At 73.7% G+C, this 53396-nt stretch carries 56 protein-coding genes and 1 CRISPR repeat array (2 of these 57 cut by a window edge); of the genes, 22 read left to right on the top strand and 34 right to left on the bottom strand.

The window, feature by feature from the left end; translation table 11 throughout:
- The 5 genes from nhaA to O4U47_RS03535 form a co-directional block, all read left to right on the top strand.
- On the top strand, positions 1-258 hold the end of the coding sequence (nhaA, locus tag O4U47_RS03515) for a Na+/H+ antiporter NhaA (protein WP_270676059.1). 1011 nt of this gene lie to the left of the window's left edge; only the last 258 of its 1269 coding nucleotides appear in the window; its start codon lies off the left edge, out of view; its stop codon occupies positions 256-258.
- A 141-nt stretch (positions 259-399) separates the two neighbouring features.
- Positions 400-1800 (top strand): TrkH family potassium uptake protein, encoded by a 1401-nt coding sequence (locus O4U47_RS03520; protein ID WP_270676060.1) that lies wholly within the window; start codon positions 400-402, stop codon positions 1798-1800.
- A gap of 20 nt (positions 1801-1820) precedes the next feature.
- Entirely contained in the window at positions 1821-2489 is a 669-nt protein-coding gene (locus O4U47_RS03525) for a potassium channel family protein (protein WP_017622458.1), read from the top strand.
- A gap of 85 nt (positions 2490-2574) precedes the next feature.
- Entirely contained in the window at positions 2575-3621 is a 1047-nt protein-coding gene (locus O4U47_RS03530; RefSeq protein ID WP_270676061.1) for a metal ABC transporter substrate-binding protein, read from the top strand.
- Between the two features lie 271 nt (positions 3622-3892).
- The gene (locus tag O4U47_RS03535) at positions 3893-4126 is read left to right on the top strand and encodes a DUF397 domain-containing protein (RefSeq protein ID WP_270676062.1); all 234 of its coding nucleotides are present in this window, start codon (positions 3893-3895) and stop codon (positions 4124-4126) included.
- A gap of 247 nt (positions 4127-4373) precedes the next feature.
- Here O4U47_RS03535 and O4U47_RS03540 read toward each other — a convergent pair whose 3' ends face one another.
- From O4U47_RS03540 to O4U47_RS03555, 4 genes are all read right to left on the bottom strand, one after another.
- Positions 4374-5243: a helix-turn-helix domain-containing protein gene (locus tag O4U47_RS03540; RefSeq protein WP_270676063.1), complete on the bottom strand. Its 870-nt coding sequence runs from the start codon at positions 5241-5243 to the stop codon at positions 4374-4376.
- A 207-nt stretch (positions 5244-5450) separates the two neighbouring features.
- Entirely contained in the window at positions 5451-6116 is a 666-nt protein-coding gene (locus O4U47_RS03545; protein WP_270676064.1) for an ATP-binding protein, read from the bottom strand.
- 143 nt (positions 6117-6259) lie between these two features.
- Positions 6260-7021 carry a glycerophosphodiester phosphodiesterase gene (locus tag O4U47_RS03550; protein WP_270676065.1) on the bottom strand — a complete coding sequence of 254 codons (762 nt, stop codon included), beginning with the start codon at positions 7019-7021 and terminating at the stop codon, positions 6260-6262.
- A 351-nt stretch (positions 7022-7372) separates the two neighbouring features.
- A complete protein-coding gene (locus O4U47_RS03555; protein ID WP_270676066.1) occupies positions 7373-8137 on the bottom strand; it encodes an amidohydrolase family protein in 765 nt (254 codons plus the stop codon).
- A gap of 326 nt (positions 8138-8463) precedes the next feature.
- Between O4U47_RS03555 and fabG the strand changes: the two genes are divergently transcribed.
- The 4 genes from fabG (at position 8464) to O4U47_RS03575 (ending at position 13523) form a co-directional block, all read left to right on the top strand.
- The gene (gene fabG, locus O4U47_RS03560) at positions 8464-9225 is read left to right on the top strand and encodes a 3-oxoacyl-ACP reductase FabG (RefSeq protein WP_270676067.1); all 762 of its coding nucleotides are present in this window, start codon (positions 8464-8466) and stop codon (positions 9223-9225) included.
- 37 nt (positions 9226-9262) lie between these two features.
- Entirely contained in the window at positions 9263-10468 is a 1206-nt protein-coding gene (locus O4U47_RS03565; RefSeq protein ID WP_270676068.1) for an acyl-CoA dehydrogenase family protein, read from the top strand.
- Complete coding sequence (locus tag O4U47_RS03570) at positions 10465-11637, top strand: acyl-CoA dehydrogenase family protein (RefSeq protein WP_270676069.1); 1173 nt, start codon at positions 10465-10467, stop codon at positions 11635-11637. The genes O4U47_RS03565 and O4U47_RS03570 overlap by 4 nt, the downstream gene beginning before the upstream one ends.
- Positions 11638-11823: 186 nt before the next feature.
- Positions 11824-12584: a CRISPR direct-repeat array (repeat unit 28 nt; unit sequence GAAAGCCCCGCAGGCGCGGGGATGGACC).
- A 96-nt stretch (positions 12585-12680) separates the two neighbouring features.
- On the top strand, positions 12681-13523 hold the full coding sequence (locus tag O4U47_RS03575; RefSeq protein WP_270676070.1) for a DUF1963 domain-containing protein: 843 nt from the start codon (positions 12681-12683) through the stop codon (positions 13521-13523).
- Between the two features lie 49 nt (positions 13524-13572).
- Here O4U47_RS03575 and O4U47_RS03580 read toward each other — a convergent pair whose 3' ends face one another.
- The 7 genes from O4U47_RS03580 to O4U47_RS03610 all read right to left on the bottom strand — a co-directional run bounded on the left by O4U47_RS03580 (position 13573) and on the right by O4U47_RS03610 (position 19621).
- Positions 13573-14607 (bottom strand): threonine aldolase family protein, encoded by a 1035-nt coding sequence (locus O4U47_RS03580; protein WP_270676071.1) that lies wholly within the window; start codon positions 14605-14607, stop codon positions 13573-13575.
- 45 nt (positions 14608-14652) lie between these two features.
- Positions 14653-15603 carry a serine hydrolase gene (locus tag O4U47_RS03585; RefSeq protein WP_270676072.1) on the bottom strand — a complete coding sequence of 317 codons (951 nt, stop codon included), beginning with the start codon at positions 15601-15603 and terminating at the stop codon, positions 14653-14655.
- A 353-nt stretch (positions 15604-15956) separates the two neighbouring features.
- Positions 15957-16568 (bottom strand): energy-coupling factor transporter transmembrane component T, encoded by a 612-nt coding sequence (locus O4U47_RS03590; protein ID WP_270676073.1) that lies wholly within the window; start codon positions 16566-16568, stop codon positions 15957-15959.
- Positions 16565-17284, bottom strand: a complete 720-nt coding sequence (locus tag O4U47_RS03595; RefSeq protein WP_270676074.1) for an energy-coupling factor ABC transporter ATP-binding protein — start codon at positions 17282-17284, stop codon at positions 16565-16567. Before O4U47_RS03595 ends, O4U47_RS03590 begins: the two co-directional genes overlap by 4 nt.
- Positions 17281-17808 (bottom strand): biotin transporter BioY, encoded by a 528-nt coding sequence (locus O4U47_RS03600; RefSeq protein WP_270676147.1) that lies wholly within the window; start codon positions 17806-17808, stop codon positions 17281-17283. The genes O4U47_RS03595 and O4U47_RS03600 overlap by 4 nt, the downstream gene beginning before the upstream one ends.
- 402 nt (positions 17809-18210) lie before the next feature.
- Positions 18211-18447 carry a hypothetical protein gene (locus O4U47_RS03605; protein ID WP_270676075.1) on the bottom strand — a complete coding sequence of 79 codons (237 nt, stop codon included), beginning with the start codon at positions 18445-18447 and terminating at the stop codon, positions 18211-18213.
- Positions 18448-18559: 112 nt separating this feature from the next.
- Positions 18560-19621 carry a lactonase family protein gene (locus O4U47_RS03610; RefSeq protein WP_270676076.1) on the bottom strand — a complete coding sequence of 354 codons (1062 nt, stop codon included), beginning with the start codon at positions 19619-19621 and terminating at the stop codon, positions 18560-18562.
- Between the two features lie 211 nt (positions 19622-19832).
- Here O4U47_RS03610 and O4U47_RS03615 point away from each other — a divergent pair, with 211 nt between their 5' ends.
- Positions 19833-21290, top strand: a complete 1458-nt coding sequence (locus O4U47_RS03615; protein ID WP_270676077.1) for a sensor histidine kinase — start codon at positions 19833-19835, stop codon at positions 21288-21290.
- A 56-nt stretch (positions 21291-21346) separates the two neighbouring features.
- Positions 21347-21982, top strand: a complete 636-nt coding sequence (locus O4U47_RS03620; protein WP_408638921.1) for a response regulator — start codon at positions 21347-21349, stop codon at positions 21980-21982.
- Between the two features lie 141 nt (positions 21983-22123).
- On the opposite strand, the gene O4U47_RS03625 is transcribed toward O4U47_RS03620, so the two are convergent.
- Positions 22124-22414, bottom strand: coding sequence for a LapA family protein (locus O4U47_RS03625; protein WP_270676079.1), 291 nt, complete (start codon positions 22412-22414; stop codon positions 22124-22126).
- Between the two features lie 132 nt (positions 22415-22546).
- A complete protein-coding gene (locus tag O4U47_RS03630) occupies positions 22547-23119 on the bottom strand; it encodes a TetR/AcrR family transcriptional regulator (RefSeq protein WP_270676080.1) in 573 nt (190 codons plus the stop codon).
- Between the two features lie 86 nt (positions 23120-23205).
- On the opposite strand from O4U47_RS03630, the gene O4U47_RS03635 reads away from it, so the two are divergent.
- Positions 23206-23667 (top strand): nuclear transport factor 2 family protein, encoded by a 462-nt coding sequence (locus O4U47_RS03635; protein WP_270676081.1) that lies wholly within the window; start codon positions 23206-23208, stop codon positions 23665-23667.
- Between the two features lie 99 nt (positions 23668-23766).
- On the opposite strand, the gene O4U47_RS03640 is transcribed toward O4U47_RS03635, so the two are convergent.
- The 5 genes from O4U47_RS03640 to O4U47_RS03660 form a co-directional block, all read right to left on the bottom strand.
- Entirely contained in the window at positions 23767-24510 is a 744-nt protein-coding gene (locus tag O4U47_RS03640; RefSeq protein ID WP_270676082.1) for a maleylpyruvate isomerase family mycothiol-dependent enzyme, read from the bottom strand.
- A gap of 165 nt (positions 24511-24675) precedes the next feature.
- Entirely contained in the window at positions 24676-27189 is a 2514-nt protein-coding gene (locus O4U47_RS03645) for an FtsX-like permease family protein (protein ID WP_270676083.1), read from the bottom strand.
- On the bottom strand, positions 27189-27971 hold the full coding sequence (locus O4U47_RS03650; protein WP_270676084.1) for an ABC transporter ATP-binding protein: 783 nt from the start codon (positions 27969-27971) through the stop codon (positions 27189-27191). The genes O4U47_RS03645 and O4U47_RS03650 overlap by 1 nt, the downstream gene beginning before the upstream one ends.
- A gap of 490 nt (positions 27972-28461) precedes the next feature.
- Entirely contained in the window at positions 28462-29118 is a 657-nt protein-coding gene (locus O4U47_RS03655; RefSeq protein WP_270676085.1) for a LysE family translocator, read from the bottom strand.
- Between the two features lie 108 nt (positions 29119-29226).
- Positions 29227-30474 carry an MFS transporter gene (locus O4U47_RS03660; RefSeq protein ID WP_270676086.1) on the bottom strand — a complete coding sequence of 416 codons (1248 nt, stop codon included), beginning with the start codon at positions 30472-30474 and terminating at the stop codon, positions 29227-29229.
- 531 nt (positions 30475-31005) lie between these two features.
- Between O4U47_RS03660 and O4U47_RS03665 the strand changes: the two genes are divergently transcribed.
- Positions 31006-31608, top strand: a complete 603-nt coding sequence (locus O4U47_RS03665) for a TetR family transcriptional regulator (protein WP_270676087.1) — start codon at positions 31006-31008, stop codon at positions 31606-31608.
- A gap of 39 nt (positions 31609-31647) precedes the next feature.
- Here O4U47_RS03665 and O4U47_RS03670 read toward each other — a convergent pair whose 3' ends face one another.
- Positions 31648-32178 (bottom strand): hypothetical protein, encoded by a 531-nt coding sequence (locus O4U47_RS03670; RefSeq protein WP_270676088.1) that lies wholly within the window; start codon positions 32176-32178, stop codon positions 31648-31650.
- A gap of 160 nt (positions 32179-32338) precedes the next feature.
- Here O4U47_RS03670 and O4U47_RS03675 point away from each other — a divergent pair, with 160 nt between their 5' ends.
- Positions 32339-33118 carry a hypothetical protein gene (locus tag O4U47_RS03675; protein WP_270676089.1) on the top strand — a complete coding sequence of 260 codons (780 nt, stop codon included), beginning with the start codon at positions 32339-32341 and terminating at the stop codon, positions 33116-33118.
- Here O4U47_RS03675 and O4U47_RS03680 read toward each other — a convergent pair.
- A complete protein-coding gene (locus O4U47_RS03680; protein ID WP_270676148.1) occupies positions 33090-34115 on the bottom strand; it encodes an Lrp/AsnC family transcriptional regulator in 1026 nt (341 codons plus the stop codon). The two genes, O4U47_RS03675 and O4U47_RS03680, sit on opposite strands and share 29 nt — an antisense overlap.
- Before the next feature lie 184 nt (positions 34116-34299).
- Here O4U47_RS03680 and O4U47_RS03685 point away from each other — a divergent pair, with 184 nt between their 5' ends.
- Both O4U47_RS03685 and O4U47_RS03690 read left to right on the top strand, forming a co-directional pair.
- The gene (locus O4U47_RS03685) at positions 34300-35844 is read left to right on the top strand and encodes an AbgT family transporter (protein WP_270676090.1); all 1545 of its coding nucleotides are present in this window, start codon (positions 34300-34302) and stop codon (positions 35842-35844) included.
- Between the two features lie 64 nt (positions 35845-35908).
- On the top strand, positions 35909-37150 hold the full coding sequence (locus tag O4U47_RS03690; protein WP_270676091.1) for a M20 family metallopeptidase: 1242 nt from the start codon (positions 35909-35911) through the stop codon (positions 37148-37150).
- Between the two features lie 650 nt (positions 37151-37800).
- Here the strand turns inward: O4U47_RS03690 and O4U47_RS03695 are convergent.
- The 3 genes from O4U47_RS03695 to O4U47_RS03705 all read right to left on the bottom strand — a co-directional run bounded on the left by O4U47_RS03695 (position 37801) and on the right by O4U47_RS03705 (position 40463).
- Positions 37801-38217 (bottom strand): Dabb family protein, encoded by a 417-nt coding sequence (locus O4U47_RS03695; RefSeq protein WP_270676092.1) that lies wholly within the window; start codon positions 38215-38217, stop codon positions 37801-37803.
- A gap of 55 nt (positions 38218-38272) precedes the next feature.
- A complete protein-coding gene (locus O4U47_RS03700) occupies positions 38273-39610 on the bottom strand; it encodes an MFS transporter (RefSeq protein WP_270676093.1) in 1338 nt (445 codons plus the stop codon).
- Between the two features lie 283 nt (positions 39611-39893).
- Positions 39894-40463, bottom strand: a complete 570-nt coding sequence (locus tag O4U47_RS03705) for a TetR/AcrR family transcriptional regulator (RefSeq protein WP_270676094.1) — start codon at positions 40461-40463, stop codon at positions 39894-39896.
- 149 nt (positions 40464-40612) lie between these two features.
- Between O4U47_RS03705 and O4U47_RS03710 the strand changes: the two genes are divergently transcribed.
- Entirely contained in the window at positions 40613-41341 is a 729-nt protein-coding gene (locus O4U47_RS03710; RefSeq protein WP_270676095.1) for a glucose 1-dehydrogenase, read from the top strand.
- Positions 41342-41490: 149 nt separating this feature from the next.
- On the opposite strand, the gene O4U47_RS03715 is transcribed toward O4U47_RS03710, so the two are convergent.
- Both O4U47_RS03715 and O4U47_RS03720 read right to left on the bottom strand, forming a co-directional pair.
- A complete protein-coding gene (locus tag O4U47_RS03715) occupies positions 41491-42231 on the bottom strand; it encodes a siderophore-interacting protein (RefSeq protein ID WP_270676096.1) in 741 nt (246 codons plus the stop codon).
- Between the two features lie 207 nt (positions 42232-42438).
- Positions 42439-43494 carry an alpha/beta hydrolase gene (locus O4U47_RS03720; RefSeq protein WP_270676097.1) on the bottom strand — a complete coding sequence of 352 codons (1056 nt, stop codon included), beginning with the start codon at positions 43492-43494 and terminating at the stop codon, positions 42439-42441.
- A 214-nt stretch (positions 43495-43708) separates the two neighbouring features.
- Here O4U47_RS03720 and O4U47_RS03725 point away from each other — a divergent pair, with 214 nt between their 5' ends.
- Entirely contained in the window at positions 43709-44344 is a 636-nt protein-coding gene (locus O4U47_RS03725) for a maleylpyruvate isomerase family mycothiol-dependent enzyme (RefSeq protein ID WP_270676098.1), read from the top strand.
- A gap of 20 nt (positions 44345-44364) precedes the next feature.
- Here O4U47_RS03725 and O4U47_RS03730 read toward each other — a convergent pair whose 3' ends face one another.
- The 5 genes from O4U47_RS03730 to O4U47_RS03750 all read right to left on the bottom strand — a co-directional run bounded on the left by O4U47_RS03730 (position 44365) and on the right by O4U47_RS03750 (position 48657).
- A complete protein-coding gene (locus O4U47_RS03730) occupies positions 44365-45156 on the bottom strand; it encodes a sulfite exporter TauE/SafE family protein (protein ID WP_270676099.1) in 792 nt (263 codons plus the stop codon).
- A 34-nt stretch (positions 45157-45190) separates the two neighbouring features.
- Positions 45191-45820: a rhodanese-like domain-containing protein gene (locus O4U47_RS03735; RefSeq protein ID WP_270676100.1), complete on the bottom strand. Its 630-nt coding sequence runs from the start codon at positions 45818-45820 to the stop codon at positions 45191-45193.
- A 432-nt stretch (positions 45821-46252) separates the two neighbouring features.
- Complete coding sequence (locus O4U47_RS03740; RefSeq protein ID WP_270676101.1) at positions 46253-47647, bottom strand: MBL fold metallo-hydrolase; 1395 nt, start codon at positions 47645-47647, stop codon at positions 46253-46255.
- A gap of 190 nt (positions 47648-47837) precedes the next feature.
- Entirely contained in the window at positions 47838-48107 is a 270-nt protein-coding gene (locus O4U47_RS03745) for a metal-sensitive transcriptional regulator (RefSeq protein WP_270676102.1), read from the bottom strand.
- A gap of 76 nt (positions 48108-48183) precedes the next feature.
- On the bottom strand, positions 48184-48657 hold the full coding sequence (locus O4U47_RS03750; RefSeq protein WP_270676103.1) for a hypothetical protein: 474 nt from the start codon (positions 48655-48657) through the stop codon (positions 48184-48186).
- A 199-nt stretch (positions 48658-48856) separates the two neighbouring features.
- Here O4U47_RS03750 and O4U47_RS03755 point away from each other — a divergent pair, with 199 nt between their 5' ends.
- The gene (locus O4U47_RS03755) at positions 48857-49435 is read left to right on the top strand and encodes a dihydrofolate reductase family protein (RefSeq protein ID WP_270676104.1); all 579 of its coding nucleotides are present in this window, start codon (positions 48857-48859) and stop codon (positions 49433-49435) included.
- 206 nt (positions 49436-49641) lie between these two features.
- On the top strand, positions 49642-50535 hold the full coding sequence (locus O4U47_RS03760; RefSeq protein ID WP_270676105.1) for an NAD(P)-dependent oxidoreductase: 894 nt from the start codon (positions 49642-49644) through the stop codon (positions 50533-50535).
- Positions 50536-50617: 82 nt separating this feature from the next.
- Here O4U47_RS03760 and O4U47_RS03765 read toward each other — a convergent pair whose 3' ends face one another.
- A complete protein-coding gene (locus O4U47_RS03765; protein WP_270676106.1) occupies positions 50618-51220 on the bottom strand; it encodes a TetR/AcrR family transcriptional regulator in 603 nt (200 codons plus the stop codon).
- Positions 51221-51330: 110 nt separating this feature from the next.
- On the opposite strand from O4U47_RS03765, the gene O4U47_RS03770 reads away from it, so the two are divergent.
- The gene (locus O4U47_RS03770; protein ID WP_270676107.1) at positions 51331-51765 is read left to right on the top strand and encodes a VOC family protein; all 435 of its coding nucleotides are present in this window, start codon (positions 51331-51333) and stop codon (positions 51763-51765) included.
- 49 nt (positions 51766-51814) lie between these two features.
- Here O4U47_RS03770 and O4U47_RS03775 read toward each other — a convergent pair whose 3' ends face one another.
- The 3 genes from O4U47_RS03775 to O4U47_RS03785 form a co-directional block, all read right to left on the bottom strand.
- On the bottom strand, positions 51815-52279 hold the full coding sequence (locus O4U47_RS03775) for a hypothetical protein (protein ID WP_270676108.1): 465 nt from the start codon (positions 52277-52279) through the stop codon (positions 51815-51817).
- 129 nt (positions 52280-52408) lie between these two features.
- A complete protein-coding gene (locus tag O4U47_RS03780) occupies positions 52409-52633 on the bottom strand; it encodes a hypothetical protein (protein ID WP_270676109.1) in 225 nt (74 codons plus the stop codon).
- Positions 52630-53130: a hypothetical protein gene (locus O4U47_RS03785; RefSeq protein WP_270676110.1), complete on the bottom strand. Its 501-nt coding sequence runs from the start codon at positions 53128-53130 to the stop codon at positions 52630-52632. Before O4U47_RS03785 ends, O4U47_RS03780 begins: the two co-directional genes overlap by 4 nt.
- Before the next feature lie 218 nt (positions 53131-53348).
- Here O4U47_RS03785 and O4U47_RS03790 point away from each other — a divergent pair, with 218 nt between their 5' ends.
- Positions 53349-53396, top strand: partial view of a helix-turn-helix domain-containing protein gene (locus O4U47_RS03790; protein ID WP_270676111.1) — the beginning only. The gene runs 804 nt beyond the window's last position; the window shows 48 of its 852 coding nt (coding positions 1-48); it begins with the start codon at positions 53349-53351; the stop codon falls past the right edge of the window.

The following is a 53396-nucleotide window of genomic DNA, read 5'->3' on the forward strand; positions in this document are numbered from 1 at the left end:
CTGAGCTGGATCGACATCGCCGGGATGGCGATGCTCGCCGGGATCGGCTTCACCGTCTCCCTGCTCATCACCGAGCTGTCCTTCCCCGGCGACGCGCACATGATGGAGGACGCGAAGTCCGGCGTGCTGATCGCCTCCCTCATCGCCACCGTGCTCGCCACCTGCGTGCTGGCCGTCCGCAGCGCCCACTACCGGCGCCTGGGGGCGCGGACCGCCGATCCCGGCGGCGGGGGCGAGACGGCCCGCTCCGCGGAGTGATTCGGAGGAGCGCTCCTCCGACACGCCCCCGCCACGGACCCGATTCCTCCCGGAACGCGGTTTCATAGGACACTGACGGCCGGAACGTAACCGGGCTCCGAGGCGGGCCGGGAAGCAGGCCACCAGGACACGGAGCGAGCGATGCGACGGAGAACGGCCGCCTCGGGGTTCGACGACGAGTCGCAGCCCCGGAGCAGGCGCGACGACCCCTTGCGCAGCCTGTGGAAGCGGCCCGCGAGCATCTTCGTGCTCTGCTTCGTGGCGGTGGACCTGGTCGGCGCGGGCCTGCTCATGCTCCCCGCCGCCCACGCCCGGGGCGAGGACCTCACGTTCGTCGACGCGCTGTTCACCTCCACCACCGCCCTGGCCGTGTGCGGCCTGAGCGTCATCGACCTGGGCGCCGAGCTCTCCCTCTTCGGCCAGGTCGTCGTCGCCGTCCTCATCCAGGTCGGCGGGATCGGCATCATGACCCTGGCCTCGGTGCTGGGCGTGGTGGTGATCCACCGCTTCGGCCTGCGCATGCAGCTCAGCGTGCAGGCCGAGACGCGGGCCCTGCAGGTGGGGGACCTGCGCGGGGTCGTGAGCCGGGTGGTGGTGGTCAGCCTGGTGTGCGAGGCCGCCGTGGCCGCCGTCCTGGTGCCCCGCTTCTGGCTGGAGCACGGCATGGAGCCGCACTCGGCGCTGTACCGGGGCGTGTTCCACGCGGTGTCGGCCTTCAACAACGCCGGCCTGTCCCTGTACTCCGACAGCCTCACCCGCTTCGCCGCCGACCCGCTGGTGGTGCTGCCCGCCGCGCTGGCCACCATCCTGGGCGGGCTGGGCTTCCCGGTCCTGCTGGAACTCCGCCGCCACCTGGGGCGGCCGCGGCGGTGGACCCTGCACACCAAGCTGACCGTGGTCACCACGGCGCTGCTGTTCGTCGGCGGCGCGATCGCCGTCACCGCCCTGGAGTGGAACAACCCGGCGACCCTCGGGCCGATGAGCTGGTGGCAGCGGGTGCTCGACGGCACCTTCCACGGGATCATGCCGCGCAGCGGCGGGTTCAACGTGGTCGACGTGGGCGCGATGAACCAGTCCACCCTGATGGTGGTCATGATGCTGATGTTCGTCGGCGGGGGCAGCGCCGGGACCGCCGGCGGGATCAAGGTGGCCACGCTGGCGGTGATCTTCCTCGTGGTGTGGGCGGAGATCCGCGGCAACCCGAGCGTGCACGTGTTCGGCCGCAAGCTCTCGCCCGGGGTCGTCCGGCAGTCGCTCAGCCTGCTCTTCCTGTCCATGACGGTGGTGGTGGTCTCCACGGTCGCCGTCGTGGCCGCCACCTCCTTCGCGCTCGTGCCGGTGCTGTTCGAGGTCATCTCGGCCTCCGGCGTGGTCGGCCTGTCCATGGGCATCACCGCCGAACTGCCCCCGGGCGCGCATATCCTGCTGGTCGTCCTGATGGTGGCCGGGAGGATCGGGCCGGTCACCTTCGCGGCGGCCCTGGCCCTGCGCGAGCGGACCAAACGCTACGACCTGCCCGAGTCGCGCCCCATCATCGGTTAGTCGAACAAGGAGAAACGCCAGTGCCGCGCAGCAAGACCAACGACAAGCGCGTCCTCGTGATCGGGCTGGGCCGGTTCGGCAGCTCCCTGGCCCTGGAGCTGGTGGCGCACAACTGGGAGGTCCTCGGCATGGACTCCAGCCCCCGGCTGGTCCAGGCCTACGCCGAGTCGCTGACCCACACCGTGGTCGCCGACGCCACCGACGAGGAGGCCCTGCGCCAGATCGGCGCCCAGGAGTTCACCCGTGCGGTGGTGGCCATCGGCACCCACCTGGAGGAGAGCATCCTGGCCGCCTCGCTGCTGGTGGACATGGGGGTGCCGCACATCTGGGCCAAGGCGGTCAGCCGCCGCCACGGGCGCATCCTGCAGCAGGTGGGCGTGCACCACGTGGTGCTGCCCGAGCACGACATGGGCGAGCGGGTGGCGCACCTGGTCTCCGGGCGGATGCTCGACTACGTCGAGATCGAGGAGGGGTTCGCCCTGGGCAAGACGCGGGCCCCGCGCGAGGTCATCGGCCGCCGCCTGGGCGACACCGGCATCCGCGCCAAGTACGGCATCACCGTGGTCAGCATCAAGCACCACGGGGAGCAGTTCACCTACGCCACCGAGAACACCGTGCCGCAGAAGGGCGATGTGATCGTGGTCGCAGGCAAGACCGACGACGTGGAGCGGTTCGCCGAGATCAACTGAGCCGCAGGGGATGCGCACCCGCCGTCCCGGGGACCAGGCGAATCGGAAAATTGACAACCATTTTCATTTTCCCGATCATCGTCCCATGAGAACCAGGATGACGGTCAAGGTGATGGCGGCCGGAGCGGCCGCCGCGGTCGCGCTCACCGGGTGCGGGGGCGCCGACGGGGGCTCCGGCGGGGGCGGGGGCGAAGGCGGCGCCGAGGTCACCGTCGTCACCGGGGTCTACCCGCTGCAGTGGCTGGCCGAGCAGGTCGGCGGGGACCGCACCGCGGTCACCAACCTCACCGAGCCCGGCATGGAGCCGCACGACCTGGAGCTGACCGGGCGGCAGACCGGCGAGGTCGCCGACGCCGACGTGGTCTTCTACGTGAACGGGCTGCAGCCGGCCGTGGACGACGCCGTGGCCGAGGTCGCCTCCGAGGGCACCGCGCTGGACGTGGCCGACCTGGTCGAGCTGCGCCCGAACGACCCCGGCGAGGAGGAGCACGCCGAGGAGGGCCACGAAGGCGGGCACGACCACGGCGATGAGCACGCCCACGAGGGCGGGGAGCACGGAGAGGAGGGCCACGAGGAGGAGCACGCCGAGGGCGACGGCCACGACCACGGCGAGCTGGACCCGCACATGTGGCTGGACACCGACCGGATGGCCGAGACCGCCGACGGGCTCGCCGACCGGCTGGCCGAGGCCGACCCGGACGGCGCGGACGCCTACCGGGCCAACGCCGAGAAGGTCCGCGGCGAGCTGGAGGAGATCGGCTCCGCCTACGACGAGGGGCTGGCCGAGTGCGACAGCCGGGAGCTGGTGGTCAACCACGCCGCCTTCGGCTACCTGGCCGACGCCCACGACCTGGAGCAGATCGGCATCTCGGGCCTGGACCCCGAGACCGAGCCCTCCCCCGCCCGCATCGCCGAGGTGGCCGACCTGGTCGAGGAGCACGACGTGAGCACCGTGTTCACCGAGACGCTGGTGAGCCCGGCGGTCGCGGAGACCATCGCGGACGAGGCGGGGGCCGAGACCGCGGTGCTCGACCCGATCGAGGGCATCACCGACGACTCCCCCGGCGACGACTACCCCTCGGTCATGCGCGCCAACCTGGAGACTCTGCGCAGCGGCCTCAGCTGCTCCTGACCCCCTCCGACCGGCCCCCGCGGCGCCGCGCGCCGCACAGCCGGGACCCCGCCGCACAGCCGGGACCCCGCCGTACGGCGGGGTCCCTTTTTGTTTTGTGCAATCCCGAAAGGAGGGATTGCACGTGCTTACAAGCCGCCTACATCCGGAGAAAGCACCCCACAGAGCGGATGCACGTGCGCTATCCTGATCAAAGTACGGTGCTAATGCACGTGCATCGACACTTGCACAGCACCGTGGCACACAAGGATGAAGGAGGGAACGCAGCATCATGAGCGCGTACAACGGCATCCCCGCCACCGAGCTGACGAGCGCCGCCTGGCAGAAGAGCCAGCGGAGCAACTCCCGCGGCTCCTGCGTGGAGATGGCCAAGCTCCCCGACGGCTCGATCGCGGTGCGCAACTCCCGGTTCCCGGGCGGGCCGGCCCTGGTCTACACCCAGGCCGAGATCGACGCCCTGATCCTGGGCGCCAAGGACGGCGACTTCGACAACTTCCTGAGCTGACACCCCATGCGACGATCCGCGGCCCGTCCCCGCCGGCCGCGGAGGGAGCTCCGGACGACCACAGCGGGGGACGGAGCTCTCGCTCCCCTCGGCCCCGCCCCGACGCACACCGGGGCGGGGCGTGATGCCGCTCGGACCCCCTGCCCCGGGTCCGAGCCCGCCGGATCTCCGTCGACCTCGCGAGGAACGGCGCTGAAACCGCGCGTGCAGCCCCGTTGCCCCCGCGATCAGCGCCGGAGGGCGCGGGCTAGAACTCGTCGACCATGTCCTTGAGGATCTCCTGCGTCTCGGTGGGAGGGCAGGCGATCACGCTGAGCTTCTCCATGGCCATGGTGTAGGCGTCGACCTCGGCCCGCTTGTCCAGGCAGAGCGAGCCGGTCAGGTGCTCGACGTAGACGATGTCGGACAGCTCGAAGTCGGGGTAGCGCAGGATGGAGAAGGACCCGGCCTCAGCCGCGTGCACGCCGGCGCTGAACGGGACGATCTGCAGCGTGATGTGCGGGTGGTCGCACAGCTCCACCAGCCGCTGCATCTGGCGGCGCATCAGCTCGGGGCCGCCGACAGGGCGCCGCACGGCGGCCTCGTCGAGGATGGCCCACAGCTTCACGTTGGGCTCGTCGAGCCGCCGCTGGCGCCGCATGCGCACCTTGACGCGGTCCTCGGTGGCCTGGTCGGGCAGGCCGACGCCGCCGTTGATCACCGAGCGGGCGTACTCCTCGGTCTGCAGCAGGCCGTGGATGAACTGGGCCTCGTAGACGCGGATGCGGCTGGCCGCCTCCTCCAGGCCGACGTAGACCTGGAACCAGTTGGGCAGCGCCTCACCGTACTGCTGCCACCAGCCGGGCTTGTTGGTGTCCCGGGCCATCTGGCCCATGGTGCGGATGAGGTCGCGGTCGGTGACGCCGTAGAGCAGGAGCAGGTCCTCCACGTCGCGGGCCTTGAACCCGACGCGGCCCAGCTCCATGCGGCTGATCTTGGACTCCGAGCCGCGGATGTGGTGGCCCGCCTCGCCGCGCGAGACACCGGCCTTCTCCCGGTACTTGCGCAGCTCCGATCCGAGCAGCATCCGGCGCACGGTCGGACCGGCGCCCTGCTTGATGCGCGCGATGCCGCTCATGACCGCTGCCTCCCCAGACGTGGCCGTCCGGCGCCGCCCTGTCCTCGGCCGCTCGGCGGCCGGGCGCCGTGGTCCTCACTCCTGCATCCCCCCACGATAGCGCCGACGCGGACGCGTGTTCGGTCGGCGGCGGGTGGAACCGCTCTCACCGCGGGAGTGTGGCAGGGGTCACCGCGTCCGGGCACGGGGGCGGCGGGAGGCGCGGGTTCAGTCGAACAGCGCCCACACGTACTTGCCGCGGGGCGGGACGGACACCACGCCCCACTCCCGGGAAAAGCACCCGACCAGGTGCAATCCCCGCCCCGTCTCCAGCAGCAGGTCGGGTTCGCGGGGGGCGGGGACGAGGGCGGAGGGGTCCTGGACGGCGCAGACCGCCTGGCGGTCGCGGCGCAGGAAGCGGACGCGGATAACGTTCCCATATCCGTACGAGGCGACCTCCTCCGGCGTGCCGTGCCGGACGGCGTTGGTGACCAGTTCGGACAGGACCAGCTCGGCGTCGCCGACGAACCCGCCCATCCCCCAGACCCCCAGGACGCGGGCGCCGATCTCGCGCGCCGCGCCGGGCGCGCCGGGCGCCGCCGGGAGGTCGAAGGCGACGTCCGCGCGCCCGCGGGCGGCCTCCACCGCGATGCTCGCGGGGGGCTCCCCCGAGCGCAGCGCCCCCGGCCACCAGGAGGCCGCGCCCACCCCACCCGCCGGGGCCGTCTCCGTCCCGCCGCCCGGCACTGCCCCTTCCCGTGACGGTCCGCTCACCGCGATCCCCTCGCAGTCCTGTCGAGTCCCGAGCTCCATGGCCGGTCCCGGCCGCAGGCACCGGCTCCCGGCGGCCGAGTCGCTCCGCGCACGGCCCATATGCACGTGCATCTTCCTCATGCACGCATCCTAGGACACCGGCCGCGCCGGTTCAGGGGATTCCGATAGTTCATCCTCGTACTTTCTTCGGCCTCCGCGAAGCCCCAGGTGGAGGGGGTGGGGCCCGCGGGGCCGCCGGGCCCGGGGGCCGCCGGGCGGCCGCGTCAGGCGGCCAGGAGCGCTTCCCCGGACACCCGGTCGGGGTAGTCGGTGATGATGCCGTCCACACCGTCGCGCACCAGCCGCCGGATGGCCCCGGGGTGGTTGACGGTCCAGCCGAACATGCCCATCCCCTGGTCGTGGACCTGGCGAACGTAGGGGGCGGTGACCCGGAGGTGGTGCGGGTGGACCTGGCGGGCGTAGCGGGCCAGGCGGCGCAGCCCGATCCGCCCGTAGGGGCGCCCGAGGGCGGCGGTGCACAGCCCGGGGAGCGACTCGGTCAGCGCGCGCAGCAGGACCCAGTCGAAGCTCTGCAGCATGAGGGTGCCGTCGCGGCGCGCGCCGCACCAGTAGGGGTCGCGGGCGAGGAACTCCAGCACGCGCGAGCACAGCAGCGGGTCGCGGCGCTGCACCTTCAGCTCGACGAGGGCGCCGCAGCCGTGCTGGCGCAGCACGTCGAGGGCCTCCCTCAGGGTCGGTACGCGCTGCCCGGCGTAGCGGTCGGAGAACCAGTACCCGGCGTCCAGGGTTCGGATCTCGGCGAGGGTGAAGTCCTGGACGCGCCAGGGGCGCCGCCCGGGGAAGCGCAGCGCGGCGTCGGTGGTACGGGCGAGCGTGGGGTCGTGCACGACGACGAGTTCCCCGTCGGCGGTGCGGCGCACGTCGATCTCGGCCATGTGCGCGCCGAGCCGCGGCGCGGCCTCCAGGGCGGCGAGGGTGTTCTCCGGCGCATAGGCCGAGGCGCCCCGGTGTGCGACCACGATCACCGTCCACCCACCCCCGACCTTCTCCGCGAAACCGACCGATCGACCCCGTAGCGTAACGATACCCGGATTTCCCGCCGAATTTCGTTACCGTACGTAGTCGCCAGCAGCCCCTACCGCCCCGGTGGTGCCACCCCCACAAGGCCGGTGGGGGCGCCCCCTCCGTACGGCCGGACCGGGTGGGCGGGCGCCATCATACTGCTACCGAACGTAATTGGAGGCGAACGCGCGGTTTCGGCCGTGAGGCGCGCGGCTGATCCCCGGTGTTGGCGGGACGGGGGCCGCGCGCCGCCCTGTCACGCTGCGCGACCGGCCCGGGGGCGGGCGGCCGGGTCCGGCCGCCGCGCGGCCCCGTCAGGCCACGTGGGCGCGGGAGGCGATGCCGTAGAACTCGCGCGCGTTGGTGGACAGGGCGCGCTCGGCCAGGTCGGCGCCGAGCACGTCCGCGACCAGGTCGGCGTCGGAGTCGAGGAAGGGGCGGTCGGAACGGGTCGAGGGCAGGTCCGTGCCGAACATCAGCGCGCCGGGGTTCACCCCGGCGATGGCGCGCAGCGCCTCGGGGACGTCCAGGTCGACGCGGCCGAATCCGGTCGCCTTGACCCGCGCGCCGGAGGCGACCAGGTCGAGCAGGGCGGGCAGCCCCTCGGCGGACAGGCCCAGATGGTCCACGGCGACCCGCGGCAGCGGGGAGATCAGCGAGGAGATCTGCGGCAGCCGGCGGGAGTCGACGTAGAACTCCGCGGGCCAGCCGAGCAGGTCGGCGGCGCGCAGGCCGAGCTGGACCTGGGCGTCCAGGTCGCGGGTCATGCCCCGGTACAGGTTGAAGCGGAGCGCCCGCACCCCGGCGGCGTGCAGGTCGCGGAGCTGGGAGTCGGAGGTGTCCGGCGGAAGCTGGGCGACGCCGACGAAGGTGGGCCCCATCTCCCGCAGCGCGGCCAGCAGGTGCTCCTGGTCGGTGCCCTGGTAGGACCCGGCGACCACGGCGCCGCCGGAGACGCCCAGCGGCGCGGTGCGCTCCCGGTAGTCCTGGACGGTGAACGGTTCGGGGGTGAATCCGTCGTTGGCCACCGTCGGGAATCGGGGGTCGATGATGTGCAGGTGGGCGTCGAACAACGCCATCGCCTTTCAGCCGGGGATGCGGTGCGGGCGGAACGGGGTGGCTGACCGCCCTGGCGCGGCCCGTCGGCGCGCGGGTCCGCCGCCTCCACCGTAGCGTCCGCCGCGCGCCCCCCGCCGCAGGAGCGGGCCGCCCCGGGCCCCGGGGCGGCCGGAAGGGGGCCGGGGACCGGCCGTACCGGCGCCGATCCGGGCGAGGCGGGGCAGCCCGGCGCGATCTCGGTCACGCCCGGCCCCACCCCCACATACCGCTCGGTCGGTCGTGCTCGGTAGGATCGCCCCGGATGTGTCCTGGACCACTCGACACCCGTTCCCACAAGGAGGTTCCCATGGCCGAGACCCCCCGCCGCGTCGCACTGGTCACCGGCGGCGCCCGCGGCATCGGCGCCGCCACGGCGCGCCGCCTGGCCGCCGAGGGGCGCGCCGTCGCCGTGCTCGACCTGAACGAGTCCGACGCCCAGCGCACCGCCGACGCCATCACCGCCGACGGCGGCGAGGCCGTGGCGATCGGCGCCGACGTGTCCGACGCCGAGCAGGTCGACCGGGCCGTGGCGGCCGTCGCCGAGCGGCTGGGGCCGCCCGTCATCCTGGTGAACAACGCCGGCGTCATCCGCGACAACCTCATCTTCAAGATGAGCGAGGACGACTGGGACACCGTGATGAACGTGCACCTGCGCGGCGCGTTCCTGATGACCCGCGCCGCCCAGGCCCACATGACCGAGGCCGGCTTCGGGCGCATCGTCAACCTGTCCAGCAGCTCCGCCCAGGGCAACAGGGGGCAGGTCAACTACTCGGCCGCCAAGGCCGGGATGCAGGGCTTCACCAAGACCCTCGCCATCGAGCTGGGCAAGTTCGGCGTCACCGCCAACGCCGTGGCCCCCGGGTTCATCGAGACCGACATGACGGCGGCCACCGCCGCCCGCGTCGGTGTGGACTTCGACGACTTCAAGAAGGCGGCGGCGGGCAACATCCCGGTGCGCCGCACCGGGCGCCCCGAGGACATCGCCAACACCATCGCCTTCCTGACGGGCGAGGAGGCCGGATTCGTCTCGGGCCAGGTCATCTACGTGGCCGGTGGGCCCCTGGACTGACGCACCGTCCCCACCCCAGCGGTCCCACGGAGGTTCCATGTCAACGGTCACCGAAGGGGCGGCGCTCGACGCCGCCGAACTGCGGCGGCGGGTCGCCGAATTCGTCGCCGCGCACGACCCCGCGTCCACCGGGCAGAAGGAGTTCCTGGCCGCGCGCTTCGACGCCGGTCTCGCCTGGGTCCACTTCCCTGAGGGCGCGGGCGGCCTGGGCGCGCCGCGCGCCCTGCAGTCCGTCGTCGACGACGAGTTCGCCCGCCTGGGAGCCGCCCCCGAGGGCCGCGAAGGGCTGGTCATCGGTCTGGGGATGGCGGCGCCCACCATCCTCGCGTTCGGCACGCCCGAGCAGCGCGAGCGCTTCCTCAAGCCGCTGTACACCGGCGAGGAGGTGTGGTGCCAGCTGTTCAGCGAGCCGGGCGCCGGCTCGGACCTGGCCGCCCTGGGCACCCGCGCGGTGCGCGACGGCGACGGCTGGACGGTCAACGGGCAGAAGGTGTGGACGTCCCTGGCCCACCAGGCGCGGTGGGCCATCCTCGTCACCCGCACCGACCCGGAGGTCCCCAAGCACGCCGGGATGACCTACTTCATCTGCGACATGCGGGCCGAAGGGGTCGAGGTGCGGCCGCTGCGGCAGATCACCGGCGAGGCCGAGTTCAACGAGGTGTACCTGACCGACGTGCACCTGCCGGACGACCTGCGGCTGGGCGAGGCCGGCCAGGGGTGGAAGGTCGCCCAGACCACCCTGATGAACGAGCGGGTGGCCATCGGCGGCCAGCCCGACCCGCGCGAGGGCGGGCTCATCGGGATCGTGGCCGGCGTCTGGCGCGACCGGCCCGAGCTGCGCACGCCGGGCACGCACGACGCGCTCATGCGGCTGTGGGTGGAGGCCGAGGCCGCGCGGATGACCAAGGAGCGGCTGCGCCAGCAGCTCGCCGTCGGGCAGCCCGGCCCGGAGGGGTCGGCCGCCAAGTACGCCTTCTCCCGCCTGAACCAGGAGATCTCCGGCCTCGAACTGGAGCTGCTGGGGCAGGAGGGGCTGCTCTACGACGACTGGACCTTCCGCCGCCCCGAGGGGGTCGCCTTCACCAAGCGCGGCGCGGGCTTCCACTACCTGCGCAGCAAGGGCAACTCCATCGAGGGCGGGACCACGGAGATCCTGCGCACCATCATCGCCGAGCGCATCCTCGGGCTGCCCGCCGAGCCCCGGGTGGACAAGGACGTCGCGTGGAAGGACCTGCCGAAATGAGCACCGAAGCGGACGAGGCCACGGTGGACCTGCTCTACGGCGAGGTCGAGGAGGAGCTGCGCGCCAGCGTGCGGGCGCTGCTGGCGGACAAGTCGCCCGCCGGGGCGGTGCTCGCCCGGGTGGAGACCGACCAGGTCGCCGACGGGGCGCTGGCCAAGGAGCTGGCGGGGCTGGGAGCGGTCGGGCTGCCCGTGCCCGAGGAGCTCGGCGGGGCCGGGGCCACCTGGCGGGAGGCGTCGGTGGTCGCCGAGGAGCTGGGGCGGGCGGTGGCGCCGGTGCCGTTCCTCGGCAGCGCGGTGCTGGCGACCTCGGCGCTGCTGGAGGTCGCCGCGCTGGCGGAGAAGGGCAGCACCGGGGTGGAGGCCGACACGGCGGCCGCGCCCGAGGCGCTGCGCTCCCTGGCCTCGGGCGAAACGTGGGGCTCCCTCGCGGTGCCGCTGGCCACGGCGCCTCCCGCGGGGGCGGCGTTCCCCGCGGTGGTGCGCGCGGAGGGCGGCCGCCTGACCGGGACGGTGGGGGGCGTGGCGGACGCGCTCCCGGCCGACGCACTGCTGGTGCCCGCGCTGGGGCCCAGCGGGTCGGAGCTGTACCTGGTGGAGGCGGCGGACGCGGATGTGGCGGCGCTGACCACCCTGGACCTGACCCGCCCGCTGGCGGACGTGCGCCTGGACGGGGCGCCGGGACGGCTGCTGGCATCCGGCGAGGCGGCCGAGCGCGCCGTCGCCCGGGCGCTGCGGACCGGGTCGGCCCTGCTGGCGGCCGAGCAGCTGGGCGCGGCGGAGTGGGCGCTGGAGACGACGGTGGACTACCTGAAGACCCGGACCCAGTTCGGGCGTCCGGTGGGGTCGTTCCAGGCGCTGAAGCACCGGCTGGCCGACCTGTGGGTGTCGATCGCCCAGGCGAGGGCGGTGGTGCGCGCGGCGGCCGACACGGCGGGCCAGGAGAGCGAGGAGGCGCGGATCAACGCGTCGATGGCGCAGGCGTTCGTGTCGGGCGTGGCGGTGAAGGCGGCGGAGGAGGCGGTGCAGCTGCACGGCGGCATCGGCTTCACGTGGGAGCACCCGGCACACCTGTACCTGAAGCGGACCAAGAGCGCGGCGATCGCGTTGGGGACGGCCGACCGGCACCGGGCGCTGTTGGCAGAACTGGTGGAGCTGCCGTCGGTGTAGGGGGTCGTGCTCCTGCGCTGATCGGTGGCGAGAGAGGGGGTGGGCCATGGGAGGAATTCCTGGCCCGACCCCCTCTCGTGCTTCATGGTTCACAAGGACGCGACCAATGAGGACAGGATCGGTCCACGAGGGGTGCGCGGTCGGTCGCTTTTCGATAACGTCCCGCAAAGGCGCACGTAGATAAGTGAAAGCCCCGCAGGCGCGGGGATGGACCTCGGGGGGTCCGGGCGGGGCCCCGTGTGCGCGGGAAAGCCCCGCAGGCGCGGGGATGGACCGACCGTGATGGTGGCCTGGTTGAGGACGGCTTCGAAAGCCCCGCAGGCGCGGGGATGGACCGATGTTCTGGCCGCCCACGTTCACGACCTGCGGGAAAGCCCCGCAGGCGCGGGGATGGACCGCACGAGGTGCCATTTTGCCCCGGCCGTCCAATGAAAGCCCCGCAGGCGCGGGGATGGACCGGAGCCCCCCATGCCCTACACCGCCGAGACCACGAAAGCCCCGCAGGCGCGGGGATGGACCTCCCGCAGCCGGGAGGCCACCCGCTCGCCGAGCGAAAGCCCCGCAGGCGCGGGGATGGACCGCCGCGTCGGGCGGGGCGCACTGCTGTCCGACCGAAAGCCCCGCAGGCGCGGGGATGGACCGACAGGCGGCCGCCTTCTGCTTGCGGGCGTCGCGAAAGCCCCGCAGGCGCGGGGATGGACCGGCCGGATACGACGAGCGGCTGCAAATCCTCGACGAAAGCCCCGCAGGCGCGGGGATGGACCAACCGCACTTTGGGTTTGAGCTGGGGTTTTGCGGAAAGCCCCGCAGGCGCGGGGATGGACCCGCTGTACTCCTCGACGACGGTGGTCTTCCAGGGAAAGCCCCGCAGGCGCGGGGATGGACCGATCAACTCCCACAGACCGTCCTCGTAGATGACGAAGGCCCCGCAGGCGCGGGGATGGGGTGGCGGGGCCGCCCTGGACGTGCCCGGGGTACAAACGCCCCGACTGACCGGCCGTTCGTCTGCCAGGACATCGGCCACCCGTGGTTTACTCTGCGCCGTGCGACCTGACGAATTCATCGAACGTTTCCGCCGCTTCTGCGCCGACGAGCTCGGGCCGGACATGGGGCCGCGTGTCGGCGCGCTGGCGCGGCGGGGCTTCGACCTCCACCCCGCAGACGTCGACGACGTCCCCGCCGGCCGGTCCTGCTTCGGCGGGACCGCGCTGCTCGCCCCCGGGACGCCCTGGCCCGAGGGGGAGAACGGACCGATGCCCCTCCTCGCCGTCCTGGACACGGCCGCGCTCCGCACCGGGCTCGACGTCGAACTCCCCAGAGGGGCCCAACTGCTCAACTTCTTCTATGAGGGGCATGAGGAGGGCATCGCCGAAGACATCCGGGAAGGATGGACGATCGGCTTCGAGGGCCCGTGCACGTGGAAGGTCGTCCCCGCCGATCCTGCCGTCGCGCAGGAGACCGCTCCGCCGACGCAGGACATCCTGATCCCCGCGCGTCCGGTCCGCGCCGACCCCATGGTCGCCCTGCCGGACCCGCACTCGACCTTCAATGAGCCCTCCCCCACCGAGGAGAAAGAGTTGTGGGAGGCGTTCGAGCGGATGCAGCAGCGGCTGCCGGAGATCGTCGGGGACGCCACCGCGTGGCCGTTCCACAACGTGCCCCATCGGATCGACAGTGATCGGGCGGCGGGGAACCGGGCCTTCGGCTGGGCATGGCCCATGCAGGGCGGGCCGGTCACGGCCGAGAACCGTGTGCACCTGCTCCAGCTCGATAGCGACGCCCACTGGAAGTGGGCCGACGGCGGGATGGTCACCTTCGACATCCCGGCCGCCGCCCTGCGCGAGGGCGACTTCGACCAGGCGGGCTGTTACTTGGCCTCGTGCTGAGACGTGACGGGGGCCGCCGCACGCGGTCCCCGTCACGTTCCTCCGCTCCTCAGGCGGCCAGTGCCTCTGCTGCTTTGGTGATCCTCGCCGCCGCCTCGGTGATGTCGGATTCGCCGACGTCCAGGTGCACGACCATCCGGACCGTGTCCGGGGCGATGGCGATGCAGCCCACGCCGTGGGCGCCCGCCAGTTCGGCCAGCTTCGGGGCCTCGCCCGGCTCGGTCTTGGCGATCACCATGTTCGTCAGGGCCTCGGCCGACAGCCCCGGGGCCGCGCTCAGGGACGCCGCCAGGCGCTCGGCCCGCGCGTGGTCGTCGGCAAGCCGCTCCACGTGGTGGTCGAGCGCGTACAACGCCCCCGCCGCGATGATGCCCGCCTGGCGCATACCGCCGCCCAGCAGCTTCCGCGCCCGGCGCGCGCGGCGGATGGTGTCACGGTCCGACAGCAGGGCGGCGCCGACCGGCGCGCCCAACCCCTTCGAGAAGCAGACGGTGACCGTGTCCGGGCCCGCAGCCGCCTCGGCGAGGCTCACACCCAGGGCCGTCGCGGCGTTCCACAGCCGCGAGCCGTCCAGGTGCGCCTTGAGCCCGTGCTGGTGCGCGAACGCGGACACCCGCGCCTGCCCTTCCAGGGGCATGACGCGGCCGGTGAAGGTGTTCTCCAGGCAGATCAGCGCAGGCTGGGCGCGGTGTACGTCGTCCGTGCCCTTGATCAGGCGCTCCAGCCACTCCCGGGGCGGGGTGCTGTCCGGCCCCGAGAAGGTCCGGGGCAGCAGGCGGGACAGCACCGACGTGCCGCCCTGTTCGTTTCCGAGGATGTGCGACAGCTCGTGCGCCCAGATCTCGTCGCCGCTGCGCCCGGCCAGGTAGGCCGCGATCTGGTTGGCCATGTGCGCCGAGGGGGTGTAGAGCGCGGCCTCCCGCCCCAGCATCTCGGCGGTCCGCTCCTCAAGGGCGCGGACGCTGGGGTCCTCCTCGAACACGTCGTCGCCGACCTCGGCGTCGGCCATGGCGCGGCGCATCTCGGGGGTGGGCCGGGTCATGGTGTCCGAGCGCAGGTCGATCTCAAGCGCGGTCGCGGGCATGGGCGGCTCCCGTTCCTTACACGTCGAATACCCGGCCAACCCTAGTCAGGCGCTCCCCACGGGACCGCGCGGGGCCTGGCGGGCGATGTCGGCGGCCATGGCGTCGACCACGGCCTCGGCGACGTGCTCGGTGCACTCGACGCCCGCACCGTAGCCGGGGTGCCCGGAGGAGAGCACCGCGACGAGGTAGGTGCGCCCGTCGTCGGCGACGATCCGGCCGGTGCTGTTGACCGCCCAGCGGCCGCCGTCCGACTCGACCGGCACCCACCCGTTCTTGAGTTCGGCGCCGTCTCCCCGGTCGGCGGCGGACACGCCCCAGGCCTGTTCCGGGGCGACGCCGGAGAGGAACCCGCGCACGGTCCGCCGGGAGTCGGCGGTCAGCGGTCCCTCGTCGGTGTAGATGCCGCGGAGCAGGGTGAGGCGTTCGCGCGCGGTGGTGGAGACGAGCCCCCAGCGGCCGCCCAGGCGGTCCTCGGCTCCGGTCAGGCCGAGCCGGGCGCGGCCCCGCTGGAACCCGGCGTACATGCCGATGCGCTCGAAGAGTCCGTCCGCGGCGTCGTTGGAGCTGTGGCCGATCGCGGCCTTGGCCAGCGCGCGCTCCGCGTCATTGAGGGTGCGTCCGTCTGCCTGCGCTTGGAGCAGGAGAATGGAGAGGATATCGAGCTTGATGACGCTTCCCGGGTTGAACGGTTCTTCGTGGCGATAGCCGAACGCGGCGCCACTGTCGAGTTCGACCGCGGCGACGGAGAAGTCCCCGGAGATGTCGGCGCGATAGGCGTCCAGGTCCTCGGCGAGATCGCGTTCGACGGCGAGGGAAAGGACCGCCTTCTCCTCGTCGGTCGGGACCGATGCCCCGGGGTCACGCCACGGGGGGTCGAACACCGACGGCGCGGAGGCCGACGGCGAACCGGTGTCCGCGCGCGCGGGCGGAGGATCGAGGGCCGCGGCCATGGGGGCCGCGAGCACGGCGGCGGCCGCGACCGCGGCCCATCTCAAGGCCGTTTCGCGACCGGGTAATAGGCGGGCGATGCCTCGCGTTCGCACATAATCCATGGCTTTGTGGTGCCAATGCTGGCACATCCGACAGTTGCCGATTCCTACCCGCTCATATCGATTGCGCTAACTTCGGCGCCAGAAGTGCCCGCCCCGCAGGCGATCCGGGCGTCGGCCCCTAGGGGGTGTTGTGCGGATCACGGCCTACTGCGCGACGCCCGGGCACGCCCCTCGCTGCGTCCTCATCGGTCGACAGCGCACCCAGGCTGACTCCCCTGCTTTTCGGGAAACACAGCGTTCTCGCGATGAACGCACCTGGACGCCGCTCGCTACGGCCATGATCCACACAACACCCCCTAGTCGACCCCGCGCGCGGTCATCGCCTCGCCCATGGCCTCGGCCGTGCGGATCATGCCGACGATGACCGGGACGACGGTGAGGTGGGGCCAGGCGGGCAGGCCGCGCGCTGCGCAGGCGTCCCTCGACTCCTGCCAGGCCGCGGCGACCATGGGCACCGACCGGACCGTCAGGGCGAGGACGAGCGCGACACGGTCGGGGCGCACGCCGAACCGGGCCAGCGGGCGGGCGAGGCGCTCGAACAGGTCGAGCATCGCGCTGACGCGGGTGGTGAAGGTGACCAGGCCCGCCGCCAGGACGGCGGCGACCAGGAGCAGGCAGACGCGGAACGCCGCCCGCGGGTCGCCGGTGAGCGCCTGGAAGAGCGCGATGACGGCGAGGAACGGCAGCAGGGGCACGAGGAGGCGCAGGGGGCGCCGCAGGCCCAGGCCGGAGGCGGGATAGGCGGCGAGGCAGGCGAGGGCGGCGGCGGGGGTCGCGACGGGACCCGCGGCGTGGTCGTCGAGGGCGACGAGGACGGTGACCAGGGCCAGGAGAGCGAGGATCTTGGCCCCGGCCGGGAGGCGGTGCAGCACCGACCGGCCGGGGACGAAGAGGCCGAGCACGTTCACGCCCGCTCTCCAAGGTCGGACGGCTCCATGTCCGCCGCCCGGGCGTCCATCAGGGCGGTGTAGTGGGCGGTGGCCGCGTCCGGGGCGCCGTCGAACACGACGCGGCCGCCGTCCATGACCAGGACGCGGTCGAAGCCCTGGAGCATGTCGAGCTGGTGGGTGAGCAGGACCAGGCGCTGCGGCAGCGCGCGGAGGGTGCGCTCGATGACGCGCGCGTTGTGCATGTCGAGCAGGGTGGTGGGCTCGTCGCACACGAGCACATCGGGCTGGGTGACCAGCACCGAGGCGAGCGCGAGCATCTGCTTCTGTCCGCCGGAGAGCAGGTGGGCGGGGTGGTCGCGGTGGTCGAGCAGGCCGTGGCGGTCCAGGACGGCGTCGACCCGGCTCCGGGTCGCGTCGGCGGTCAGGCCCAACCGGCGCAGGCCGAGGGCGACGTCCTCGGCGACGGTCGGCATGAGGATCTGGGTGGACGCGTCGGAGAAGACGAAGCCCACCCGGCGGCGGGCGGCGCGCGGGTCGCGGCGGGTGTCCCGGCCGTCGACCCGCACGGTGCCCGAGTCGGGGACGACGAGTCCGTTGAGGGTGCGGGCGAGCGTGGACTTGCCCGAGCCGTTGGCGCCGATGATCCCGATGCGGTGCTCGGCGAGGTCGAGGCCGATGCCGCGGAGGACGGGGCGGTCGCCGTAGGCGTGGGAGACGTCGCGCAGCTCGATCATGCTCGGGCGCGCCCGGACTCGGTGTCGGCCCCCTTCGCGACCCGCCGCCCGGCCGGGGGCACCGGGTAGGCGCGGTGCACGGCGGCGGCGATGGCGGCGGCGAGGACGGCCTTGGCGAGGTCGCCGGGGAGGAAGACGCCCGCGCCGATGAAGCCGGCGAGGAGGGTGTCGCCGAGGTAGAGGGCGCTCCAGGGGACGCCGACGAGGTAGATGGCGCCGATGCCGCCGACGATGTTGATCAGGAAGCCGCCCCAGAAGCGGTAGCGGCGCATGAGGGTCTGGGTGAGCAGGCCGATGACGAGGGCGCCGACGACCCAGCCGAGGAGGTAGCCCCCGGTGGGGCCGAGGAAGGGCTCGATGCCGCCGCGCCCGCCGGGGAGGAGGGGGAGCCCGGCGAGGGTGAGGGCGAGGAAGGCGAGGATGGACAGGGTGCCGCGCTTCGCGCCGAGGATGGCGGGGGCGAGCATGACGCCGAGGGTCTGGAGGGTGATCGGCACCGGGCCGACGGGGATGGCGAAGGGCATGCTCAGCGCGGCGAGGAGGGCCGCGAACACGGCGACGAGGGCGAGATCGCGAGCGGTGAGCCCGCGGTAGCGGACAGCCTGAGCAGGGGATTCGGCCATAGGAGGGTCCTCGGGTCAGGGGGCGCCCGGAGAGGGCGCCGCGGTGATGGGGACACGACCCATTGTCCGGTTTGCGGCATTGAGTTCCCCTTGTGCCGAGCCACAGGGTTCGGGGCAGGGGGTTTGTCGGCTCCCCCTCTAGTACCGACCGACAACGAGGGGCGGACCCGGAAGGCGGGTCCGCCCCTCAGAGGCGATGGATCGGTGCTCCTCCCCCGCACGTGCGGGGACCGTGTGGAGCGCCAGATCGCCGAACTCCAAGCCAAGAGTCCATCCCCGCGGCGCGGGGCGACTTCAGCGCCATCAGCGCGGAGCCCGAACATGACCGGACGCGGCATCGGGAGGCGCCTCGTCGGAGTCAGGGCGGGGCAGCCCGAGATGCTCGTTGAGCTGCCGAAGGAGATCCTCAGCGCTGTGGGCGTGGAAGGTGGCGGATCCCGAGGGCGGCGGCGCTCCGCGCATCATGCGCCCATATGACGCGTACGCGGCCTTGATGGTCTCGGGATCGGTGTCGCGGTAGGGCGTGCGGGCATCGCTCATGGTCGACCCTCCTGGCGGTGCGCCGGCCTCCACGATAGGAGCGGTCACCCCTCGACGTCGGCCTTCTGGGCGATAGCGACCCACTCGACCCCGTCGCGGCCAGGAACGGTCCTCACTCTCCCACGGGAAGCACGCACGCCGGGTCGGGGATCGACAGGCGGTCCACCGGTTCTCCCGCCACGCCCTCCTCGTCGATCGGCATGGTCGTCACCGTGCCGCTCATCTGGTTCGCCACCACGACGTGGCCGCTCGTCACGGCGAAGTGGCGCGGCCACTTGCCGCCCGTCGGGTACTCCGCCAGGAGCCGCAGCGACGCTCCGCCCTCCTCCACCGCGAAGGTCGTCACCGTGTCCGCCCCCCGGTTCGCCACGTACAACCGCTCCCCCGACGGCGACAGCGCGATCTCGCTCGGGTAGACGGCCTCCACCTCCCCTTCGTACTGGGACGCGTCCACCGTCCCCACCGGCCACGCCGACGCCTTGTCCTGGTCCCACTGGAGGACGTGCACCCGCGCGTCGAGCTCACCCGACACGTACAGGAACCCGGCCGGGTGCATCGCGATGTGCCTCGGCCCGGTCCCCGGCTCCAGGCGCACGGGCTCCTGGGCCTCCCCCACGGGCTCCGCCGCTTCCGCGTCGAAGGGGTGCACCCGCAGCAGGTCCGCCCCCAGGTCGGCGATGAGCAGGTGCCGCCCACCGGGCGCGATCGCCGTGCAGTGCGCGCGCGGCCCCTCCTGGCGGCCGGGCACCGGCCCTGACCCTTCCCCCTCCAGGAGCGCCACCGCGGGCCCAGGAGCCGCGTCCCCTTCGATCGGGTGCACACTCACCGACCCGCTGAAGTAGTTCGCGGCGATCACATGCTTGCCCGCCGGGTGCACCAGCACGTGGCACGGCGCCTTGCCCCCCGTCGGGGTCTCGCCCAGGGTCACCGACGCCCAGCCCTCCCCGGCCGCGAACCAGGACAGGGCCCCCTCCATGCGCTCGGAGACCGCGTACACCTTGCCGCCGTCCGGGTGCATCGCCAGGAAGGACGGTCCGACCGCCTCCACGGCCGCACCGCCGCCGCCCAGCCGCCCGCTCCCGGTGTCCATCCATGCCAGGTACACGCCGACGCCGGTCCCCGTCGGCTCGGAGTCGCGCGTGTAGGTCCCGACCCAAAGCAGCCTCTCGCCCATCCGCAGCGCCTTCCTTCCCGTCCACGGTCGCCGTGCTCGACCGAGCATCGCACGACGCGCCGACGCGCCCCCGGTACGGGTCGGGAATGCTCCGACTCCCCAGTCCGGCGGGGTGTCGGGCCGCCGTGGTCCCCATCGCCCCTGCCCGCGCGGGCCGCTCCTTACTTTCGACAGGTGACGGCGGTGATCACGACTGGCTAGCGTCCTTGGCATGCACCTTTCCCGCCTCCGCGTCCCTCCCGGCCACGCCGCGCTCGCCTGCGCCGCCCTGGTCGGGCTCGGGGCCTGGTGGTGGCCGATGTCGCTGTTCGCCCTCCCCCTGGCCACGCTCCTCACCGGCCGCCTGTCCCCCGACCCCCGGCCCGCGGCCGTGCTGTACTGCGTCGGCACGGGGGCCTGGGCGCTGCGGTTCGTCCTCGCCGGAGAACCGGTCGGCATGTGGGTCGTCAGCGGCGGACTGGCGCTGCTCACGGTCCTGCTCCCGTGGCTGGTCGGCCTGTACCTGCGCAGCGCCGCCGCCCTGGAGCGGGCGGGCTGGGAGCGCGCCCGCCGTTTGGAGCGCGAGGCCGGCCTCGTCGCGGAACGGGCCCGCATGCGCGAGCGGTCCCGCATCGCCCAGGACCTGCACGACGCGGTCGGCCACGAACTGAGCCTGCTGGCGCTGCGCGCGGGCGGACTGGAGATGGCGTCCGACCTCTCCGAGGAGCGGCGGGGGCAGGCGGCCGAGCTGCGGGAGGCGGCTGGACGGGCCGCCGACCGCCTCGTCGAAGCGGTCGGCGTCCTGCGCGACGACGCCGCCCCTGAGGCGCCACCGCTCGACCCGCTCGGCGACGGGGAGACCGCGCTCGACGTCCTCGCGGAGCGCGCGCGGGCATCGGGGATGGACGTCGTGCTCAGCGGCGACGGCGCCCTGCGCGATGTCCCGGTCCTCGTCGAACGCGCCGCGCACCGCGTCGTTCAAGAAGCACTGACCAACGCCGCGAAGCACGCACCGGGTGCGGCCGTGCGCGTCCTGGTCGAAGGCGCGCACAGCGAGGTGTCGGTGCGGGTGGACGACTCCGGCCCGGCGTCCTGCGCCTCAGCCGCCGCACCGCCCGGCGGCGGGACCGGTCTCGTCAGCCTACGGGAGCGCGTGCGGCTGGTCGGCGGCACCCTGGACGCGGGCCCCGGCCCCGACGGGCGCGGGTGGACGGTGGCCGCGCGCCTTCCGCTGCAGGTGCCGGAGGCTCTTCCGGTCGCGGAGTCGCGAGACGAGGGGGCGGGCCGTCCCGGGAGCGGTGTGGACGCGGCCGACGCCCACCTCCGGCGCGCGCGGCGCCGCGCGGGGTGGGCGGTCGCGGCGGCCGTCGGGTTGCCCGTCGCCATGGTGGCCGCCGGGTATGCCGCCTCGATCGCCTTCACCGTCTACCAGGCGAAGACCGCCTCCCTGGCGCCGTCCGTATTCGCGACCCTGGAGCCCGGCCAAGCGCGCGAGGAGGTGGAGGAGTCGTTGCCGGAGAGGGACCTCTACGACGGCCCCTTGGGGAGCGGAGGACGTCCCGCCGACCCGGACGGCCTGGAATGCGCCTACTACCGATCCGGCGGAGAGGTCTTCGACGGAGGCGGCGAGCGCTACCGGCTGTGCTTCGATGGCGGAGAGCTGGTGTCGGCGGAGACGGTGGGGCGGTGAACAGGGGCGTGGACAAGCCGGGGACGATCCGGGTCCTGCTGGTCGACGACGAGGCGATGATCCGCGCCGGGGTGCGCTCCATCCTCGACGCGGACGCCGACGTGGAGGTGGTGGCGGAGGCCTCCGACGGACGCGAGGGGGTGGACGTGGCGCTGTCGCACCGCCCCGACGTCGTTCTCCTCGACATCCGGATGCCGGGGATGAACGGGCTGGATGCGGCGGCCGAGATCAAACGCGCTGCGCCGGGCATCGGGGTGGCCGTCCTGACGACCTTCGGCGAGGAGGAGTACGTCGCCCGCGCCCTGTCCGAGGGGGCGGACGGTTTCCTGATCAAGACCGGCGACCCGCGGGAGCTGCTTCTCGGGGTGCGGGCCGTGGCCGACGGGGGCGCCTATCTCTCGCCGAAGGTCACGCGGCGCGTGCTGAACCGGATGGACCACGACCGCTCGATGGGCCGCCTGAGGGCGCGGGAGAAGCTGTCCCAGCTCACGGAGCGCGAACGCGAAGTGCTGGCGCTCTTGGCGGCGGGAATGTCGAACGGCGAGATCGCCCGGCGCCTGTTCCTCGTGGAGGGAACGGTGAAGGGGCACGTGAGCACGATCCTGACCCGGCTCGGGGCGCGGAACAGGGTCGAGGCGGCGATTCTGGCCCACGAGGCGGGGGTGGCGGGATCGGCCGGCGGGCCCGAGTAGCGCGCCGGGACGGGGGCGCGGCGGTGCACCGCGGCCGGACCGGACGGAGCGCCCCGTCACACCGGGATGGACCGAACTCGGGGCGAAGACTCCGTCCGGCCCCTCTTTGATTCCCGCGTAGGCGGGGGTGTACGGCGCGGGTCAGCGCCGTTTCTCGGATTTCTTCCGGCCGGACGGCCTGAGGAGGAACCCGATCACCACGCCCACCACCACGGCCCCGGCCAGAGTCGCCCACAAAGGCGCGCCTAGAGAGAAGAAGAGGACCTGGATCTGGGTCGCGTCCCGGTTCTGCAGAATGAACAGCACCGCCAGCACCAGCAGGACGAGCGCCACCCACACCCGCGGCGGCACCGCCTGGAGCGCGTTGCGCCCCTCCTTCGGGCCGCCCCCGGCCCCCGCCGCCGCGCCGCCCGGCAGGCTTCCCTCGGCCATCGCGCGCCTCCCGCCCCTGTCCTGGTCTCTCGGACGAACCGTTCCGGTCCTTTTCACCTGCCCCGGGAAGGACCAGGAGGTGGGCAGTGGGCGGCCAATTCTCCGTACTTCTCCGTCGCACGCCCTTCTCCGTCAACGCGTCTGCAGAAGCCGCTCCGCCGCCGCGCGCGCTCGGCGGGCGGGGGCGGGGCCGCCGCTGATGCCCGCCGTGACGATGGCCCCCTCGGCCAGGAGGAACACCGCGTCGGCCTCCTCCCGCCCGCCTCCGGCGTCGCGCACCCATCCCTCCACCTGGGCCCGGAACGCCTCCTTGTGCGCGCGCACCTCCGCCAGGACCGCCTCGGACGCCGTGCCCATCTCCCCGAAGGCGTTGATCCACGCGCAGCCGCGGAACCCGGGCCGGGTGAACCATTCGGCCAGCCAGTCGAACACCGCCGCCACCCGGGCCCGCGGGTCGTCTTCGCGCCCCACGTGTTCGGCCAGGTCGCCGCGCCACCGCCGGTCGCGGCGCCGGAGTACCTCGACGAGCAGCTCCTCCTTGGCCGGGAAGAACCGGTAGATCCGCTTGAGCGGCAGCCCCGCCCCGGCCCGGACGGCGTCCATGCCGACCGCCCGGATGCCGTGCTCGTAGAACAGCCCTTCCGCCGCGTCGAGGAGGACCTCGCGGTCCCGGCGGTTCTGTTCCTCGCTGATGGGGGCGGGCATCGGGACTCCTTGACGTCGAGAACGGTCGTTCCCTACATTAGTCCGCACCAATGGAGAACGCACGTTCTCAACGACGGGAGACCGCAGTGACCGAGCCCCGCCCGCCCTTCCCGCCCTTCACCGAGGAGACGGCCCTGCAGAAGGTCCAGGCCGCTGAGGACGCCTGGAACACCCGCGACCCGGAACGCGTGGCGCTCGCGTACACGCCGGACTCCGTCTGGCGGAACCGCGACACGTTCCTACAGGGGCGCGAAGAGATCGCCGCCTTCCTGACCCGGAAATGGGAGCGCGAGTCGGACTACGCGCTCCGAAAGAGCCTGTGGGCGTTCCACGGCGACCGGATCGCGGTCCGGTTCCAGTACGAGTGCCGCGACGCCTCAGGGCAGTGGTGGCGCAGCCACGGCAACGAGCAATGGGAGTTCGACGAGAACGGCTTGATGCTCCGCCGCGAGGCCAGCATCAACGACGTACCGATCGCCGAGGCCGACCGACGCATCTTCGGGACCCGCCCCAAGGAGGAGTACGGGGTCGAGATCCCCCTCCAGTGATCGACCGCCGCCCAAGGCGCCTACTCCGCAGCCCTGGGCGACAGGCGGCGACGGCGGCGCACGGCCTCACGACGCGTGTTCGTCGTCGCCCGCCTCGGACTACACCCACTTGGGCAGCTCGGGCAGGCCCTCAGGGCAGGCCACCCCTTCCCCACCCGTCCGGCCTGCGAGCCAGCCGAGGAGGTCTCCTGGGGTTCCCGTCACCGTGCGGCGCGCACTTCCGGCCCCCTCTTCTACACCCAGGGCCCCCACCAGCGCCCCGTCGTCGTCACGCAGGTCGACCGACGGGGCGCCCTCGCGCCCCGCGAAGTACCGCACCACGTCCTCAAGGACGACGCGCGTCGCCTCCTGGGGCGCGGCCGACAGCCTGTACCCCATGTCCAGATCGGCGTGGTGCACCTCCAGCTCCCTGAGCCGGATGACGAGGATCCTCCGGGGCGTGCAGTCCTCCCCCGTGAACGGGCGAATCCGTCGCCCCCACACCTCCTCCGGCAGGGTCCGCACAGCCTCGTCCAGGCTTCCCGCCGTCCGCACGATGTCCGCGACCAGCTCCGCCGCGGGCCGGCGCGCCCCCTCCTCGATTTCGGAGTCGCGCGCCTGCCTGCTGGCGTATTGCCGGTTCTCCACACCCGTGCGCGCCCAGTCCAGCAGGCGTTCGAGCGCAGGGGCCTGCCGGGCCAGGTGGTTCAGCACGTGCCCGCGGGTCCACCCCGGCAGCGGCGTCGGCGCACCGGTGTCCGCGTCGGTCAGGCGCTCGCAGGTGGCCAGCAGGCGCGCGGTGGCGTCGCGGAGCAGCCGGAGGTTCTCCGGGGCGGGGGCGAGCTCAAGGGGTTCGACGGGCACGGGCACCGACCTCCACATTATTCCTTTATACGGAACCGTGATTCCGAATAGCGAAGTCCACGTCCATGGTCGCAGACACACCGCCGCCCCGCCGGACGGGGCCGCCGACCACCGCACACCGCGCGGCCGACGGCCCCGTCCCGTCCTGCCCCGGTCCCGTCCCGGTCAGTCGTCGGACAACCCCTCGGCCGGGGCGATGCGGGCCGCCCGGCGCGCGGGCGCCACCGACGACACCACCCCGATCACCGAGGCCGCAGCAACGACCAGCCCCAGTGAGGACCACGGCACGGCCACGACGAGCGGCGCCTGGTCCCCCACGATCGCGCCGACGCCGACGATCCCGAACGGGACCCCGATCACGGTGCCCAGCACCGCGCCGACCAGGCCGATGACCACCGCCTCCACCGCCAGCGTCCCCCGCAGGCCCGACCGGGTCAGCCCCAGCGCCCTCAGCATGGCCGACTCCCGGGTCCGTTCCAGGACCGACAGCCCGAGCGTGTTCGCCACGCCCACGGCCGCGATCACCACGGTCACCAGCAGCATGGCCACGGACAGGTTCACCATGACGTCCAGGGCCTGGGTGATGTCGGCGCGCTCGCTCAGCGCCCCGCCGACGAGGAGGTCGGGGTCGTCGGCGGCGACGGCCGCCATCCGGTCCGCGATCGCGTCGCGGTCGGCGTCGTCCCCGGCCACGCCCCACACCATGGACCTGTCGGCGTCTCCCGCACCCCCGGCCTCCCCGGTGTCCCGGCCTTCCAGCTCTTCCAGGACGTCCTCGCGGACCACCGGCGCGACCGTCCCCGCCGCCTCGGCGAGGCCGGAGGAGTAGAGCGTGAAGGCGTGCTCCGCCTCCCCTCCCCCGATGCCGACGGCCAGGCGCATGCGCTCGCCCTCTTCGGCGTCCAGGGCGGCGAGCTGCTGGTCGCTGACGAGCATCACCGGCGCCGCTTCTTCACCTCCGTCACCACCCGAGGGCTCCTCCCTCAGCCGCTCGGCCCCGGCCGCCTCCGCCATCTCCGGCGAGATCCCGGCGAGCGTCGTCTCGCCCAGCGCCCCGATGCTCACATCGGCCGTGCGGACGGCCTCCACCGTCCCCAACGCGTCGATGTCCTCGACCGCCTGCACGGTCTCGCGCGCGACCGATCCCTCCGCCACGCGCGCGCCCACGTCCACCGGGTAGCGGTCACGCAGGTCCGCGTCGATCGTCGCCCGCCCCGTCGACGCCGCCGTGGCGAGCGCGGTGATCAGTCCGAGTCCGAGGACCAGCGCGAGCGCCGCCGTCGCCGCCCGACCGGAGTTGCGGGCCAGGTTCGCCCCGGCCAGGCTCGCCGTTCCGCCCATACGGCGCAACACCGCCTGCACGGCCCCGAACGAGCGGGCGATCGGATACCGCAGGGCCGCCAGCAGGCCGAGCGCCGCCACGAACCCGCCGACCACCGTCACCAGGGGCGACCCGGAGGCCGTCCCGACGCCCGCGCCCGCCGCCCCGGCGACGGCCAGGACCGCGCCGACCGCGTGCACCGCGCCGAACCGGACCCCGCCGCTCATGTCGGCCGCACGCAGCGCCTCCACGGGAGCCGTCGCCGCCGCCCGCCGGGCCGGCAGCCAGGCCGATCCCACCGCGGTCCCCAGGCCCACCAAGAAGGCCCCGGCCAGCGCCAGGGGCGACACGTGCAGGCCGCCGCCCGCCAGGCCCATGGCCGTCGCGCCCGCGTACCCGAGGCCCGTTCCCGCCGCCGTGCCGATGAGCGCCCCTGCCGCTCCGGAGATCGCGGCCTCCAGAGCGACCATCCGCCGCACCTGGCGGCGGTCGGCGCCCACCAGGCGCAGCAGGGCGGTGTCACGGCGGCGCTGCGCCAGCAGCACGGTGAACGTGTTGGCGATGACCATGGCCGAGGCGAGCAGCGCCACCAGCGCGAACGCCAGTAGCACGGTCTCCAGCTGCCGGGAGCCGCCCGCGAACCGGTCGGCCGCCTCGTCCGCCCGCTCCTGCGCCGTCGCGGCGGTGAACCCGGGCGGCAGGGCGCCGTCGAGCTCCTCGACCGCCTCCCGCGGGGTTGTGCCCGGTTCGACCACCGCCAACGCCGAATGCGGGGTGTCCCCGGAGAAGGCGGCCTCGGGGGCGTAGAGGCGGTACTGCACGCCGGTCAGCGGCCGGAAGTCCAGATCGGCGACGCCCACCAGGGTCGCCGTCGTCTCCGCGCCCTCCGCGTCCACCAGGCGCACGTCCCCGCCCACGGCGAGCCCGGTGCCGGCGACGGTCTCCGGGTCGGCCACGACCTCGTCGGGCGCCTCGGGCCAGCGCCCCTCGTCCAGGTCGAACCAGCGCAGGCCGGGCCGGTCGGCGATGGTGGAGACATTGGCGGTGCCGCGCCGGTCGCCGGTGGAGAGCTGGACGGTCCGGGCGTGGACGGGGGCCGTGGCGGCGATACCGGGGCGGTCGGCGAGCCGGTCGGCCCAGTCCGGCTCGGAGTCGGCGCCGGCGGCCTCCGGGTCGCGGTCGACCACCACGTCGGCTCCGGTCAGCGGGGCGGCGGCGACCATCCGCAGACCGGCCGCCGAGGTGGCGGTGAACACGGCGGTCGCCGCGAGGAACGCGGTGCCCAGGGCGACCGCGAGCAGGACCGCGGCCAGGCGGGCGGGGCGGGCGCGCACGTGCGCCCAGGCGTGGCCGAGCATCAGCGCACACCCTCCGCGCGGGCCATGGCCGCGACGACGCCGTCGGCGGTGGGGGCGTCCAGCGTGCCGTGCAGGGCGCCGTCGGACATCAGCACGGCCCGGTCGGCGTAGGTCGCGGCGACCGGGTCGTGGGTGACCATGACGACGGTGCGGCCGAGGCGGTCGCAGGCCTGCCGGAGGTGGCCGAGGAGTTCGCGGCCGGTGGCGACGTCGAGGGCGCCGGTCGGCTCGTCGGCGAACACCACGGCCGGGCGGGTGAGGAGCGCGCGGGCGACGGCGACCCGCTGCTGCTGGCCGCCGGAGAGCTGCCCGGGCCGGTGGCCGAGGCGGTCGCCGAGCCCGAGCGAGCCCACGACCTCGTCGAAGAGCGCCCGGTCGGGGCGGCGGCCGGAGAGCCGGAGGGGCAGCAGGACGTTCTCCTCGGCGGTGAGCGCGGGCAGGAGGTTGAAGGCCTGGAAGACGAAGCCGATGCGCTCGCGCCGGAAGGCGGTCAGCTCGCGGTCGCCGAGGGCGGCGAGGTCGTGCCCTTCGACGGTGACGCGCCCGGCGGTGGGGGTGTCGAGCCCGGCGAGCAGGTGCATCAGGGTGGACTTGCCGGACCCCGAGGGGCCCATGACGGCGGTGAACCCGCCGCGCGCGAAGGCCAGGTCGACCCCGGCCACGGCGGTGACGGCGGCGGGGCCGTCGCCGTACCGCTTGACGAGCCCCGAGGCGCGGAGGGCGGGCTCTTGCGGGTCCTGCGGGCGGGGCGCGGCGTCCGCGGGTTCTGTGTGTGGGTGCATGTCGCCGTTTCCGTGTCGGTGCGTGTCGTCGGTGCCGCCGGTGTCGGCCACGGGGCACGTCCGACGGTGATCGGCACGCTACGGAGACGGTGGCCTGCGCCGACAGAACCGATCGACGGGAGGGCACCCCTGACTTTCGTCAGGTGCGGGCCTGCCCGAGCGCGCACGGGGCGGCGCGGGCAAGGGCCCCGGCGCGGTCGCGAACGCGTACGGAAACGCTTACGGGGACGCCTACCGCCGGGAGGGGACGGGGGTGCAGGGGACCCGGGGCCGGGGGTACTTCCCCGTGCACGCCTCCGCCCCGGGATCGGGCGGCCGGCTCCGTTGAGCCCTGACCGAGAGCGGGAGGCGGGGGACGGGGGACCGCGCCTTCGACCGCTACGGCGGCTCCGGGGACGGGCTCTTCCGGTACGCCGGGCACGTCGGCGGCCTCGGTCCGGCCGCTTGAGCGCGGCGGCGCCGGGCCCGCCGAAGCGGGCCCGGCACCGCCTCACCGCACGTCGAGGACCAGACGGGCGGCGAGGGCGCCGAAGATCGCCGCGGAGGCGCGGTCGATCCACCGGCGGACCGGGCCCCGGCGCAGCAGGCGGTCGGACAGCAGCCCGGCCGCCACCCCGACGGTCCCGTCCACCAGCAGCCCGATGACCACGAACAGGCCGCCGAGCAGCAGCATCTGGGCCGTCACCGGCAGCGCTCCCCCGCCCGTCGTCAGGAACTGCGGGAAGAACGCCAGGTAGAAGAGGATCACCTTGGGGTTGGCGAGGTTGGTCAGGGTCGCCATGGCGTAGACGCGGCGGAGCGGGCGCGCCGCCGGTGCCGGGGGCGCCTCCCCGGAGGCGGCAGGGGCCTCGGTCCGGCTGCGGCGGCCGTCCCTGAGGGTGGTGTAGGCCAGGTAGACCAGGAACACCGCCCCGGCCAGGCGGATCGCGTCGAGGAGCTGCGGCGCGGCGCTGATGAGCATCCCCAGGCCGAAGGCGGCGGCGATGGTGTGGCCGAGCAGGCCCGTGGACATCCCGAGCGCTGCCACCAGACCGGCGCGTCGGCCTCCGGCGGCGGCGTTGGCCACGATGAAGAGCATGTCCGGCCCCGGAGCGATGCTGAGCAGGAGGACGGCGAGGGAGAAGGCGGCGATCAGCGCGGGATCCATGGCGAGATTGTGCCACGCCGGGTTCGCGCGGTTCGCGCCTTTTTCCGGGCCGCCCCTCCGTCTTCACCGGCACGCTCCGGCCGGCCGCCGGACCGTGCCCCTTCGGAGTCACCCCGCCCGGCTCGCAGGGCGCCGGGCCAGGGCGGCGAGGGCCGCCCCGAGGGCCAGCACCCCCGCGACCACGGTGGCGGTCCCCGCGAAGCCGAGGCCCGCCGCGCCCGCTGCGAGCTGGGGGCCCACCCCCGCGCCGACGAACATGGAGAAGGCGTAGAGCGCCGTCCCGACGCCCCGGCCCTCCGGCCCCGCGTGCTCGCCGATGCTCTGCACCAGCGCGGGCGCCGCCACCAGGATGGCGGCGGTGAACACCAGGAGGACGGCGCCGAGGCCGGCGGCGCCGCCGCCCACGACGGCGGCGGCCAGGACGGACAGCGCCGCGAGGGCGAGCCCCGCGACGGCGCGCGCCCCCGCGCTCCAGCGGCCGAGGAAGCCCGCGAGGAGGGGGACCGCCACCATCGCGGGCAGGGCGAAGGCCCGCAGGACGAGCAGGGCCCCGTCGTCGCCCGCGATCTCCGGCGGCCCGGCGATGGTGACGGCGGTGTAGACGGCGACGAAGCCGCCCAGGAGCGTCGCGGTGGCGGCGAAGAGGGCCGCCAGGCGAGGCGTGAGGAACAGGCCGGGCATCGCGGCGAAGGCGCCGAGGAGCGGGCGGCCGGCCCCCTGGGGCCTGTGCATGACGGCCCACGCGGCAGGGGCCGCCGCCAGGAGCGCGACGGCGCTGACGAGGAAGACCGCGCGCCAGTCCGCGGCGGACGCGATGCCCTGCGCGGCGATCTGCATGATCGGCGCGGAGGCGAGGGCGGCCCCGCTGATGGCGGTCATGGCGGCCGGGCGGTGGGCGGGGCGAATGTGCTCGGCGACGTAGGCGAAGGCGGCCGGGGCGAGGGTGGCGGTGGTCAGGCCCTGCAGGGCGCGCAGGGCGATGGCCGTCCCGGGGGTGTGCGCGGCGGCGACCAGCGCGGTGGTGGCGGCGGTCGCGACCAGCCCCCAGGTGATGGTGGCGCGGGGGCCGAACCGCTCGCACAGGGCGCCCGCCGCCAGGAAGCCGACGGCGTAGGCGACGGCGAAGGCGGTGGAGACCCAGGTGAGGGCGTGCGGGGTGGATCCCAGGTCGTCGGCCATGGGACCGAGGAGGGCCAGGACGGAGTACATCTGCCCGACCATCGGGATGCAGGCGGCGGCGAGCAGGGCGATGGCCGGTCCGGTCCGCGCCCGGGCGGCCGCGGCGTCGCCGGTGTCGTCTGGCCCGGTGGCCGGTACAGGTTCGGTCGGGTTGCCGGAAGTGGCGGGCGAGGTCATGGCGGCGACCATATCCAACCAACCTTTCGGTTGGCAACGCGCGAGACCGCCCCCGGCCCCGTCCACCGGACTCGCCCCGCCATCCGGGGCAACGAGGGTGGTGGTTCTGCCACGCGATCGCCCCTGGGGGAGTTCACTCACCACACTGGATGCGCGAACCGGCACTGCGTTCCCGGTATGCCCGAAATGCACCCCACGGGCGGAGCCTTCCCCGGTGATCCCGGGGAGGCGGCCCCATGGCGGCGGACCCGCGCCAACCCGGCGGCCGCCACGAACGCGAACGACCACGCACCTCCCGGCCGCGCCGCCCCCGGACCGCGAGGGGCCGGACGGACGGCAGGCAGGCCCGGGAAACCACCCACTTCTCGCCGTCGCCGCTCAGCCACGGCGACCACGCACACGCCCGGCGGCCGACAGCGCCGCCCAACGGGCCACCGCCATCCGTCGTCGCCGTCCGCTTCCCTGCCGCCGTCCGGCACCCTGCCGAGCGCTGCTCCAACGAACCGGTCGGTGGCCGCTACCCTGGGCGCCATGCCTCGTGACGCCGCCGCCACCCGCGCCCGCCTTCTGGCCGCCGCCCGCGACGAGTTCGCCGAGCACGGCATCGGGGGCGCGCGCGTCGAACGCATCGCCAAGCGCGCCGGGGTCAACAAGGAGCGCATCTACGGGCACTTCGGCAACAAGGACGCCCTCTTCGAAGCCGTCATGGTCGACGCCCTCGGCGAGCACACCGAGGGCATCGGCCTGCCCTCCGGGGACGTCGCCGAGTACGCCGGGCGGCTCTTCGACTACCACCGCCAGAACCCCCAGCTGCTGCGCCTGCTGATGTGGGAGGCGCTGCACTACGGCGAGGAGTCCGAGCTCCCCGGCCGCGAGGAGCGCAAGGCGCACTACGCGACCAAGGTGGACGCGCTGGCCGAGCTGCTGGGCACCGGCGCCGACCGCCGCGCGGCCTCGCTCCTGATGGTGGTGATCGGGCTGGCGGCCTGGCCCTCGATCCTGCCGCAGCTCAACCGCGTCATCGCGGACGTCTCCAAGGAGGAGGCCGGGGAGGGGGACGTGGACGCGGCGATGAAGGAGACCATCATCGACGTGGTCCGCAAGGCGACGGCGGACCAGGACGGCGCCGGCTGAGCGGCGCCGACTGAGGTGCGCGCCCCGCCCCTGCACCGGTCAAGCCGCGCGCCAGGCCTCCGGGTAGGACGGCATCGGACGGCGCGCCTCAAGGAAGGCGCTGAGCCACCACGGGGCGGCGCACAGGAGCGCGGCCGCCACCGTCGAGGCGAGGCTCCACGGCACGAACACGCCGAGGATCAGAACGACCGGGTAGACCAGCGAGAACAGCCACCGGGGCCACACGTGGCGCCGCTGCCCCAGGAACGGGGCCACGGTCGCGGCGGTCTGGCGCTTCCACACCGGTCCGAGGATCACCGGTGTCAGCACGAACGGCAGCACGGTGAAGGGGAAGCCGTCTCCCGCCTGCCAGACCAGCCCGAGCTGCGCCACCGCGACTGCGGCCGCCCCTCCGGAGAACACCCCCAACCCCAGGCAGAAGAGCACGTACTTCCTGCGCAGGCGCGCCACCAGCGCCCAGTGCTCCTGCCAGGCGCGCTCCCCGAGAGGCGTGCCGATGAGGGTCTCCATCCGGGACCACGACTCCACGGCCTGCTGCACGAGGGGCCGTTGCTGTTCAGGTGCGGACACGCGGTCTCCGTTCCAGGGGGCGTGCGGCCGGAGGCCGTTCGGAGCTCGGATCACTCTATCCCGATGGCCCGTTCCCGCCCCATCTCCCCCAACTCCGCCCCATCGGCACCATGGGCGCTACGATCGGCACCCAGCGCCAGGACGACCCGAGGGACCCCCTATGTCCGATCTCGCCCGCACCCGTGCCGAGCTCCTCTCGGACATCCTCTTCCCCCGGGACCCCACCACCGGGCTCGACGGCGCCCCCATCACGACCTCCAAGGAGGCCGTCGACGACGCGATCGAGCGGGCCCAGGCCCTGGTGGACGCCCAGGGCGACGACCCGTGGCCGCACTTCATCCTGGGCCTCGCGCAGGGGATGCGCTACCTCGACAGGGACGTTCACGCCGACGGCGAGCGCGCCGTGGAGCGGCTGCGCGAGGCGGTGCGCCTGAGCGGGCGCACGGACCCCGACGCCGCGCTGATCCGCCAGCAGCTCGCGGCGACCCTGGCCGCCGTGTGGGCGAACGCCTTCTCCCGGAACCCCGGGGGCACCGACCCCGCCGAGCTGGCCGAGGGCCTGCGCCTGGCGCGCGAGGCCGTGGAGCTCACCCCCGAGGGCAGCCCGCAGTACCCGGTCCGGCTGATGCAGGTGGCCGAGCTCCTCGGCCAGGGTGCCGACGGGCCCGGCCGGATCGGCGAGGCGGTGGAGGTCGCCGAACGCGCACTCGCCGCCGCCCACCCGGACGACCCGCGCCTGTCCCAGTACCAGAACTCCCACGCCCTGCTGCTGGCCCACCTCGCCGCCGAGCAGGGGGCCGCGGACACCGCCGTCACCGCCGAGAAGTCGGCCATCCGGGCGGGCCACCTGGCCCACCCCTACGACCCCGCGCAGATGAAGATCATCGGAACGATGCAGCGCGCCCGGATGCTCAGCGCCCCGGGCGGTCCTTCCTCGTGAACGGCAGCCTCGCCTCGCCCAGGAGGCCGTCGGCGCGGTCGATCCAGTAGCGGCGCATGACCTCCAGCAGCACCGACGACCGCACATCGGCCACCCCGGGCAGCGCCGCCAGGTCCTCGGTGATGAAGCGGCCCAGCTCCCTCTCGTCGCGGAACGCGCCGTGGTGGATCAGCGACACCTCTCCGGCCACGACCGACACGTAGCGCGCCGACGGGTGGGCGGCCAGCTTCTCGGCCACGTGCGCGATGGACCCGGGGCGCACCGTCAGGGACAGGATGACTTCCAGGTGCATGCCCAGGAGCTCCGGTTCGACCTCCACTCGGGGGCGCACGACCCCGCGCTCCAGGAGCGACTGCACGAGCCGGTAGGCCGTGGACTGGCTGACCCCGAGTTCCCGCGCAACGTCACCTGAGCCGGTGCGGGCATCGGCGTGCAGGAGGCCTGACACCTCGATCTCGTCGCCCGTGAGGGGGCCGGACGCCGCGGCGCCGCCGTCCTGTTCCGGAACGTGGATCCGGTAGGGCCTCAGGGCCTCGAGGCGCTCGGGCGGCAACCGGTCCAGCGTCCACGCGTCGGCGCGGGTGACCGGGCGCAGCACCAGGTCCGACTGCCCGGCCCGTACGCCCTCCACCGAGGGGATCTCGGTCATCAGGAGCTCTGTGGAGCGCGCGCGCTCCGAGGGGTGGACCACACAGTAGATGTCGGCGCGTCCGCTGCTCAGGGCGACGAGCTGTACTTCGGGCATGCGCGCGAGCCTGCGCGCCACCTCCACCGCTCGCCCGGACTCGGCGTGCAGCCATACGTGCCGCGGGTGGGCGTCGGAGACGAGCGACCAGTCGAGCTGCCCGACGACCCTCAGCTGCCCGGACGTCTGGAGCCTCTGCAGGCGCCGCCCCACCGTGCTCGGGGAGCTGTCGAGCACCTCGGCGAGCGCGCTGCTGGGCGCGCGGGGGGCGTACTGCAGGGCGGCCACCAGGTCGAGGTCGAGTCCGTCCAATTCCTGTGCACCCACACTCGGATCATAGCCACTACCGATGGGGCTCCTGCTGACTTAATCCACCATTTTCCGGCTTGATATTGACAAGACTCACCACCGGGATGGACTCTGACACGTCATAGGACGACGTGACGCAGCTCATGCGGCGCGCGTCCCCCCAGCCCTCCGACCCGAGGAGTCGACGGTGGCCACTGCCGACGTCCGCAGCACCGGCCGCGCCATGACGGTGCTCATGCGGTTCCTCCAGCTCATCGAGCGCGCGGGCAACAAGCTCCCGCACCCGTTCTGGCTGTTCATCCTGATGGGCGTCCTGGTCGTGCTGCTCAGCGCGGTCCTGGAGGCCCTGGGCGTCCACGCGGTCTCCCCCGCCGACGGGGAGCGCATCGCCGTCAAGAGCCTGATCAGCGCCGAAGGCGTGCAGGTGGTGTTCGGGGACGCGGTCGACAACTTCGCCGCCTTCCCGCCCATGGCGCTCATCGTGGTGGTCATGCTCGGCGTCGCCGTGGCCGAGCGCGCGGGCCTGCTCAACGCGGTGCTGCGCGGGAGCGTCACCCGGGTGCCGGACAAGCTGCTCACCTTCGCGCTGGCCCTGGTGGGCGTGTCCGCCAGCGTGGCCTCCGACGCCGCCTACGTCGTCCTCGTCCCGCTGGGCGCCATGATCTTCAAGGCGGCGGGGCGCAGCCCGATCCTGGGGCTGGTGACGGCCTTCGGGTCGATCTCGGCCGGCTACAACGCCTCGATCGCGCTCACCCCGGGCGACGCCCTGTTCGCGGGGCTCACCACCGGCGCCGCGCAGATCATCGACCCCCAGTACACGGTCACGCCGGTGGCCAACTACTTCTTCACCGCGGTCAGCGCGGTGCTGCTGGCGCTGATCATCACCGCGGTCGCCGAGTTCGTGCTGGCCCCGGCCACCGCCCGGATGGAGGTCGACGGCGACGGCGCCGACGCCGAGCTGGGCGACATGCGGCTGACCGCGGACGAGCGCCGCGGGCTGCGCAACGCGCTGCTGGTGGTGGTGGCCGCGGCGGCGCTGATCGCGGCCGCGCTGATCCCGTCCGGGTCGCCGTTCCGCGGCGAGGACGGGGGCGTGCTCAGCTCGCCGCTGATCACCGGCATCGCCTTCATCATGGGGCTGCTGTTCCTGGTGGCCGGTGCGGTGTTCGGCCGCACGACCGGGAGCCTGTCCCGGGCGCGCGAGATCCCCGAGGCGATGGCGCAGGGCGTGCGCGACCTGGCGCCGGTGCTGGTGCTGTTCTTCGCCGCCGCCCAGTTCCTGGCGTACTTCAAGTGGACCGGGCTGGGCGAGGTGCTGGCGGTGCGCGGCGCCGGGCTGCTCGGCTCGGCGGGGGTGCCCACGCCGGTGATGCTGGTGGGGATGGTGCTGGTGTGCACCGTCATGAACATCATGATCACCAGCGGCTCGGCGCAGTGGGCGCTGGTGGCGCCGGTGTTCGTGCCGATGTTCATGCTGCTGAGCATTCCGCCGGAGACGACCCAGGCGGTGTTCCGGGTCGCGGACTCCCCCACCAACGTGATCAGCCCGATGAGCCCCTACTTCGCCATGGCGCTGGGCTTCCTGCAGCGGTACCGCCGCGATGCGGGCATCGGCACGCTGCTGTCGATGACGCTGCCGATCTCGGTGGCCATGCTGGTGGGGTGGACGCTGATCCTGCTGGCCTGGTGGGGGCTGGGCATCCCGCTCGGCCCCGGCGCCCCGGTGCGCTGACGGCCCGCCCTGACGCCCCGTTCTCCCCACCGTCCCCACACCCGACCGAAGAGAAGGTGACGACGTGACCGATGCGTCCCTGCCCGGCTCAGCCGATCCGTCCGACCCGGCCGACCTGAACGGCCTGACCGAGGCGGCCCGGCGCGACCTGCCGGACATCCTGGACGACCTGCGGCGCCTCGTGGAGAAGGAGACGCCGAGCAGCGACAAGCGCCTCCTGGACGCCGGACTGGACGACCTGGAGGCGTGGCTCACCGACCGCCTGGGAGACCCGGCCGAGCGCGTCCGCCACGACGGGGGCGCGGACGGCGACGTGCTGGAACTGCTCTACCCGGGCGACGCGGGCAACACGGGCCACACGGCCGACACCGGCGGCGAGGTGCTGCTGCTGTGCCATTACGACACGGTGTGGCCCGAAGGCACCCTCGCCGAGTGGCCGGTGAGCATCGAGGGCGACCGGTTCAGCGGGCCGGGCTGCTTCGACATGAAGGCCGGGATCGTCCAAGGCGTCTGGGCCGTCAGGCACCTGCGCGCGCTGGGGCTGCCCGTGCCCTCGGTCCGATTCCTCCTCAACGGGGACGAGGAGGTCGGCAGCCCGGCGTCGCGCCCGCACATCGAGCGGGCGGGGCAGGCGGCGGACGTGACGCTGGTGCTGGAGCCCAGCCGTGAGGGCCGGGTCAAGACCGGGCGCAAGGGCATGGGGCTGTTCAACGTCACGGCCACCGGCATCGAGTCGCACGCCGGGCTCGACCCGGATGCGGGGGCGAGCGCCGTGCACGCCCTGGCCGAGCTGGTGCCGCGGATGGCGGCGCTGGCCGCCCCGGAGCGCGGGACCACGGTGAACGTGGGCGTGTTCAGCGGCGGCACCGCCCGCAACGTGGTGGCGGGCACGGCGTCGTGCCAGGTGGACGTGCGCATCCAGGACCCGGCGGAGACGGAGCGCATCGACGCGGGGCTGGCGGCGCTGGCGCCGTCGGACGGCCGGGTGAAGGTGGAGGTCTCCGGCGGGTGGAACCGCCCGCCGATGAACCCGGGCCCCTCGACCGACCGCGCGTTCGCGGCGGCGCGGGAGGTGGCGCGCGGGCTCGGCGAGGACCTGGGGCAGATCTCGGTCGGCGGGGCGAGCGACGGCAACCTGGTCGCGGCGCTGGGCCGCCCGGTGCTCGACGGCCTGGGGGCGGCCGGTGCGGGCCCGCACTCGCGCGATGAGCACGTGAGCGTCGGCCGCACGCCGCACCAGGTGGCGCTGCTGGCCGGGCTGCTGACCCGCCTGGCCGGGGACGGGCGGCCGCCGCTCGGCGACTGACGGCCCATGGCCGAAGACCGGGGAGGCGCTCCGCCCGAGCAGCAGGGTCCCGTCCCGGGGCGCCTTCCCTCCCTCCCCGTTCGCAGCGGCTTCAGTCCGGACCTGTCCGGCTCTCGGAAGCCCTGGCCGACGCCCTGCCCGTCGACCGGAGGCCAAGGTCGCCCCTGCCCCCGGCGCTATACCGCCTCGCCGGGAAGCCCGGGAAGGCATGGCCGAAACCGGTCCAGTGCGAGCGTATTGATCCGCTATTCACCCGGTATGCGCCTAGGCTTTGGGCCTCGCCGCGCCCGAGGGCGGCGCGGCGGCCCCGTCACCGGGGCGCGCACCCCCTCCACGCGCGTCGCGCGCGGGGTGACCCACGGCCTCCCCCGGGGAAGGCCCACGCCCTCAGCGGCGGCCCGGCCTTCCTCCTCTGGGGTCGGAGGCGCCGCACGGCCCGGGACCGCCCTTGCGCGGAGCGGCGGTCCCGGGCCTTCTCCCGGGCATACCAGGGGGCGGGAAGGCCGGTTCGGGCACCCGGCGTGGTGGAACGGTCGCCTCAGGCGTGATCGGGGCGCCATCGGGCCCCGAGCCCGGCCCCGAGCGGTCAGCGCAAGCGCCTAGGGCAGCCGCCTCGGAGGGGCGGCTGCCCGCGCATGGTCGGGGGCTGGTCAGTCCCCGTGTGGGCCCGGGGCGGCGCTGCCCTTGTACTCGCCCAGGTCGGACACCAGCTCCGAGATGTCGGGGATGCTGTCGTACCGGCGCTGGTGCAGGGCGGCGATCCTCTCACCGAAGTCCGGGGACAGGTCGTCGGTGATGTCGAACGACGCGAACCTGTCGACCAGCGGCAGCCCGATCCGGTCGGTGCGCAGGTGGGCCGGGTGGATGAGGTACTCCCAGTAGCCGTCCAGGTCCTCGATCTCGAAGGTGGCCCCCCACTCGTACTCGCCGCCGTAGTCGCGGCCGACGACGAAGGAGGTCACCGACGGGATGGTCCTCCCCTGCTCGCGCAGGCTCTCCAGCGCCTCCTCCCGCTGCTCCTGCGTGACGCCGGGCTTGAGGGTGAAGCGGATGCCGTGCTGGATCATCGTTCTTCCTTTCGGTGCGGTGAATCGGTGTGGTGGACCGGTGCGGTGCAGGGCCTCAGTCGGAGGCCCTGCCGTGCCGGCCCGTGCGGGCCGCCCTGGGCCCGATGGCGGCGACGGCCGCGAGCGCGGCGCCCGCCGCCATCGCGCCCCCGGTCCAGGTGAACGCGGCGGCCAGGCCGGTGGTCCGGATGAGGGGTTCGACGACGAGCGGCGAGAGGAACTGGCCGAGGAAGATCGCCGTGACCAGGCCGCTGAGGACCCGGCCGCGCCGGTCGGGGGCGGCGAGCTCGCTGAGCCGCAGGTTGAGGTTGGGGACGGTGACCCCGACGCCGGCGCCGCTGACGAGCAGCCCGGCCGCGATCGGGCCGACGCCGTCGCCGGTGCCGACGAGCAGCCAGCCCGCCCCGAGCAGGGCGACGCCGAGCGCGGTGATCGCGGCGGGTGCCAGGCGGCGGCGCAGGGCCGGGAACACGAGCGCGCCGACCGCGCTGGTCAGGGTGCTTCCGGCGATCACCGCGCCGGTGGGGGCGGGCCCGACGCCGTGACCGCTGAGCAGGAAGGGCAGCTGGGTGGGCGCCATGTAGAACGCCAGCGTCGCGACCAGCGCCAGCACGTAGATGCCGAGGATGCGGCCGGTCATCGTCCGGCGGGGCGGGCGGTGGGGCGCCGCGTCGTTCCCGGCTTGCTCGGTGCGCCCGGCTTGCTCGGTGCGCCCGGCCTGCTCGGTGCGCCCGGTGTTCTCGGTGTCCACAGGGCTCTCGGTGCGCTGGATGCGCGGCTCCCCGCGCAGGGCGCCGATGGCGAACGCGGCGACGGCCGCGGAGACCGCATAGAGCCAGAACGGTGCGCGCCAGTCGGCCGCGGCGAGCAGCCCGGCCAGCGGCAGGAACACGACCCCGCCCAGGCTGGCGAACGCCTGTTGCAGCCCGAGGAAGGACGCGCGCCGCGGCCCCTCGAACCAGTCGGTGATCATGGCGCCGACCGCCGTCATGATCGCGCCCACCGCCACGCCGAGCAGCACCCTGGTGGCCAGCAGCACGTACAGGTCGGTGACGAGGAACCCGGCGGTACCGCTGGCCGCGGAGAGCACCAGGCCGCCCACGAGCAGCGGGCGGCGGCCCACACGGTCGGCGACCAGCCCGGAGGCGGGTGCGCTGACGGCGATCGCGAGGGAGGTGACGGTGAGCGCGAAGCGGACGAGGAGGTCGGCGCCGGGGGTTCCGGTGAAGGCCTCGCGCATCGCGGGCAGGCTGGGCGCGATGATCGCCGCCGCCATCAGCGTCATCATGGCCGAGGCCAGCACGGCGGCGCGCGCCGGGCGCGAGGGCTCCGGACGCGGTGGTTCCCGGCGCGTCCGGGTCGGTCGGCTTGGCCGGGTCGGTGCGAGCGGCATGGGGTCGCTCCTCTCTGGGACAAGCGGTCGTGGCGCGCCGGTCGGGGCTCGGCGCAGGGTCACGCCGTCAGGCGGGGCCGGTTCCACTCCGGCTTATGAGTGGTTGACCACTCACTCTTTGGGTCGAAAAACCGGCCGCCGAGGCGGCGGCGCGCCGGGTCAGTGCCGTGGCGCTCCCGGCGCGGCCCCCAGGACGGACACGTGCGGGCGTGACCTCGCCCCGGCCTTCCACCCCGGCCGCCCCGGAGCCGCCGCGACCGGACGGAAGCGGCGCCGCGCGGCGTCAGAAGTGGCGGAGGCCGCCGGACAGCGTCCGCGCCCACGGTTCCTCGATGCGGTTGGCGTCGAGGGCGACCACGAGGTGGCACAGCATGCCCGTGGCGAAGAACCGCTGGACGTCGGCTTCCGCCGCACCGGAGGCCCCGCGGGCGTACTCGACCAGCCGGGCGTACCCGGCCCGCACGACCTCGGCGATCGCGGGCTCCGAGGCCGCCGCGCACTGCGCGTGCAACTGGAGCAGGAGCAGGTTCCGGTCGGCGATCAGCCGGGCGTAGGCGTCGCCCATCGCGTCCAGGACCGCCTCCGGCGAGCCGCCGCCGACCGCGGCGACCCCCTCGTCCAGGCTGTCGCGGATCAGGGCGAAGCAGTGCTCCACCACCGCCGCGAACAGCGCCTCCTTGCCGGGGAACAGCCGGTAGACGTAGGCCTGCGAGATCCCCGCCCGCTGGGCCACGTCGGTGGTCGTGGTGCCGAAGTAGCCCCGTTCGGCGAACGCGCTGACCGCGGTGCTCAGGACCGTCCGCCTGCGTTCGCCGGCGGTCGAGAGCTGTCGGCGGGAGGGTGCTGTCGTCATGTGAGTAATAAACCACTCACACCTGTCTCCGGTCAACCCCGCCCCCTCACTTCCTATTAGGAATACTCGGCGTCCGTTCACCGTTCCCCCTCATGGCCGGGCGACGACACTGGGGCCGCCGCCCGTTCGAGAGGACGCGGAGGTCCACCATGGGCAGGGTCGAAGGCAAGGTCGCGATCGTCACCGGCGGGGCGCGGGGGCTGGGCGCCGCGCAGGTGCGGGCGCTGGTGCGCGAGGGCGCGCGGGTCGTCATCGCCGACGTGCTGGACGAGGAGGGCGTGGCGCTCTCCGCCGAGCTGGGCGACCCCGCCGGGTTCGTCCACCTGGACGTGACCGACGCCGACGGCTGGCAGGATGCGGTCGCCGCGGCAGAGCGGCTCTTCGGACCGGTGAACGTGCTGGTCAACAACGCGGGCATCGTGCACAACGAGCCGCTGGAGGAGATGTCCGAGGCGGACTTCCGCAAGGACATCGACGTCAACCAGGTCGGGGTGTTCCTCGGCATGAAGGCGGTCATCGGCTCGATGCGCACGGCCGGCGGCGGTTCGATCGTCAACATCTCCTCGATCGGCGGGATCATCGCCTTCTCGGGGATCATGGGCTACACCGCCACGAAGTGGGCGGTGCGCGGCATGACGAAGGGCGCCGCCCAGGAGCTCGGCCCAGAGGGCATCCGGGTGAACTCGGTCCACCCGGGCTTCGTGACGACGCCGATGACGGAGGGCTCCGGCGTCGACGACCTGGCGAGGATCCAGCCCCTGCGCCGCACCGGTGAGCCGGAGGAGCTGGCGAACCTGGTGCTGTTCCTGGCGTCCGACGAGTCGAGCTACTCCACCGGCTCGGAGTTCATCGCCGACGGCGGCTACACGTCCATGTGACGGCCTCCGCCGCGAAAGGCGTGCGGCCAGGGGCGCCCGTTACGGGCCCCGGCCGCACGCGTTCGCGTTCCGCCGTACTCCGAACGCTCCGCAGTTCCACAGCGCCCCGGACACCCCGGGGCGCGCCCGCCGCCTGCGCTGACCAGGCCTCACTCCCCCTTCGGCGCTCCGCCCATCGAACGGCCCTTGATCCAGTAGCCGCGGGCGGTGACGGCGTCCTTCGGGAGGCCGCAGGTGTCGCGCAGGAGAGTGCGCACGCGCTTGGTGGTGCCGGTATCCGTGGCCACCCACGCATGCCACCCGTCCAGGTCGCCCTTGAGCGCCGCGACCGCCTTCGGCAGCCCGTCCTCCTCCACGACCCAGGTGAGCTCGTCGCCCTCGCGGATGGCCGCCGGGAGGTCCATGTCCTCGGCGTGCTGGCGCTGGAGCAGCACGCGTGCCGGGGTGCCCTCGGGCAGTGCGCGCAGGATGTCGTTGATCGCGGGGAGCGAGGCGGGGTCCCCGACCAGCAAGTACCCGGTCGGCGCGGGGTCGGGGACGGCGAAGGGCTTGCCCGGGTAGACCGTCGCCCGGAGCCGGTCCCCCTCCTCGGCCGCGCGCGCCCAGTCCGAGGCGAGGGCGGAGCCGTCGTGCAGGACGAATTCGACGGAGAACGCGCCGCCGTCCCGGTCCACATCGGTGACGGTGTATCCGCGCTGGTACTCGTCTTCCCCTGCGGGGAACCAGAGCCGCAGCCAGAACGCGGGCGGGGTGGGGTGTTCGGCGAGGAGCCCGGGGCCGTGGAAGCGGATCCTGCGGTAGCGGGGCGTCACGTCGGTGACGGCGCGGACGGTGATCCAGTGGTCGGGCGCCCGCAGCACCCGCAGTACGGCGCGTTCGAACCGGCTCATCCCGTCCCCTCTCGCAGTTTGCTTAGGTTAGCCTAAGCTCACCTACGGGCGCCGCGTCAACCCCCGGCGGCCACGATGCGGACGGAGGCGGGCGTACAGCGGTGCCGACCTGCTGCAGCGGGTCCGCGATCTCGGACCTGATGGGGCCGGGAAGCGGGATTCCGGAGAGAGGTCGGGAGGGGGAGGACCCGGGTCCTCCCCCTCCCCCTATTTCGGCGCCCCTTCTCCCCCGCCGCCGTCGAGGCCTGCGCGGGCGCGGATGAAGTGGACCGTCGCGTCCCAGCAGCCCAGCAGCGCCTCCTCCGACAGGCCCTCCCACCGGTGGCCGCCGCCGTCGACCAGCCGCAGGTCGGCCTGCGCCCCGGCCGCGCCGAGGGCGTCGGCCAGGCGCTCCGCCTGCTTGGGCGCCACCGACGTGTCCTCGCGCCCGTGGAGGATGAGGAAGGGCGGCGCGCCCGCGGACGCCAGCGCGGCCGGGCTGTTCGCCCGCGCGCGCTTGGTGTCGTCGGCGGGCGCGACCCCGAGCATCCGCGCCTCGGAACTTCCCGGGTCCCTCGGATCGAAGCGGCTCCGGGGGTGGTCGGTGCCGAAGGACCGGAGGTCCGTGGGCGCGTACCAGGTCACGCAGCCGGTGACGGTCACCCCGGCCGGATCCTCGGGCCCGGTCGGCGCCGACGCGTGGTGGTGCGCCGGTGCGAGGGCGGCCATCGCGGCGAGGTGGCCGCCGGCCGACTCGCCCCACAGCACCGCGCGGTCCGGATCCACACCGATCTCGCCGGAGCGGGCGCGCAACCAGACCAGCGCCTCGGTCACGTCCTCGACCTGGGCAGGCGCGACCGCCTCGCCGCTGAGCCGGTACTCAGGGCAGGCCACCGCCACCCCCTCCTGCGCGAGACGCGCGAACGGCCCCGGATCCCACGGCCGGAACCGCTCGCCGAGGTCGTCGCGCCGCCCGGCGCGCCACCCGCCCCCGTGCACGAAGACCGCCAAGGGGACGGGCCGTCGCCGGTCCTCGGGCAACCACAGGTCCATGGCCAGCGGCCGGAGCCGGGGCCTGAAGGCGAAGTGCGCCCCGCGCAGCAGCTCCACGCCGGGAGCGGGGCGGGCCGCCGGTGGGAGCGGAAGCGTCAGGGCGTCCTCGGGGGCGAGCGGGTCGGGCGGGGACGCGACGCGGATGTCGTCGGGGGCCGGTGCGGGCCCGGGAACGGTCGGCGCGGCCGAGACGGTGGAGTCGGAGGGGGTGGACGGCGTTGAACGAGACATCGGAGACCTCTCCGCTCGATCGGTCGTTCTCCGATTGTCCTTCGGGGCGATGCACCGTGGGAAGGCGCGGCGGCCTGCGCGCCTTCCGCCCTTCTGTCGGTGGCGGCCGACAGGATGGCGGCGACCGCCGTCAGCGCGACGGCGGGACGACAACCGGATCAGAGGAGCGCCCGATGCCGTCACCCTTGCAGGGCCCATCGCGTGGAGCCCGCCGATGAGCGGCCGCGCGGACCTGTGGCCGCTCATCCACCAGGAGCGGGCGGCGCTGGCCGACGACCTGGCGGAGCTGACCGAGGAGCAGTGGGAGACGCCCTCGCTGTGCGAGGGGCTGACCGTGCGCCAGGTCCTCGCCCACCTCACCGCGGCGGCGACGCTGAACGGCCCCCGGTGGTTCGCGGGGGTCGTCCGCTGCCGGTTCGACTTCGACGCGCAGGTCCTGATGCGCCTCACCGAGCAGATGGGCGGCTCCGCCGCCGAGACCTTCGCCCGGTTCCAGGCGGTCACCGCGAGCACGACGTCACCGCCGCTGCCCAAGCCCGCCGTCCTCGGCGAGGTGATCGTGCACGGCGAGGACATCCGGCGCCCGCTGGGCATCGCGAGCGACCGCCCGATCGGCGCTCTGACGACGGTGGCCGAGTACTACCAGGGCTCGGACCAGGTCGTCGTCGCCAAGAGCCGGGTCGAGGGGCTGCGGCTGAAGGCCACCGACGGGCCCTTGGACACCGGCACCGGGCCGGAGGTCTCCGGGGGGACACTGGCGCTGATCATGGCGATGACCGGCCGCTCGGCCCACCTCGACGAGCTCACCGGCGACGGTGTGCCGACCCTGCGCGAACGCATGGACGGCTGACCTGTCGGCGGAAAGGGCGCTCAGCCCGCCAGGAGGCCGGGTGCCCACACCGCGGCGGCCGCGGTGCCCGCCGCGACGGCGAGGACGGCGGCGCCGAACGCCCTCCGCAGACGGTCGGCGGCGATCCGGCGGGACAGCCGCCCCGCCACCAGCGACGTCGCCACCGCGGTCGCCGCGAACCCGGCGATGACGGCGGCGTCCGCCCCGTCGACGGGCGCCGCCCCCAGGTGCGCGCTCAGCCCGGACGCCGAATTGAGCGCCACGACGACGAGCGACGTCGCCACCGCCTCGGCCGCGTCGAGCCCCAGGAGGAGAGTGAGGGCGGGCACGACGGCGAACCCGCCGCCCACCCCGAACAGGCCCGTGAGCAGGCCGACCGCCGCACCGGCGGCGGCCGCCTTCGGCATGCACCTGCGGACGTCCACCCCGCCCGTGCCCGTGCGGCACGCCCCGCCCCCGCCGGAGGAGGAGGTGAGCATGCGCACGGCCACCACGGCCATGACGGCGGCGAAGCCGAGCATGAGCCAGCGCTCGGGGAGCTGCCGCCCGATCGCCGTCCCCGCGTAGGCCGCCGGGAGCCCCGGGACGGCGAACGCGAGCGCCACACCCCAGCGGATCCGGCTCTGCCTCAGGCGGGGCACGATCCCGGCGACGGCGGAGGCCCCGACGACGGCGAGCGAGGCCGGGATGGCGGCGTGGACGGACATGCCGACGCCGAACACCAGGGCGGGCACGGCGAGGACCGAGCCGCCCGCGCCGAGCAGCCCCATGAGCGTCCCGACGGCCACCCCGGAGATGATCGCCGCTAGCATGCCCGCCTCCGGAGCCCGGGACGGCCGTCCGTGCTCACTGGGCCTCCCCGCCTGATCCGGACGCCGGGCCGGTCAGGGCGGTGAGCATCGCGCCCGCGTCGCAGGAGGCGGCGCGGTTCCACGGAAGCAGGCCGAGGACGCGGGCCATGGCGCAGGTGTCGGTGACCGCCGCGAACACCAGGCCCGCGCCGATGAACGCGGCGATCCAGGTCAGCGGCGGGAAGGCGAGGCCCGCGAGGACCGACGCCAGGACGATGGCCCCGGCGGTGAAGCGGACCTGCCGCTCCATGGACCAGGTCCCGCGCCCCTTCTCGACCGGGGCCCCGGCGGCCTGCCAGGCGGTGACGCCGCCCTGGAGGACGCTGATCCCGGTCAGCCCGGCCGCGTCGACCAGCTTGCGGGCCTCTTCGGCGCGCATCCCGGAGCGGCAGACCAGCACGACGGGGTCGGAGTGGTCGGCGGCCAGGTCGGCCCGGTGCTCGCGCAGCAGGTTCAGGGGCACGTTGTAGGAGCCGGGGATGTGGAGCGAGGCGAACTCGCCCGGCGTGCGCACGTCGATCAGCCGGGCGCGGGGGTCGTTCGTCTTCAGCGCGCGCGCCTCGTCGACCGTGAGCGAGACGGGGAGCGCGGGGGCGGGGGACGCGGGGCGGGTGGGTTCGGTCATGGTTCCTCGATTTCGTCGATTGGGTTTCGGGGGGAGGTTGGTATCGGGTCGGGTCGGTTTCGCCAGTACCCCGCTCCCAGACCCCGGCCGGGCGGCGGGCCGCGGGGTGTAGGGGTAGGAGGCAGCGACGACGAAGGTCGGCGACCCTTGCCGCAACGCTGTCGGCCGTCCGGCGTGTGCGTCGTCAGCGTGGATGGCGGCGACGGCAGAAGCAGGGTGCTTCCCCGCCCCTGCTCGCCGCCCGGCAGGCCCCCTCGGTCCGGCTCGGCGGACGGCTCGGCTGGTGCCCCGCTCCCGGCCTCCGGCCGGGAGCGGGGCACCGTCCGATGGCCGCTTCGGGCCCCAGAAGCCGTTGAAGGTGGTGGAACCGCCACGTTCTCGCGGCGGAGGCGACCGTTCCACCACCCTGGTCACCCGGCGCCCGGAGGCCCATCAGGCCGCGACCATCGGCACGCCCTCGGGTTCCGCGCGGGCGAAGGCGTCGTCCACCAGGACCACCTGCCGCCCCGCCCTGGCCAGCAGTGACGCCGCCGCCGTCGCGCGGTAGCCGCTGCCGCAGTGCACCCACACCGCCCCGGCCGGGACCTCGTCGAGGCGCCCCGCCAGTTCCGGGAGCGGGATGTGCACCGCGCCCCGCACGTGCGACGCCGCCCACTCGTTCTTCAGGCGCACGTCGAGCACGACGTCCGGACCGGGCAGCCCGTCGGGCGCCGACCCGTTCAGCGCGTCGGCGAGCCCTCCGAAGGTGGCCGTGGGCAGGGACGCGAGCTGATCGGGCGAGGCCGCCAGCTCCTCCGGCTCGCCCGTGGCCGCGGCGGCCACCCGGTCGATGCCGATGCGCACCAGCTCGCGGCGGGCCTGCGCGACCTGGTCGGGCGTCTCGCCGAGCAGGGTCAGCGGCGCGCCCCACTCGATCATCCAGCCGAGCCAGGTCGCCATCGGCCCGTCCAGCCCCAGGCTGATGGTCCCGGCCAGGTGGGAGCCGACGTAGGCCTTGCGGTTGCGCAGGTCCACCACCCATTCGCCGCGCTCCAGCCGGTCGCGCAGCTCGTCCGGGTCGGCCTGGGCGGGGGCGCGCAGGTCGACGGGGTCGGGGCCGGCGAGGTTGGCCACCCCCATGTGCGCGTAGTAGGCGGGGTAGGCGTCCAGCCCGGAGAGGGTCTCCCGGACGAAGTCGTCGGCGGCCAGGCGCAGCGCCGGGTTGTGCTCCTTCTCCTGCCCGAGGGTGGAGTCGTCGCCGGAGGCCTGGGTGGCCGAGCAGAAGCTCCCGAACCCGTGGGTCGGCCACACGCGGGCGCCCTCGGGCAGCAGCTCGGCGAGGCGGCGGGCGGAGGCGTGCTGGTGGCGGGCCAAGTCCTCGGCGTGGTGGTGCCCGAGGAGGTCGGTGCGGCCGGTGGTGCCGAAGAGCAGGGAGCCGCCGGTGAACACGCCTTCGACCCCGTCGGGGCCCTCGAGCGCGTAGGAGAGGTGGTGGAAGGTGTGGCCCGGGGTGGCGAGCACCTTGACGCGCATGGCGGGCGCGACCTCCAGGACGTCGCCGTCGGTGAGCGGGACCCGCTCGAAGGGGACCCCGTCGGCGGCGGCGACCCCGTAGGCGGCGCCGGTGAGGCGGGCCAGTTCCAGGCCGCCGGAGACGTAGTCGTTGTGGATGTGGGTCTCCAGGACGTGGGTGATGCGCACGTCCAGGCGTCCGGCCAGGGCGAGGACCCGGTCGACGTCGCGCTGCGGGTCGACGGCGAGCGCCGAGGCGCCGTCGGTGGCGAGGTAGCTGCGATCCCCCAGGGACGAGGTGCTGATGACGTGGACGTCGATGGCCGTGGTGGTCATGTGGGCCTCCGTGTCGGGCATGGGCAGGGTCGGCGGGGAATGCGTGCGGGTCCGGGGACGGGTGGGCCGGGCGGGTCCGGACACCGGACCCCTGGTCACGTTCCGTTGGTTACAGCTACTGTTCGTCACACACCCCGGGGGGTATCAAGCGGGCAAAAAAGGACGGCGCGCGAGCGCGCCGGTTCCTCGGTCAGGCCAGGGCGAGGAAGAGCTTCTCCAGCTCATCCTCGGTCATGGGCGGTTCCTCGCCGTCCTCGCGGGCCTGGCGGCAGTGCCGCATCCCACTCGCGACGATCTTGAACCCGGCCCGGTCGAGCGCCCGGGAGACCGCGGCGAGCTGGGTGAGCGTCGCCTTGCAGTCGGCGCCCTCCTCCATCATCTGGATCACCCCGGCGAGCTGCCCTTGGGCACGGCGCAGCCGCGTCAGGGCATCACCCACGAGTTCAGGGGTCATCTCCATCGTCCACCGCCCTTCATCGTGATCACGGTACCCCATACCCCTACCCGTATGACAAGCCGGAACGGAGAGGCGCCGGTCACGACCACCGGGGTGCCGGGGCGGTCCCCGTGTAGACCACGTTCAGCCCGGTCGCCCCGGTCTCGGCGTCCCGGAGCTCCAGTGCGTAGAAGTACCGGTCACCGACCTCGTCCACCGTGCAGGAGTCCTGCCAGGTCCCCAGGTACCCCTCCGGCACGGCGACGGCCTTCGGCTCCGAGGAGGCGGCCGGGTCGTTCCACGGGGACAGCACCTGCGGCCCGCACTCGGTGTAGGCGACGAGGTCCATGTCTCCTCCGGTTCTCCCTCCGAACTCCGCCATCCAGGACACCTCCACCCCGTCCGGTGCCGCCTCCGAGGTGATGCCGATGACCTGGACGAAGCCGTAGCCGTCGACCTCGTAGTCGCCCCGTGCCGACAGGACGGGCCTGTCCAGGTAGAGCAGAGTCCCTGCCAGAACTCCGACAGCGACGGTTCCGGCGAGGATTCCAGTGGGAGACCACCGTCGGTGCACGGTTCCCTCCAGGGGGCTGGGGGTGGGGGCGGCAGCAGCCTAGGGCACCGCCCCGCCATCGTCGGCATGCACGGATCGGAGCCGCAGGGCGTCCGGCCCGCTCGGCGGGGTGTCCCACCGGGTGGGGCGGCGATGAATCCTGTCGTCACTCGTGGTCCAACTCCATGACCGGAAATCGAACACGGCTACGGAGTAGACGATGACCGCCACGTACACCTTCGACGTCTTCACCACCCTCGACGGCTTCGGCTCCACCAGCGGGGACTGGCCCGGATACTGGGGCAAGCAGGGCCCCGAGCTGCTTGAACACCGTCTCGCGCTGTTCAGCGAGGACCAGCGGATCGTCTTCGGGACCACCACCTACCGGGAGTTCACCGCACTCCTGGACCCGGACGCCGGGTTGCCCGAGGCCCTGGACCCGTGGGTCGTCCGGATGCGGAACCTGCCGATGACGGTCGTGTCGAACACGCTGGAGGAGCCGCTCGCCTGGCCGAACGCGACCGTCGCGAGGGGCGACGCCGTCGACGCCGTCGCGCGGCTCAAGAAGGAGTCCGAGGTCCCCTTGCGCTCGCACGGCAGCCTGTCGATGAACCGGGCGCTGATGGCCGCAGGCCTGGTCGACCGTGTCCAGGTCACGCTCTTCCCCGCGATCACCGGCCGGACCGGGCAGGCCCCGATCTTCGAGGGCGCGGCCGACTTCGACCTGGAACTGGTCGAGCAGCGCACGCTCGACGGCCGCACGCAGGAACTCGTCTACCGCCCCACCCTGCACGGGTGATTCCGGCCGGGGCGGGCCGTCCGCCGGGAGCCCGCGGCCCGCCCCCTGTGGCCGCGACCGGTCATTGACTTCGACTTAACTCGAAGTTCTAAGTTCTCTCCCATGAAATCGGAAGGCCCGGGGCGCAGGGCACTCGGACGGCGTCCGCGGTGCCCCGCGCCCCGGGCCTCGGCCGTCGTGCCGCGACACCCCCAGGGAGGAACAGCATGACCACCACGACCGGCGGCGACTCCCCCACACCCGTCACCGTGCTCGGACTCGGCGCGATGGGTTCGGCCATCGCCCGGACCTTTCTCGACCGGGGCCACCCGGTCACGGTCTGGAACCGCACCGCGGGGAAGGCCGCCCCCTTGGCCGAAGCCGGGGCCTCGGTGGCCGCCGGCGCGGCCGAGGCCGCCGCGGCGAGCCCGCTCGTCGTGGTCTGCCTGCTGGACTACGACGCGGTCGACGCCGTCCTGGCCGACGTCGGCGGCGCCGTCGAAGGCAAGGCGCTCGTGAACCTCACCAGCGGCTCCCCCGCCCAGGCGCGGGCGACCGAGCGGTGGGCGGCCGAGCACGGCGCCGCCTACATCGACGGCGGCATCATGGCCGACCCGCCGGACCTGGGCACCTCGCACGCCCACTTCTCCTTCAGCGGGTCCCGGGCGGCCTTCGAGGCCCACGAGCCGACCCTCATGGAGCTGGGCAACGGCACGTACTACGGCGAGGACGCCGGACTGGCCTCCGTGGAGTTCATGGCGCAGGTCGGGACCGCCTACGAGCTGCTCATCGGCTTCCTGCACACACTCCGCCTGGTGAAGGCGGAGGGCGCCGACCCCGCCGAGTTCGCCGACCGGGTCGCGGACTCCGTCGCCGCGAGCTACCCGCCGCTGATCAGCGGTATCGGCAAGGCCGTGCGCGACGGCGCGTTCCCGCCCGACATGGGTCCGCTGTCGGTGCAGGCCGCCCTGATGGACGACCTGATCGAGCACCGCCGTTCGAACGGCGTCGACACCACGCGCATGGTCGAGGTGAAGCGGCTGATGGACCGCCGGATCGCCGACGGCCACGGGGAGGAGGGCTTCTCCGGCCTGTTCCCGCTGCTCGGCGAGAAGGGGTGAGCCGGTCGCCGGATGCCGCACGGCCCTAGGGAGCGGCCGGGCGGAGCGCAGGTGGAGCGGAGCGCGGGTGGAGGCCGAACGGCTATGACGGGTGATCCGCCCGGCTCCGCAGTCCTACGAGGAGGCGGTCCAGGGCCTTCTCCGTCTGGGCGAGGGCGTCAGGGGTCGCTGAGCGTGCCAGCCATAGGGCCGCTTCGTTCATCGCCCCGGAGAGCAGTCGGGCCAGCGGTTCGACGGGTTGGGCGTCGATGACGCCCGCCTCGGCCAGGTCGCCGAGCGCTTCGGCCAGGTGGCGGGCCGAGGAGTCCTCGTCCATGGCGCGCCATTCGTCCCAGCCGAGCACCGCCGGGGCGTCGACCAGGACGATCCTGCGCACCACCGGGTCGCTCCCGGCGGCCAGGAAGGCCCTGCACCCGGCCCGCAGGCGCTCCCAGGGGTCGCCGTGCCGGTCGGCGGCGTCGGCGACCCGCTCGCCGAGTTCGTGTTGGACGTCGGCGACCACCGCCCGGAAGAGCCCCGCCTTGCTCGCGAAGTGGTGGTAGGCCGCCCCCTTGGTGACGCCCACCGCCGCCGCCACGTCCGCCAGGACCACGGCGTGGTAGCCGTCGGCGGCGAACCTGCGCCGCCCCTCGGCCAGCAGCGCCGCCCGTGTCGCCGCCCGCTGCTCGGCCCGCGTTCCGGCCATGTCCGGCTCACTCCCCTCATTCACATACCCGGGGTATGCTAGCGTCCCGTTTCACATACCCGAGGTATGTGAAACGAGCCCTCGGGAGCGGGAGACAGGGAGAACAGGACATGCCGGCCAAGCTCACAGGCTTCTACCCCGTGATCGCCACGCGCGACGTCGCCGAGGCGCGCCGCTTCTACACCGGGCACTTCGGCTTCGAGGTCACCTTCGAGGCCGACTGGTACGTGAGCCTCCACCGCCCGGACGCCCCGCAGTACGAACTGGCCCTGCTCGACGCCGCGCACCCGACCCTGCCGGAGGGGTACCGCGCGCCTGTGCAGGGCGGACTGCTGCTCAACTTCGAGGTCGACGATGTGGACGCCGAGCACCGCAGGCTCGTGGGAGAGGAAGGGTTGAGCGAGGTGCTGCCGCTGCGCACGGAGGAGTTCGGGCAGCGGCACTTCATCGTCACCGCGCCGGACGGGGTGCTGGTGGACGTGATCACGGTCGTACCGCCGAGCGAGGAGTACGCCGGGCAGTACGCCGACGGCCACACGCCCTGAGAGCCGTGCGAACCGGCGACCGGGCACACAGGCTCAGCCGCGTGACCCTTCAAGGGCGCGGGGCGAGGCCGGTGAAGACGAGGTTCATCTTCGAAGAACCCCCGTCCACCTCGCGGAGGTCCAGCTCGTAGAAGAAGCGGTCACGGATCTGTTCGACTCTGCAGGCGTCGCTCCATACGGTCGCCTCTCCGGCGGGCACGGTGACACGAGTCGGTTCCGACGCGGAGGCGGAGTCGTTCCAGGGGCGCAGCACACGGGGACCGCAGTCCGAATACGCCGCCAACCGCAGATCCCGACCGGTCTTGTTGAGGAACTCCACGTCCCATGACACCTCCACTCCGTCAGCGCCCGGGATGGAGGAGATGCTGAGGAGCTGGACGAAGCCGACGCCGTCATCGCGATGACTCTCGTCTGCGGGGACGACGGGCCTGACCACGAGCACCGGCACTGCGGCCAGAACGAGGAGCGCGGCCATACCGGTGAGGGCCTTGGCGACGGTCGATCGGCGACTCATGGGGCCTTCCGGCGGGGGTGGGGGGCTCGGGCGACCAGGATAGAGGCGATCGACCGAATGCGGCGGGGCCCTCCCGTGGGCGGGAGGGCCCCGCCGTCGGTGATGGGTGGGGGCGGGTTCTCGGTCCTGTCATGGACTGGCGCGGCGCATGAGGGTGCGGGCGATCCGGGCCGCGCAGGCCAGGTGTTGGACGTAGTCGTGCTGGAGGTCCCGGTCGGGCGCGGTGCGGTCGAGCACGATGTCGGTGTCCGGGGCGAGGGTGAGGGTGATCTTGTCGCCCTGCTCCTCGATGCGGATCTGGTCCGGGGTGAGCTTGGAGAGCGTGCGGTGGGGATCGGCGTCGGGGCCGGTCATCGGGTGCCTCCGTCGAGTGCGGGGTGTACGGGTGCGGGCTGTGCGGGGACTGCGCGGAGTTCGCGGTCGCGCAGGTAGTTGCGGGCGTAGCCGGGCGGGGTGAACTCGGTCAGGGCGAAGTCGAGGGCGTCGACGTCGCTGGCGGCGAGGGTGATGTCCTTCCGGGTGCGGTGGTGGGCCTGGTAGGGGGCGCGGTCGTCGGGCTCGTAGGTGAGGCGCCACAGGGCGCGGTGGCGGACGTCGGCCTGGCAGAAGCGCGCGTAGTCGGGGATGGCGGTGGGCGTTGCGTAGGGGCGCGGGCGCGCGTGGCGGGGCCGGTGCCGGAAGGCGTCGGGAGGCGGGAGCGGAGGCCGGGCCGCCGCGGCCTTGTCGGCGCGGGCGATGGCCGCCTTCAGGCGGGCCTCCTGGGAGGGCCGGGCCGGGCGAAGGACCCGGACCGGGGCCACGAAGACGAGCTTGGCCAGCGCGAAGAGTGACGTGAAGAGACGTGTGGGCATGAGGGTGTCCTCTGATCGGGCCGGAAGTGGTCCGGCGGAGGCCAGGACCTCATCTTGACTCTGAATCTTCAGACTTTCAAGCTTTCACAAGAAGCTACATCACTGTTTGTAGCTTCATCCCACGATCTTCAGAACGTAGGTGTTCACGTATGACCGGTTCGCGAAGCTCACGTCGTGCTCGTAAGGTCCCTGGTAGCGATCCGAGCGCAGGAGGGGCCATGGCCGATCAGAAGCGGCAATCGATCCGGCGACGCCGCCTGTCCGCC

The organism is Nocardiopsis suaedae (assembly GCF_027706745.1).
Taxonomy (GTDB): Bacteria; Actinomycetota; Actinomycetes; order Streptosporangiales; family Streptosporangiaceae; genus Nocardiopsis_A; species Nocardiopsis_A suaedae.

What these genes read in the sequence shown, in the direction of transcription:
- O4U47_RS03775 (WP_270676108.1), bottom strand. Translation starts at nt 52,279, where the DNA reads ATGAGTCGCCGATCGACCGTCGCCAAGGCCCTCACCGGTATGGCCGCG.
- O4U47_RS03785 (WP_270676110.1), bottom strand. Translation starts at nt 53,130, where the DNA reads ATGCCCACACGTCTCTTCACGTCACTCTTCGCGCTGGCCAAGCTCGTC.
- O4U47_RS03540 (WP_270676063.1), bottom strand. Translation starts at nt 5,243, where the DNA reads ATGAGCGGCATCGCGCGCATCAAGCAGGGCGCCGGTCCGACCGTGCGC.
- O4U47_RS03710 (WP_270676095.1), top strand. Translation starts at nt 40,613, where the DNA reads ATGGGCAGGGTCGAAGGCAAGGTCGCGATCGTCACCGGCGGGGCGCGG.
- O4U47_RS03645 (WP_270676083.1), bottom strand. Translation starts at nt 27,189, where the DNA reads ATGCTCGGCCACGCCTGGGCGCACGTGCGCGCCCGCCCCGCCCGCCTG.
- O4U47_RS03720 (WP_270676097.1), bottom strand. Translation starts at nt 43,494, where the DNA reads ATGTCTCGTTCAACGCCGTCCACCCCCTCCGACTCCACCGTCTCGGCC.
- O4U47_RS03665 (WP_270676087.1), top strand. Translation starts at nt 31,006, where the DNA reads ATGCCTCGTGACGCCGCCGCCACCCGCGCCCGCCTTCTGGCCGCCGCC.
- O4U47_RS03530 (WP_270676061.1), top strand. Translation starts at nt 2,575, where the DNA reads ATGAGAACCAGGATGACGGTCAAGGTGATGGCGGCCGGAGCGGCCGCC.
- O4U47_RS03610 (WP_270676076.1), bottom strand. Translation starts at nt 19,621, where the DNA reads ATGGGCGAGAGGCTGCTTTGGGTCGGGACCTACACGCGCGACTCCGAG.
- O4U47_RS03760 (WP_270676105.1), top strand. Translation starts at nt 49,642, where the DNA reads ATGACCACCACGACCGGCGGCGACTCCCCCACACCCGTCACCGTGCTC.
- O4U47_RS03740 (WP_270676101.1), bottom strand. Translation starts at nt 47,647, where the DNA reads ATGACCACCACGGCCATCGACGTCCACGTCATCAGCACCTCGTCCCTG.
- O4U47_RS03780 (WP_270676109.1), bottom strand. Translation starts at nt 52,633, where the DNA reads ATGACCGGCCCCGACGCCGATCCCCACCGCACGCTCTCCAAGCTCACC.
- O4U47_RS03595 (WP_270676074.1), bottom strand. Translation starts at nt 17,284, where the DNA reads ATGATCGAGCTGCGCGACGTCTCCCACGCCTACGGCGACCGCCCCGTC.
- O4U47_RS03555 (WP_270676066.1), bottom strand. Translation starts at nt 8,137, where the DNA reads ATGGCGTTGTTCGACGCCCACCTGCACATCATCGACCCCCGATTCCCG.
- O4U47_RS03695 (WP_270676092.1), bottom strand. Translation starts at nt 38,217, where the DNA reads ATGATCCAGCACGGCATCCGCTTCACCCTCAAGCCCGGCGTCACGCAG.
- O4U47_RS03630 (WP_270676080.1), bottom strand. Translation starts at nt 23,119, where the DNA reads ATGCCCGCCCCCATCAGCGAGGAACAGAACCGCCGGGACCGCGAGGTC.
- O4U47_RS03535 (WP_270676062.1), top strand. Translation starts at nt 3,893, where the DNA reads ATGAGCGCGTACAACGGCATCCCCGCCACCGAGCTGACGAGCGCCGCC.
- O4U47_RS03600 (WP_270676147.1), bottom strand. Translation starts at nt 17,808, where the DNA reads ATGCCCTTCGCCATCCCCGTCGGCCCGGTGCCGATCACCCTCCAGACC.
- O4U47_RS03545 (WP_270676064.1), bottom strand. Translation starts at nt 6,116, where the DNA reads ATGAGGAAGATGCACGTGCATATGGGCCGTGCGCGGAGCGACTCGGCC.
- O4U47_RS03605 (WP_270676075.1), bottom strand. Translation starts at nt 18,447, where the DNA reads ATGAGCGATGCCCGCACGCCCTACCGCGACACCGATCCCGAGACCATC.
- O4U47_RS03650 (WP_270676084.1), bottom strand. Translation starts at nt 27,971, where the DNA reads ATGCACCCACACACAGAACCCGCGGACGCCGCGCCCCGCCCGCAGGAC.
- O4U47_RS03700 (WP_270676093.1), bottom strand. Translation starts at nt 39,610, where the DNA reads ATGCCGCTCGCACCGACCCGGCCAAGCCGACCGACCCGGACGCGCCGG.
- O4U47_RS03770 (WP_270676107.1), top strand. Translation starts at nt 51,331, where the DNA reads ATGCCGGCCAAGCTCACAGGCTTCTACCCCGTGATCGCCACGCGCGAC.
- fabG (WP_270676067.1), top strand. Translation starts at nt 8,464, where the DNA reads ATGGCCGAGACCCCCCGCCGCGTCGCACTGGTCACCGGCGGCGCCCGC.
- O4U47_RS03615 (WP_270676077.1), top strand. Translation starts at nt 19,833, where the DNA reads ATGCACCTTTCCCGCCTCCGCGTCCCTCCCGGCCACGCCGCGCTCGCC.
- O4U47_RS03660 (WP_270676086.1), bottom strand. Translation starts at nt 30,474, where the DNA reads ATGACCTCGCCCGCCACTTCCGGCAACCCGACCGAACCTGTACCGGCC.
- O4U47_RS03705 (WP_270676094.1), bottom strand. Translation starts at nt 40,463, where the DNA reads ATGACGACAGCACCCTCCCGCCGACAGCTCTCGACCGCCGGCGAACGC.
- O4U47_RS03620 (WP_408638921.1), top strand. Translation starts at nt 21,347, where the DNA reads ATGATCCGCGCCGGGGTGCGCTCCATCCTCGACGCGGACGCCGACGTG.
- O4U47_RS03745 (WP_270676102.1), bottom strand. Translation starts at nt 48,107, where the DNA reads ATGGAGATGACCCCTGAACTCGTGGGTGATGCCCTGACGCGGCTGCGC.
- O4U47_RS03755 (WP_270676104.1), top strand. Translation starts at nt 48,857, where the DNA reads ATGACCGCCACGTACACCTTCGACGTCTTCACCACCCTCGACGGCTTC.
- O4U47_RS03625 (WP_270676079.1), bottom strand. Translation starts at nt 22,414, where the DNA reads ATGGCCGAGGGAAGCCTGCCGGGCGGCGCGGCGGCGGGGGCCGGGGGC.
- O4U47_RS03570 (WP_270676069.1), top strand. Translation starts at nt 10,465, where the DNA reads ATGAGCACCGAAGCGGACGAGGCCACGGTGGACCTGCTCTACGGCGAG.
- O4U47_RS03735 (WP_270676100.1), bottom strand. Translation starts at nt 45,820, where the DNA reads ATGACCGAACCCACCCGCCCCGCGTCCCCCGCCCCCGCGCTCCCCGTC.
- O4U47_RS03655 (WP_270676085.1), bottom strand. Translation starts at nt 29,118, where the DNA reads ATGGATCCCGCGCTGATCGCCGCCTTCTCCCTCGCCGTCCTCCTGCTC.
- O4U47_RS03725 (WP_270676098.1), top strand. Translation starts at nt 43,709, where the DNA reads ATGAGCGGCCGCGCGGACCTGTGGCCGCTCATCCACCAGGAGCGGGCG.
- O4U47_RS03565 (WP_270676068.1), top strand. Translation starts at nt 9,263, where the DNA reads ATGTCAACGGTCACCGAAGGGGCGGCGCTCGACGCCGCCGAACTGCGG.
- O4U47_RS03730 (WP_270676099.1), bottom strand. Translation starts at nt 45,156, where the DNA reads ATGCTAGCGGCGATCATCTCCGGGGTGGCCGTCGGGACGCTCATGGGG.
- O4U47_RS03675 (WP_270676089.1), top strand. Translation starts at nt 32,339, where the DNA reads ATGTCCGATCTCGCCCGCACCCGTGCCGAGCTCCTCTCGGACATCCTC.
- O4U47_RS03715 (WP_270676096.1), bottom strand. Translation starts at nt 42,231, where the DNA reads ATGAGCCGGTTCGAACGCGCCGTACTGCGGGTGCTGCGGGCGCCCGAC.
- O4U47_RS03520 (WP_270676060.1), top strand. Translation starts at nt 400, where the DNA reads ATGCGACGGAGAACGGCCGCCTCGGGGTTCGACGACGAGTCGCAGCCC.
- O4U47_RS03580 (WP_270676071.1), bottom strand. Translation starts at nt 14,607, where the DNA reads ATGCCCGCGACCGCGCTTGAGATCGACCTGCGCTCGGACACCATGACC.
- O4U47_RS03765 (WP_270676106.1), bottom strand. Translation starts at nt 51,220, where the DNA reads ATGGCCGGAACGCGGGCCGAGCAGCGGGCGGCGACACGGGCGGCGCTG.